Annotated in this window: 56 protein-coding genes and 1 other RNA gene (1 of these 57 running past the window's edge); 24 read left to right on the forward strand and 33 right to left on the reverse strand. The window is 56.2% G+C overall.

All coding sequences use genetic code 11. The features are described 5' to 3' along the window. Positions 1-65: 65 nt before the first annotated feature. Together scpA and ACRZ91_RS05970 are read right to left on the reverse strand one after the other, a co-directional pair. A complete protein-coding gene (gene scpA / locus ACRZ91_RS05965) occupies positions 66-2,192 on the reverse strand; it encodes a methylmalonyl-CoA mutase (protein ID WP_260022720.1) in 2,127 nt (708 codons plus the stop codon). Then, positions 2,189-3,004, reverse strand: coding sequence for a hypothetical protein (locus ACRZ91_RS05970; RefSeq protein ID WP_480903269.1), 816 nt, complete (start codon positions 3,002-3,004; stop codon positions 2,189-2,191). Before ACRZ91_RS05970 ends, scpA begins: the two co-directional genes overlap by 4 nt. Before the next feature lie 170 nt (positions 3,005-3,174). Here ACRZ91_RS05970 and ACRZ91_RS05975 point away from each other — a divergent pair, with 170 nt between their 5' ends. After that, on the forward strand, positions 3,175-3,621 hold the full coding sequence (locus tag ACRZ91_RS05975) for a DUF4174 domain-containing protein (protein ID WP_010441940.1): 447 nt from the start codon (positions 3,175-3,177) through the stop codon (positions 3,619-3,621). A gap of 76 nt (positions 3,622-3,697) precedes the next feature. On the opposite strand, the gene ACRZ91_RS05980 is transcribed toward ACRZ91_RS05975, so the two are convergent. Both ACRZ91_RS05980 and ACRZ91_RS05985 read right to left on the reverse strand, forming a co-directional pair. After that, positions 3,698-5,743: an ATP-binding protein gene (locus tag ACRZ91_RS05980; protein WP_480903272.1), complete on the reverse strand. Its 2,046-nt coding sequence runs from the start codon at positions 5,741-5,743 to the stop codon at positions 3,698-3,700. A 117-nt stretch (positions 5,744-5,860) separates the two neighbouring features. Beyond that, a complete protein-coding gene (locus ACRZ91_RS05985) occupies positions 5,861-6,064 on the reverse strand; it encodes a hypothetical protein (RefSeq protein ID WP_170472510.1) in 204 nt (67 codons plus the stop codon). A gap of 650 nt (positions 6,065-6,714) precedes the next feature. Here ACRZ91_RS05985 and ACRZ91_RS05990 point away from each other — a divergent pair. Further along, positions 6,715-7,866, forward strand: coding sequence for a DcaP family trimeric outer membrane transporter (locus tag ACRZ91_RS05990; RefSeq protein ID WP_480903274.1), 1,152 nt, complete (start codon positions 6,715-6,717; stop codon positions 7,864-7,866). An 86-nt stretch (positions 7,867-7,952) separates the two neighbouring features. Here ACRZ91_RS05990 and ACRZ91_RS05995 read toward each other — a convergent pair whose 3' ends face one another. From ACRZ91_RS05995 to ACRZ91_RS06005, 3 genes are all read right to left on the reverse strand, one after another. Next, on the reverse strand, positions 7,953-8,306 hold the full coding sequence (locus ACRZ91_RS05995) for a hypothetical protein (protein ID WP_170472514.1): 354 nt from the start codon (positions 8,304-8,306) through the stop codon (positions 7,953-7,955). 127 nt (positions 8,307-8,433) lie between these two features. Then, positions 8,434-8,901 (reverse strand): DUF6497 family protein, encoded by a 468-nt coding sequence (locus ACRZ91_RS06000; RefSeq protein WP_170540916.1) that lies wholly within the window; start codon positions 8,899-8,901, stop codon positions 8,434-8,436. 29 nt (positions 8,902-8,930) lie between these two features. Then, positions 8,931-10,463, reverse strand: a complete 1,533-nt coding sequence (locus ACRZ91_RS06005) for an acyl-CoA carboxylase subunit beta (protein ID WP_480903276.1) — start codon at positions 10,461-10,463, stop codon at positions 8,931-8,933. Positions 10,464-10,645: 182 nt separating this feature from the next. Between ACRZ91_RS06005 and ACRZ91_RS06010 the strand changes: the two genes are divergently transcribed. Beyond that, positions 10,646-11,851 (forward strand): multidrug effflux MFS transporter, encoded by a 1,206-nt coding sequence (locus ACRZ91_RS06010; protein ID WP_170472518.1) that lies wholly within the window; start codon positions 10,646-10,648, stop codon positions 11,849-11,851. A gap of 64 nt (positions 11,852-11,915) precedes the next feature. After that, positions 11,916-13,316 (forward strand): helix-turn-helix transcriptional regulator, encoded by a 1,401-nt coding sequence (locus ACRZ91_RS06015; RefSeq protein WP_170540926.1) that lies wholly within the window; start codon positions 11,916-11,918, stop codon positions 13,314-13,316. 72 nt (positions 13,317-13,388) lie between these two features. On the opposite strand, the gene ACRZ91_RS06020 is transcribed toward ACRZ91_RS06015, so the two are convergent. The 6 genes from ACRZ91_RS06020 to ACRZ91_RS06045 all read right to left on the reverse strand — a co-directional run bounded on the left by ACRZ91_RS06020 (position 13,389) and on the right by ACRZ91_RS06045 (position 19,207). Then, positions 13,389-13,628 carry an HP1242/YdcH family protein gene (locus ACRZ91_RS06020; RefSeq protein ID WP_010441930.1) on the reverse strand — a complete coding sequence of 80 codons (240 nt, stop codon included), beginning with the start codon at positions 13,626-13,628 and terminating at the stop codon, positions 13,389-13,391. A gap of 121 nt (positions 13,629-13,749) precedes the next feature. After that, a complete protein-coding gene (gene betA, locus ACRZ91_RS06025) occupies positions 13,750-15,408 on the reverse strand; it encodes a choline dehydrogenase (RefSeq protein WP_480903278.1) in 1,659 nt (552 codons plus the stop codon). Positions 15,409-15,495: 87 nt separating this feature from the next. Continuing rightward, positions 15,496-17,004, reverse strand: a complete 1,509-nt coding sequence (gene betC / locus ACRZ91_RS06030; RefSeq protein ID WP_480903280.1) for a choline-sulfatase — start codon at positions 17,002-17,004, stop codon at positions 15,496-15,498. Beyond that, positions 17,001-17,573, reverse strand: coding sequence for a choline-binding transcriptional repressor BetI (gene betI / locus ACRZ91_RS06035; RefSeq protein ID WP_260022726.1), 573 nt, complete (start codon positions 17,571-17,573; stop codon positions 17,001-17,003). The genes betC and betI overlap by 4 nt, the downstream gene beginning before the upstream one ends. Before the next feature lie 61 nt (positions 17,574-17,634). Next, a complete protein-coding gene (locus tag ACRZ91_RS06040; protein ID WP_480903282.1) occupies positions 17,635-18,567 on the reverse strand; it encodes a DMT family transporter in 933 nt (310 codons plus the stop codon). Between the two features lie 40 nt (positions 18,568-18,607). Next, complete coding sequence (locus tag ACRZ91_RS06045) at positions 18,608-19,207, reverse strand: LysE/ArgO family amino acid transporter (protein ID WP_480903284.1); 600 nt, start codon at positions 19,205-19,207, stop codon at positions 18,608-18,610. 84 nt (positions 19,208-19,291) lie between these two features. Here ACRZ91_RS06045 and ACRZ91_RS06050 point away from each other — a divergent pair, with 84 nt between their 5' ends. Beyond that, positions 19,292-20,179, forward strand: coding sequence for a LysR family transcriptional regulator ArgP (locus ACRZ91_RS06050; protein ID WP_480903286.1), 888 nt, complete (start codon positions 19,292-19,294; stop codon positions 20,177-20,179). Positions 20,180-20,181: 2 nt separating this feature from the next. Here the strand turns inward: ACRZ91_RS06050 and ACRZ91_RS06055 are convergent, their stop codons facing one another. Further along, positions 20,182-21,456 (reverse strand): permease, encoded by a 1,275-nt coding sequence (locus ACRZ91_RS06055; protein WP_170472532.1) that lies wholly within the window; start codon positions 21,454-21,456, stop codon positions 20,182-20,184. A 170-nt stretch (positions 21,457-21,626) separates the two neighbouring features. Then, on the reverse strand, positions 21,627-22,367 hold the full coding sequence (locus tag ACRZ91_RS06060; protein ID WP_480903288.1) for a YebC/PmpR family DNA-binding transcriptional regulator: 741 nt from the start codon (positions 22,365-22,367) through the stop codon (positions 21,627-21,629). 111 nt (positions 22,368-22,478) lie between these two features. On the opposite strand from ACRZ91_RS06060, the gene ACRZ91_RS06065 reads away from it, so the two are divergent. From ACRZ91_RS06065 to ACRZ91_RS06080, 4 genes are all read left to right on the forward strand, one after another. Then, entirely contained in the window at positions 22,479-24,251 is a 1,773-nt protein-coding gene (locus ACRZ91_RS06065; protein ID WP_480903290.1) for an SLC13 family permease, read from the forward strand. Between the two features lie 16 nt (positions 24,252-24,267). Beyond that, complete coding sequence (locus tag ACRZ91_RS06070; protein WP_480903292.1) at positions 24,268-25,002, forward strand: glutamine amidotransferase; 735 nt, start codon at positions 24,268-24,270, stop codon at positions 25,000-25,002. Positions 25,003-25,074: 72 nt separating this feature from the next. Beyond that, entirely contained in the window at positions 25,075-25,932 is an 858-nt protein-coding gene (locus tag ACRZ91_RS06075) for a bile acid:sodium symporter family protein (protein WP_010441919.1), read from the forward strand. An 11-nt stretch (positions 25,933-25,943) separates the two neighbouring features. Further along, the gene (locus ACRZ91_RS06080) at positions 25,944-27,605 is read left to right on the forward strand and encodes an FAD-binding dehydrogenase (RefSeq protein ID WP_480903295.1); all 1,662 of its coding nucleotides are present in this window, start codon (positions 25,944-25,946) and stop codon (positions 27,603-27,605) included. Here the strand turns inward: ACRZ91_RS06080 and ACRZ91_RS06085 are convergent, their stop codons facing one another. The 3 genes from ACRZ91_RS06085 to ACRZ91_RS06095 form a co-directional block, all read right to left on the reverse strand. Continuing rightward, complete coding sequence (locus tag ACRZ91_RS06085; protein ID WP_170472544.1) at positions 27,606-28,352, reverse strand: YbaY family lipoprotein; 747 nt, start codon at positions 28,350-28,352, stop codon at positions 27,606-27,608. A gap of 96 nt (positions 28,353-28,448) precedes the next feature. Then, a complete protein-coding gene (locus ACRZ91_RS06090; RefSeq protein ID WP_480903297.1) occupies positions 28,449-30,227 on the reverse strand; it encodes an SLC13 family permease in 1,779 nt (592 codons plus the stop codon). A gap of 91 nt (positions 30,228-30,318) precedes the next feature. Further along, positions 30,319-31,131, reverse strand: a complete 813-nt coding sequence (locus ACRZ91_RS06095) for a TIGR00282 family metallophosphoesterase (protein WP_480903299.1) — start codon at positions 31,129-31,131, stop codon at positions 30,319-30,321. 87 nt (positions 31,132-31,218) lie between these two features. On the opposite strand from ACRZ91_RS06095, the gene ACRZ91_RS06100 reads away from it, so the two are divergent. Beyond that, positions 31,219-31,446, forward strand: a complete 228-nt coding sequence (locus tag ACRZ91_RS06100; protein WP_480903301.1) for a putative hemolysin — start codon at positions 31,219-31,221, stop codon at positions 31,444-31,446. On the opposite strand, the gene ACRZ91_RS06105 is transcribed toward ACRZ91_RS06100, so the two are convergent. Both ACRZ91_RS06105 and mgtE read right to left on the reverse strand, forming a co-directional pair. Next, positions 31,443-32,015 (reverse strand): 5-formyltetrahydrofolate cyclo-ligase, encoded by a 573-nt coding sequence (locus tag ACRZ91_RS06105; protein WP_480903303.1) that lies wholly within the window; start codon positions 32,013-32,015, stop codon positions 31,443-31,445. The genes ACRZ91_RS06100 and ACRZ91_RS06105 overlap by 4 nt on opposite strands. Then, positions 32,012-33,406, reverse strand: a complete 1,395-nt coding sequence (gene mgtE / locus ACRZ91_RS06110) for a magnesium transporter (RefSeq protein WP_170472559.1) — start codon at positions 33,404-33,406, stop codon at positions 32,012-32,014. The genes ACRZ91_RS06105 and mgtE overlap by 4 nt, the downstream gene beginning before the upstream one ends. Positions 33,407-33,545: 139 nt before the next feature. Between mgtE and guaD the strand changes: the two genes are divergently transcribed. After that, positions 33,546-34,835: a guanine deaminase gene (gene guaD / locus ACRZ91_RS06115; protein ID WP_480903305.1), complete on the forward strand. Its 1,290-nt coding sequence runs from the start codon at positions 33,546-33,548 to the stop codon at positions 34,833-34,835. Positions 34,836-34,900: 65 nt separating this feature from the next. On the opposite strand, the gene ACRZ91_RS06120 is transcribed toward guaD, so the two are convergent. The 3 genes from ACRZ91_RS06120 to ACRZ91_RS06130 form a co-directional block, all read right to left on the reverse strand. After that, positions 34,901-36,235: an 8-oxoguanine deaminase gene (locus ACRZ91_RS06120; RefSeq protein WP_480903308.1), complete on the reverse strand. Its 1,335-nt coding sequence runs from the start codon at positions 36,233-36,235 to the stop codon at positions 34,901-34,903. A gap of 115 nt (positions 36,236-36,350) precedes the next feature. After that, on the reverse strand, positions 36,351-37,142 hold the full coding sequence (hisN, locus tag ACRZ91_RS06125) for a histidinol-phosphatase (protein ID WP_170540967.1): 792 nt from the start codon (positions 37,140-37,142) through the stop codon (positions 36,351-36,353). Between the two features lie 44 nt (positions 37,143-37,186). Beyond that, complete coding sequence (locus tag ACRZ91_RS06130; RefSeq protein WP_010441908.1) at positions 37,187-37,558, reverse strand: helix-turn-helix domain-containing protein; 372 nt, start codon at positions 37,556-37,558, stop codon at positions 37,187-37,189. A gap of 337 nt (positions 37,559-37,895) precedes the next feature. Here ACRZ91_RS06130 and ACRZ91_RS06135 point away from each other — a divergent pair, with 337 nt between their 5' ends. Beyond that, positions 37,896-38,864, forward strand: coding sequence for an NADPH:quinone oxidoreductase family protein (locus ACRZ91_RS06135; protein WP_170540972.1), 969 nt, complete (start codon positions 37,896-37,898; stop codon positions 38,862-38,864). Here ACRZ91_RS06135 and ACRZ91_RS06140 read toward each other — a convergent pair. Continuing rightward, the gene (locus ACRZ91_RS06140) at positions 38,848-39,726 is read right to left on the reverse strand and encodes a LysR family transcriptional regulator (RefSeq protein ID WP_480903311.1); all 879 of its coding nucleotides are present in this window, start codon (positions 39,724-39,726) and stop codon (positions 38,848-38,850) included. The genes ACRZ91_RS06135 and ACRZ91_RS06140 overlap by 17 nt on opposite strands. A 127-nt stretch (positions 39,727-39,853) precedes the next feature. On the opposite strand from ACRZ91_RS06140, the gene ACRZ91_RS06145 reads away from it, so the two are divergent. From ACRZ91_RS06145 to ACRZ91_RS06155, 3 genes are all read left to right on the forward strand, one after another. After that, positions 39,854-40,072, forward strand: coding sequence for a DUF1127 domain-containing protein (locus tag ACRZ91_RS06145; RefSeq protein ID WP_170472574.1), 219 nt, complete (start codon positions 39,854-39,856; stop codon positions 40,070-40,072). A 195-nt stretch (positions 40,073-40,267) separates the two neighbouring features. Next, positions 40,268-41,005, forward strand: coding sequence for a Bax inhibitor-1/YccA family protein (locus ACRZ91_RS06150; protein ID WP_010441904.1), 738 nt, complete (start codon positions 40,268-40,270; stop codon positions 41,003-41,005). Between the two features lie 78 nt (positions 41,006-41,083). Continuing rightward, a complete protein-coding gene (locus tag ACRZ91_RS06155; protein ID WP_480903313.1) occupies positions 41,084-41,557 on the forward strand; it encodes a GNAT family N-acetyltransferase in 474 nt (157 codons plus the stop codon). 63 nt (positions 41,558-41,620) lie between these two features. Here ACRZ91_RS06155 and ACRZ91_RS06160 read toward each other — a convergent pair whose 3' ends face one another. Further along, positions 41,621-42,127 (reverse strand): hypothetical protein, encoded by a 507-nt coding sequence (locus ACRZ91_RS06160; RefSeq protein WP_480653347.1) that lies wholly within the window; start codon positions 42,125-42,127, stop codon positions 41,621-41,623. 207 nt (positions 42,128-42,334) lie between these two features. Beyond that, on the reverse strand, positions 42,335-42,502 hold the full coding sequence (gene rpmG, locus ACRZ91_RS06165) for a 50S ribosomal protein L33 (RefSeq protein ID WP_010441901.1): 168 nt from the start codon (positions 42,500-42,502) through the stop codon (positions 42,335-42,337). Between the two features lie 371 nt (positions 42,503-42,873). On the opposite strand from rpmG, the gene ACRZ91_RS06170 reads away from it, so the two are divergent. Continuing rightward, a complete protein-coding gene (locus ACRZ91_RS06170) occupies positions 42,874-43,206 on the forward strand; it encodes a GYD domain-containing protein (protein ID WP_010441900.1) in 333 nt (110 codons plus the stop codon). Between the two features lie 6 nt (positions 43,207-43,212). Here ACRZ91_RS06170 and rnpB read toward each other — a convergent pair. From rnpB to gatC, 5 genes are all read right to left on the reverse strand, one after another. Next, an RNA gene (rnpB, locus tag ACRZ91_RS06175) (RNase P RNA component class A) lies at positions 43,213-43,610 on the reverse strand. A 138-nt stretch (positions 43,611-43,748) separates the two neighbouring features. After that, complete coding sequence (locus ACRZ91_RS06180; protein WP_480903398.1) at positions 43,749-44,453, reverse strand: N-acetylmuramoyl-L-alanine amidase; 705 nt, start codon at positions 44,451-44,453, stop codon at positions 43,749-43,751. After that, entirely contained in the window at positions 44,404-45,096 is a 693-nt protein-coding gene (locus ACRZ91_RS06185) for a hypothetical protein (RefSeq protein ID WP_480903316.1), read from the reverse strand. The genes ACRZ91_RS06180 and ACRZ91_RS06185 overlap by 50 nt, the downstream gene beginning before the upstream one ends. A 40-nt stretch (positions 45,097-45,136) precedes the next feature. Further along, the gene (gene gatA / locus ACRZ91_RS06190) at positions 45,137-46,624 is read right to left on the reverse strand and encodes an Asp-tRNA(Asn)/Glu-tRNA(Gln) amidotransferase subunit GatA (protein WP_480903318.1); all 1,488 of its coding nucleotides are present in this window, start codon (positions 46,622-46,624) and stop codon (positions 45,137-45,139) included. A 3-nt stretch (positions 46,625-46,627) separates the two neighbouring features. Continuing rightward, the gene (gene gatC / locus ACRZ91_RS06195; protein ID WP_170472591.1) at positions 46,628-46,915 is read right to left on the reverse strand and encodes an Asp-tRNA(Asn)/Glu-tRNA(Gln) amidotransferase subunit GatC; all 288 of its coding nucleotides are present in this window, start codon (positions 46,913-46,915) and stop codon (positions 46,628-46,630) included. A 224-nt stretch (positions 46,916-47,139) separates the two neighbouring features. Between gatC and ACRZ91_RS06200 the strand changes: the two genes are divergently transcribed. Then, a complete protein-coding gene (locus ACRZ91_RS06200; protein WP_010441895.1) occupies positions 47,140-47,298 on the forward strand; it encodes a hypothetical protein in 159 nt (52 codons plus the stop codon). A gap of 152 nt (positions 47,299-47,450) precedes the next feature. Then, on the forward strand, positions 47,451-48,014 hold the full coding sequence (locus tag ACRZ91_RS06205; RefSeq protein WP_480903320.1) for a DUF4202 domain-containing protein: 564 nt from the start codon (positions 47,451-47,453) through the stop codon (positions 48,012-48,014). 52 nt (positions 48,015-48,066) lie between these two features. On the opposite strand, the gene ACRZ91_RS06210 is transcribed toward ACRZ91_RS06205, so the two are convergent. Further along, a complete protein-coding gene (locus tag ACRZ91_RS06210; protein ID WP_480903322.1) occupies positions 48,067-48,738 on the reverse strand; it encodes a ceramidase domain-containing protein in 672 nt (223 codons plus the stop codon). 57 nt (positions 48,739-48,795) lie between these two features. Between ACRZ91_RS06210 and ACRZ91_RS06215 the strand changes: the two genes are divergently transcribed. From ACRZ91_RS06215 to ACRZ91_RS06225, 3 genes are read left to right on the forward strand one after another with little or no spacing between them, the layout of a single operon-like run. Then, complete coding sequence (locus ACRZ91_RS06215) at positions 48,796-49,488, forward strand: metal-dependent hydrolase (protein WP_480903324.1); 693 nt, start codon at positions 48,796-48,798, stop codon at positions 49,486-49,488. After that, positions 49,488-50,663, forward strand: a complete 1,176-nt coding sequence (locus ACRZ91_RS06220; protein WP_480903326.1) for a M24 family metallopeptidase — start codon at positions 49,488-49,490, stop codon at positions 50,661-50,663. Before ACRZ91_RS06215 ends, ACRZ91_RS06220 begins: the two co-directional genes overlap by 1 nt. Then, positions 50,660-51,628: an adenylate/guanylate cyclase domain-containing protein gene (locus tag ACRZ91_RS06225; RefSeq protein ID WP_480903328.1), complete on the forward strand. Its 969-nt coding sequence runs from the start codon at positions 50,660-50,662 to the stop codon at positions 51,626-51,628. Before ACRZ91_RS06220 ends, ACRZ91_RS06225 begins: the two co-directional genes overlap by 4 nt. 4 nt (positions 51,629-51,632) lie before the next feature. Here ACRZ91_RS06225 and ACRZ91_RS06230 read toward each other — a convergent pair whose 3' ends face one another. Next, positions 51,633-52,082, reverse strand: coding sequence for a nucleoside deaminase (locus ACRZ91_RS06230; protein ID WP_480903330.1), 450 nt, complete (start codon positions 52,080-52,082; stop codon positions 51,633-51,635). On the opposite strand from ACRZ91_RS06230, the gene ACRZ91_RS06235 reads away from it, so the two are divergent. The 3 genes from ACRZ91_RS06235 to ACRZ91_RS06245 form a co-directional block, all read left to right on the forward strand. Then, a complete protein-coding gene (locus tag ACRZ91_RS06235) occupies positions 52,081-52,959 on the forward strand; it encodes a pseudouridine synthase (protein ID WP_480903332.1) in 879 nt (292 codons plus the stop codon). The genes ACRZ91_RS06230 and ACRZ91_RS06235 overlap by 2 nt on opposite strands. Before the next feature lie 175 nt (positions 52,960-53,134). Next, entirely contained in the window at positions 53,135-54,049 is a 915-nt protein-coding gene (locus tag ACRZ91_RS06240) for a 5-bromo-4-chloroindolyl phosphate hydrolysis family protein (protein WP_480903334.1), read from the forward strand. 29 nt (positions 54,050-54,078) lie between these two features. Beyond that, positions 54,079-55,128, forward strand: partial view of a toxic anion resistance protein gene (locus ACRZ91_RS06245; protein WP_010441886.1) — the 5' portion only. Its footprint extends 141 nt past the window's final position; the window shows 1,050 of its 1,191 coding nt (coding positions 1-1,050); the start codon lies at positions 54,079-54,081; the stop codon falls past the right edge of the window.

Consider the following 55,128-nt stretch of genomic DNA (forward strand, 5'->3'; position numbering starts at 1 on the left):
GGCCGCATGTTTTCCTCAAAGGTTCCGGATCACAAGATTTTTCGTACGAAAAATCTTGACCCACCTCAGGCTTTGGCTTCACCGATCAAACGCAAGATATCTTGTGCCGCGTCAGGGATGTTCGTTCCCGGACCAAAGATCGCCTTTACACCGTGATCGTAGAGGAACTGGTAATCCTGTTGCGGGATGACGCCACCACAGATGACGATGATGTCTTCGGCCCCGGCCTTTTTCAGTTCTTCAACCAACTGGGGTGCCAACGTCTTATGCCCAGCAGCCTGCGAAGAGATCCCGATCACATGCACATCATTGTCTACCGCGTCCTGCGCGGCTTCTGCGGGAGTCTGAAACAGAGGGCCGACGTCCACGTCAAACCCGATATCAGCAAAGGCGGTGGCAATCACCTTCGCCCCTCGGTCGTGGCCGTCCTGCCCCATCTTGACCACCAGCAGACGCGGGCGACGGCCCTCGGCCTCGGCGAATTCTTCTATCGATTTCTGGATCGCGGCAAAGCCTTCGTCACCTTCATAAGCCGCGCCATAAACACCGGCCAGGGTTTTCACTTCGGCGCGGTGGCGACCGAATTCCTTTTCCATTGCCATGCTGATCTCTCCTACGGATGCACGGGCGCGGGCGGCCTCGACGGCGGCGGCCAGCAGGTTACCACCCTCACGGGCAGTGGTGGTCAGCGCGTCCAACGCCTGCTGACATGCTGCTTCGTCACGTGTGGCGCGAATGCGTTCCAACCGCGCCACCTGAGCCTCGCGTACGGCGACATTGTCGACGTCCAAAATGTCGATCGGGTCTTCCTGTTCCTTGCGGTATTTGTTGACGCCAACGATGACCTCTTCGCCCCGGTCGATCATGGCCTGACGACGGGCCGCGCTTTCTTCGATCCGCAGCTTGGGCATGCCAGAAGCAACCGCCTTGGTCATGCCGCCCATCTCCTCGACCTCTTCCATCAAAGCCCAGGCTTTTTCGACCAATTCATTGGTGAGGCTTTCGACGTAGTAAGAGCCCGCAAGCGGATCGACCACATCTGTCACGCCAGTCTCTTCCTGCAGCACCAATTGCGTGTTCCGTGCGATGCGGGCAGAAAAATCGGTGGGCAACGCAATCGCTTCGTCCAGCGCGTTGGTATGCAGCGACTGGGTGCCGCCCAGTACCGCGCTCATCGCCTCATAGGCGGTGCGGATCACGTTGTTATAGGGATCCTGCTCCTGCAGTGACACGCCCGAAGTTTGGCAGTGGGTGCGCAGCATCTTCGACCGTTCGGATTTCGCTCCGAACTCGGTCATTACCCGATGCCAGAGCGTGCGTGCTGCGCGTAGCTTCGCAATCTCCATGAAGAAGTTCATGCCGATAGCAAAGAAGAACGACAGACGGCCCGCAAACTTGTCCACATCCATGCCCGACTGAGTCGCGGCACGCACATATTCGCGGCCATCGGCCAGCGTATAGGCCAGCTCTTGCACCAGGTTCGCCCCGGCCTCTTGCATGTGATAGCCCGAAATCGAGATCGAGTTGAACTTCGGCATCTCGTTCGAGGTGAACTCGATAATGTCCGAGATGATCTTCATCGATGGCTCGGGCGGGTAGATATAAGTGTTGCGCACCATGAACTCTTTCAGAATATCGTTCTGGATGGTGCCCGACAGCACGGCCTTGTCATGCCCCTGCTCTTCTCCCGCAACTATGAAACTGGCCAGAACCGGGATCACCGCCCCGTTCATCGTCATTGAGACCGAAACCTTGTCCAGCGGGATGCCGTCGAACAGGATCTTCATGTCCTCGACGCTGTCGATGGCCACACCGGCCTTGCCCACATCACCGACCACGCGCGGATGGTCGCTGTCATAGCCCCGGTGCGTCGCCAGATCGAAGGCCACAGATACACCCTGCTGACCGGCGGCCAGATTGCGGCGATAGAAGGCGTTCGATTCCTCAGCCGTCGAGAATCCGGCATACTGACGGATGGTCCAAGGACGACCCGCATACATCGTCGCCTTCACCCCACGGGTAAACGGGCCGAAGCCAGGCAGTGACCCCATATGCGGCAGGTCTGCGGTGTCGTCCTGCGTATAGAGCGGTTTGACATCGATGCCTTCGAGCGTTTCCTTGGTCAGATCGTCCAACGGACGCCCGCGCAGTTCTTTTTCGGCCAGCACCTGCCAGTCGTTGGTGTCGGTCATGTCGATTTCCTCTGTTCCAATCGGGGTTCCGCGGGGATGACCCCGCGCGTATCTCTTTCTGTCCGGCAGACAAGCTCGGCCAAGCCGTCTGCGCCGGAGGCAAGCCATTCCAGATCATCCGCATAATCGGACCACAGCTTCATCGCCTGATCTGCGTTTAGGCCGTGAGGGGCAGGATTGGGCGCGGCATTCAGCGAAAGGCCGTCGTTGTCCTCAGGTGCATCGCGCACGGTCAAAGCCTCAAGCTGTGCGCGCTGATGGCCCGCAAAATCTTCGAAGGGCAAGACTAGCAGCGGAACGCCGGGAAACGCGCGGCCCATCTCCGTAATCACATTTCGCCAGCTCCGCTTGCTCTGGGTGATACGTTTCCATTTGGCGGGCTCAATCGGCTCACTTCCGCGTTTGAATTTATAGGCCGCAACAGAAGACCAATACATATCCAACGCCCGGATATTCAGAGCCAATTTGCCAACCCCGTCATCAAAGGCCTTCGCGAGCAGCAGACCACGCTCGTGCATGCTGGGATAAAGCGAGGCGAATGCAATATTACGCTCAATAGAACCTACGAAGTTCTCTTGACTTACCAATAGCTGCTTGGCACCCGCACGCCGACACGCATCCAGATCACGGCGTAGCGCGTCACAAACATCTGGCGTCAATTTGTTCAGGCTATTCAAACCGTTGGCACGTGTGCGTTCAGGCCCCCAATAGACCAACCCTTGCTCAGCCAGCGTGTTCTCATTCCTGCTTAGATAGTTTTGAAAGCTGGTGGTTGCGCACCTGTGTGCGCCGCAATGCAGGATGATCTCCATCGCCCTACCCTCCCCACCGAAAGTCTTCATGAACAACCTGTATTCTCGGCGCTTGGATAGGCGCGGATGAAACGGGATCGAGCCTGAGGTACAATTTTTTGATGTCCGCAGACATTTCGCCAGTCGCATTCGTCCGCGCAGAGGCTATATTCAACAGAACAGGAGGCCATATGACACGCACGCTTGCCCTTGTTTTCTCGGCACTATTCCCGCTGGCCGCCTTGGCCGCGGACGCGAATGCCCCTGCGGATGACAGCTTTGTGCGTCCCGTAGATGACAGCGATCTGAGCGATTTTCTCTGGACCCATCGCCCGATCGTTGTATTTGCCGATACCCCTGCAGACCCAAGGTTCCAGCAACAGATTGACATGCTGTTGGAGGGCGAAGCGGCGATGCGTGATCGCGACGTAATCGTATTGACCGATACCGATCCGTCGGCACGATCTCCTATACGGTCAAAACTGCGACCGCGCGGTTTCCAGATGGTATTTGTCGACAAGGATGGCGTCGTGAAACTGCGCAAACCCAGCCCATGGAGCGTGCGCGAGATTGGCCGCTCGATTGACAAGACGCCCTTGCGTGAACGCGAAATTCGCGAACGGCGCGAAGGCGGCTGAACACCTGAAACTTGCCTTAAGGTCCCGACGGAAGTCGCCGAGAACCCTGACAGGTATGAAACAGGTGCGCACATGATCATGCGAACTCGATAATCACATCGTCAACGGCAAGGCTGTCGCCGGGACCAGCATTGATTTTGGAGACAACGCCTTTCTTCTCAGCGCGCAGGATGTTCTCCATCTTCATCGCCTCGACGGTGCAAAGCGCCTGACCCTCCTGTACCTCCTGCCCCACTTCGACATCGATCTTCACGATCAGGCCGGGCATCGGGCAGAGCAGCATCTTGGATGTATCAGGCGGCAGCTTCTCGGGCATCATCCGGGCCAATTCGGCCTGACGTGGGGTGCGGACATGCACCTTGAGATCCGCGCCGCGGTTGCGGATGCGGAAACCGCCCGACACTTTGCCGACCTTCAGAACCAGTGGGCTGCCATCGACATCGAGCACTGCAAGCTGATCACCCGGTGTCCAATCGGAGGCGACACGGTGCCTCGTGCCATCTGCAAAGGACACGGTGGAGCCATCCTGATCGGCGTCTATCGCAACCTCGAACTCTTGCCCTTGCAGCGAGACGACCCAATCGGTTCCAACCTTGCGTTCATGATTGTCCATCCGCCCCGACACCCGTGTACGACGAATCTCGGCCACCCGGTGCATCGCCGCGCACGAGGCAGCGACTCGGCGCAGATCAGCTTCAGGCAACTCAACACCCTCAAATCCGTCAGGATACTCCTCGGCGATGAAGGCGGTCGTCATATCACCGCTAACGAATTTCGGGTGGTCCATAACCGCTGACAGGAACGGTAGATTGTGACCGATGCCTTCAACCTCAAAACTGTCGAGCGCCACACGCATGGCTTCGATCGCCTGCTCGCGGGTCGGCGCCCAAGTGCACAGCTTGGCGATCATCGGGTCATAATACATACTGATCTCGCCGCCTTCATAGACGCCGGTATCGTTACGTACAGCGCTATCCCCTTTGGGCGCATCGCCTTGCCATTTGTCATTCACCAGCAACGGGCCAGCGGCGACTTCCTGCGGTGGGCGATAACGGGTCAGGCGGCCAATCGAGGGCAAGAAGCCGCGATACGGATCCTCGGCATAAAGACGGTTCTCGATGGCCCAACCCGTCAAGGTCACGTCATCCTGAGTGATGGTCAGCTTTTCACCAGCAGCCACACGGATCATCTGTTCCACCAGATCAACACCGGTAATCAGCTCGGTCACCGGGTGTTCCACCTGAAGGCGGGTGTTCATTTCAAGGAAGTAAAAGTTCTTTTCCCCATCCACGATGAATTCGACCGTTCCAGCACTGGCATAGTCCACGGCCTTGGCCAGCGCGACCGCCTGTTCTCCCATCGCTTTTCGGGTTTCAGGATCAAGGAAGGGCGAAGGCGCCTCTTCTACAACCTTCTGGTTCCGGCGTTGGATCGAGCATTCACGCTCGCCCAAATAGATGCCGTTGCCATGACTGTCGCACAGGACCTGAATTTCGATGTGGCGCGGTTGGGTCACGAATTTCTCAATGAAAATCCGGTCGTCTCCAAAGGAATTTGCAGCCTCGTTCTTGGAAGATTGGAAGCCTTCCCGCGCTTCTTCATCATTCCACGCGATCCGCATGCCCTTACCACCGCCGCCAGCGCTGGCCTTGATCATCACCGGATACCCGATATCGTTCGATATCTTCACCGCCTCATCAGCGTCTTCGATCAGCCCCATGTAGCCGGGGACCGTCGAAACCCCGGCCTCCTGTGCGATCTTCTTAGAAGTGATCTTATCACCCATGCTTTCGATCGCACCAACCGGCGGGCCGACAAAGGCGACGCCTTCGGCATCCAGCGCTTCAGCAAACTTGGAATTCTCGGACAGAAAGCCATAGCCGGGGTGGACAGCCTGCGCACCACTTTGACTGATGGCATCCATTACCTTGTCGATGACAATGTATGATTGATTGGCCGGTGGTGGACCAATATACACGGCCTCATCCGCCATCGACACGTGCAGGGCGTTCCTGTCAGCATCAGAATAGATGGCGACCGTACCAATGCCCATCTTGCGGGCAGTCTTGATGACCCGGCAGGCAATCTCGCCCCGGTTTGCGATCAGGATCTTGTTGAACATGGAACGTCCTTTGGATTGAAGTTCTGGAAACGCAAAACGCCGCCGCAGGGTGTTGACCCCACGACGGCGTGATGCGTGATGACGGACGGGGCGTTGGCTGCCCCGATAAATTCAGCGTTAGTTACAGGTGTTTTGGGTTTTGCAATACAGCACGTTCCCCGCAGCACCGACCGCTGCGCCAAACAGCGGGTCGGCATTGAGGACCGCAGCCCCAACCGCGCCTGCGCCGCCACCAAGGATCGCCTGCTCGCCTGTTGTGTCACCGCAGGCCGCAAGGCCGGCGCATGTCGCCAACGCAAGGAAGAATCGTGATTTTTGCATGTTTTCTGCCCTTTTAGGTTTCTCAAAGTCTTTGAGGGCAGATGCCGAATTCCGGTATTGTTATGCAATAACAGAGGTTGCAAACCACAGAATTGCGCAGTTTCTTGCCGTTTTTGGACTGTGTTCGCCAAAAAGAAAACCGCGGACAGAGCTCTGTGGGGAACACAAGCCTGCCCGCGGAAGGAAGGGGTACGGAATAGTAGGTGCTTGTGCGACGCAGGCAAAGTAGAGCCGCACGGCCTCTTCACTGTGCACAGCACAATTTGCAGCGCAAACCCGTCTTCGTTTCCGTTTGAGATTCCGGCTAAAACTTGCCCACCGGCAGCGCGCCCGCGCAACTTTGCGCCGACACTATTTCGCCCTGCCCCCCCGATTTCCCGGCTCATGCCCGTCACGTTCATGTGACGACATGCTGCCGGATGATGGCCAACACGGCGGTTTACCTCACGCGTTGCTTCCGGAAGTCCACTAAAAAAATCTACAGGGGCCAGGCGCTTATTCTGCGCTTTCACCGAGCTGTGAAAGCACGAGCCATTCTTGACACGGTTACTTGAAAAACTGCGCAGAATTCCTCGCAGACTGGTGATTTTCCTCGGGCTCTTATGCGTGAAACGGTGCCGGTGCACACTCGCATACAAGGAAATATCTCCATGATAATAAAGGGCAAAACTGCTAGCCTGCTTGCTGCCAGCACGCTTTCCGCGACCGGAATGCAGACCTTGGCGCAAGATGCGCAAACTCAGGCTGAACTCGATGCGCTTCGCGCAAGAGTCGAGGCTTTGGAATCGTCCAAGCCCGGAGCCGGAACCGGTGATCTGAGGATCGGAAACACCACGCTGGATGTTTATGGCTATGTCAAAGCCGATTTCTTTTACGACTTCGAATATGATCAGGGCGACACAGCGTTTGTGAATGTCATAGGTGAGCCCTCGGCCGAAACCGATGGCACATTTGGCGCCACCGTTCGGCAATCGCGAATCGGACTGCGTACCAACACACCAAGCGGTATTGGCGACATCCAGGGGCAGATCGAAGTGGATGCTTTCGGCTCGGGCGGTACAGCAGAATTCCGCATTCGCCACGCGAATATCCGGATTGATGAACAATGGCTCATCGGTCAGTACTGGACCAATTTCCAGCCTCTGGACACCTACCCCACCACAGTTGAGTTCAATGGACCGGTCGGCATCCCTTTTGCCCGTGTTCCTCAGGTTCGATACACTAACGGCTTCGGATCGAATACAACCTTTGCTGTTTCTGTAGAGGAAAACGTCGGAGGTTCGAACTCGGATGATCCGGTGCTGACTGGTGCGGTCGAGTATAACGACGGCAAATACCTGGCGCGCGCCTCGGTTTTGTACGGCAAAGCCCAATCCGGCGATGTCGAAGTGGATCAGACCGGCTTTACCCTTTCTGGGTCGATCCGTCCCTGGCAAGGTGGCCTGTTCCAAGTCAACTACGTCAATGGTGAAGCGATCGGCCCCTACCTGATCGGTTTGGGTGACGCGATTGTTGGCGGTCAGGCGAACGATGTCGACGGGTATACCATCGAGTTTCGTCAAGATTTGACCCCCAAATGGAACGTGGGCATCTCCTACGGTAAGGAAGATTACGACCTGCCCACCTCGACAGGAAGTTTGTCCTTCACCGAGCTTGAGACCATCCATGTCAATGCGTTCTACAAAGCAACTGACAATCTGACATTGAGCGCCGAATACATCTATGGCGAGCGGAACGATACGATTTCGGGTGACACTTTCGATGGCAACCGTATTCAGTTGGCCGCACAGCTGAACTTCTGACCTGCCCCAAGTGCCCTGCCTGTTCGCGGGCAGGGTTCCACCAACTCGGGCTGGTCGAACTTGATATGCAGCTGCGGTGGGCAAATTCAGCGCACCCCGTCGAAGATTTCTGGAAACGATTGACGAGCAACGTCCGGGTCGATCACCAACAGCGCGTCATAGCTGGCGGGGTCAAACGGATCTTCAGCGGCGATCACTTCCCGCTCGAACAGCCAACTCAGTCGGCCTGCATCCAGGTTACCACGCTCGAACGGCTGATCACCAAACTGCGCCCATAACGCTTCCATGAATGCGGCATCTGCACGCCTATCTGCAGGCTTGCGATCCCGAAAACGTTCGCGCCTGGTCAAGGGAGTCACTCCCTTGGGATTGGCGCGCCGGATCGTGAACTGAAAGTCAGTTCCGGCCAAGCGGCCGGGGAAGCCACGGTGTTTCAACATTTCGACACCTCGCCGGTTAAGGCATTGAAATTACATGGGTGCAGACGACCCTGCCGGGATGAAAACACGATATGAACCTCCGAGTTGTATATGGGCACCCTGTGACCGAGATCGCGTACTCTCATGGTCAGAGTCCTTCCCAGATACATTGGGATTGTTCCAGCCGATAGGCCTCAAAAAACTGAGTCGCGTCAGGCTCGGACGTGCCGAACTCCAGCGGTCGATCCGAGAAAGAAATCACGACACGCGCAGGATCCAGATCGTGCAGCGCCACGTAAGGGACCGCCAGCGTCTGACACAGATGCTCCATGTCGATCACTGCGACATCATAGGTGATGCGGCCCACGGTCGCCCCGATATTGGGAGCAATAAACCTGAAACGAACCCAGAGTTCCCCGGGATTGGTATCAAGCAGTACATTGCTGAGCTCTACTGGCTGACCCGATGGCACGGGCAATAGATTACTTGCCTGAACCGAACTAGTCATAGACATCGCCAATACCAGCGCGCTCCCCAGGAAGCGTCCAGCGCGAGCCAGCCCCTCCGAAGTTGCTTGCGCGGCAAACGCGCTTTTATGTCCAATCAAGTCGATCATGAAGCAAATCGGTTTGTTCCATCTAACTCTTAGAGCGGGATATTATCGTGCTTTTTCCATGGGTTCTTCAGCTGCTTTCCACGCAGACTGGCAAAGGCACGCGATACGCGACGGCGGGTTGAGTGTGGCATGATCACTTCATCGATAAAGCCACGCTCGGCAGCGACAAAGGGGTTGGCAAACCGGTCTTCGTAATCCTGCGTGTGTTTCGCGATCTTATCCGCATCTCCAAGATCAGCACGATGGATGATCTCGGTGGCGCCCTTTGCACCCATCACTGCGATCTCGGCCGTGGGCCATGCATAGTTGAAATCCCCGCGCAGATGCTTCGATGCCATCACGTCATAAGCACCGCCATAGGCTTTGCGCGTGATCACGGTGACCTTTGGCACTGTTGCCTCTCCATAAGCAAACAGCAGTTTCGCGCCATGCTTGATCACGCCGCCATATTCCTGTGACGTCCCCGGAAGAAAACCCGGCACGTCGACGAGCGTAAGGATCGGAATTTCAAAGCAATCGCAAAACCGTACAAAACGCGCAGCTTTGCGCGAGCTGTCGATATCAAGACACCCGGCAAGAACCATCGGTTGGTTTGCCACAACGCCTACGGTTTGTCCTTCAAGACGGATAAAACCGGTGATGATGTTCTTGGCGTAATCTTCCTGAATCTCGTAGAAATCGCCCTCGTCCGCGACTTTGGTGATGAGCTCCTTCATGTCGTAGGGCGTGTTAGGATTATCTGGGATCAGAGTGTCCAGCGACGTCTCGATCCGACCTGGCTCATCAAAGAAGGGACGAACCGGAGGCTTTTCGCGATTGTTGAGCGGCAGGAAATCGACCAACCGGCGGACCTCGGCCAGAGCCTCAACATCGTTTTCGAACGACCCGTCTGCAACCGAGGATTTTTTGGTGTGAGTCGAAGCCCCACCCAGTTCCTCGGCGGTAACGACCTCATTTGTGACGGTCTTTACGACGTCCGGACCGGTCACAAACATGTATGAGGTGTCTTTGACCATGAATATAAAGTCGGTCATCGCAGGGCTATAGACTGCGCCACCAGCGCACGGCCCCATGATCACACTGATCTGAGGCACCACGCCCGAGGCCATGATGTTGCGTTGGAACACCTCGGCATAGCCAGCCAGCGAGGCAACGCCTTCCTGAATGCGCGCGCCACCCGAGTCATTGATCCCGATCACTGGCGCTCCGTTCTGAACCGCCATATCCATGATCTTGCAAATCTTCTGCGCATGGGTTTCGGACAGCGAGCCGCCAAACACGGTAAAGTCCTGGCTGAAGACATAGACCATCCGGCCGTTGATCGTGCCCCAACCAGTGACCACGCCATCACCGGCTGGCTTTTGCTTTTCCATTCCGAAATCGGTGCAACGATGGCTGACAAACATGTCAAACTCTTCGAAGCTGCCTTCATCCACCAGCAGTTCGATCCGCTCGCGCGCTGTCAATTTGCCTCGAGCATGCTGTGCGTCAATGCGACGTTGTCCACCCCCTAAGCGTGCATCGTTGCGGCGGCCCTCGAGTTCGGAAAGGATGTCTTTCATGACGGTAGTCTCCCATGAGATTTTGCGGGACCATAACGATACGAATACCGAGACCAAAGAAGTTTTCGGCAAATTTGCAAACATAAGAAAATCAAGCAGGTGGTAATTGCAAATTTGTAAAGTTATGTGACATCACAAACCCGCTCTTGGCATTCCCCCAAACTAAGTTCTAAGTGTGAACCATGCAGTTCAGTTCAACATCCATCAGCCGGACACCCCCGACCCTTACAACGCTAATATTGTTGTCGGGCCTGTCAGCGCTAAGCATGAACTTGTTCCTACCCAGTCTCCCCTTCATGGCCGTCTACTTTGAGGCAGACTACAAGCTGATGCAGCTATCGATCGCATTGTATCTTTTGGTCAACGCGGTCTTACAGATCATAATCGGCCCCATCGCCGACAAGGCGGGGCGCCGGCCCGTTCTTCTATGGGGACTCGCATTGTTCCTGCTGGCGACTCTGGGCTGCATCTACGCACCAACGATCGAAGTCTTTCTGGCATTCCGCATGAGTCAGGCCGTGATCGTCGTTGGCATAGTTCTTAGCCGTGCAGCGGTGCGAGATATGTACACTCAGGACAAAGCTGCATCGATGCTTGGGTATGTCACAATGGGCATGGCCGTCGTCCCAATGATCGGACCTGCAGTTGGCGGTCTGCTTGAAGAGGCGTTCGGCTGGAAAGCGAATTTCTGGCTGCCCTTTGCGTTGGGCGCACTGGCCCTGTTGCTCACCTACCGAGATTTTGGTGAAACCGCCGCTGCCAGCGGCAAAACCTTGGTACAACAATTCCGCGAATATCCCGAGCTTTTGGCCTCCCCCCGATTCTGGGGCTACTCGCTTTCTTCTGCGTTTTCGTCTGGGGCGTTCTTCGCATATCTCGGTGGAGCACCTTTCATCGGAACCGAAGTGTTCGGCATGACAGCAGCAGAAGTTGGCATATATTTTGGCGCGCCCGCACTTGGCTACTTCTTCGGAAACTTTATCAGTGGTCGTTATTCCGTACGCTTTGGCGTCAACCGAATGGTCCTCTGGGGTTGCTGGCTGAACGCTATCGGCGTAGCCATTTCCGCTTCCCTATTTTTAGCGGGCATTGGCACCGCGCTCAGTTTCTTTGGCCTGATGACCTTTGTTGGGCTTGGCAACGGCATGTCGATACCCAATGCGACAGCCGGGTCATTGTCTGTCCGGCCTCATCTGGCAGCCACCGCATCAGGCCTCAGCGGAGCGATCATGCTCGGCGGCGGCGCTGCCCTCAGCGCGTGGGCGGGCGCATTGCTGACACGCGAGACAGGTGCAATGCCATTGCTCTGGCTGATGCTGGGGACGTCTATTCTGGCGATTTGCGCTATCAGCAGCGTAATCTGGCGCGAGAAGCAATTGGGGCTTTAGAGGGCTTGCGCCAATAGGTTTGCAAAGTTAACTTGAGCAATCAGTTAAGTTGCAAAGAACCAACATGGCTACTCAAAAACTCTATGCGGGTGCAAAACTGCGTGAGATGCGGACCCGGTTATCTCTGACCCAAAAGGAGTTTGCAACAAAACTAGGCGTTTCTCTGCCATATTTAAACCAGATGGAGAACAACAACCGTCCGATTTCAACGACAGTTGTATTGGCGCTGGCGCAAGAGTTCGGCATGGACGTGACCGAGCTTAGCACGGGCGATAGTGAGCGCCTGGTCTCGGACATGCGCGAGGCGCTTGCCGATCCGGTTTTTGCTGACACCATGCCCCCATTGGCTGACCTGCGGCTGACCGCATCGAATGCCCCTGCGCTGGCCCGCGCATTTATTGAATTGCATCGAAGCTATCGCCAAACTCATGAACGTCTGGCTTCTTTGGACGAAGCATTAGGTCGGGAAGACGCCCGCATTCAAGCCAGCCCTTGGGAAGAAGTGCGTGATTTCTTTCACTATTGCGACAATTACATTGACGCCGTTGACCGGGCAGCCGAACGGTTCGCCAGTCGCGCTGATGAATTCGGTGGCATTCGTCAGGCAGCGATCAACAGCCTGACCGAACGAGGAATCCACGTCACCTTCACCGATACCGAGACCCTACGTAGCTACAACGCGGATGATAAGACACTGCGCCTCTCTTCACGCGCAGCTCCGCAGACACAAGTCTTCCAGCTTTTGCTGCAGGTCGCGCTGATCAGTCAGGACAAACTGCTTGAGGCGACGCTCGACTTCGCGCGCTTCCAAAGTGAAGAGGCCCGTGCGATTGCCAAGATTGGCCTCGCAAACTACTTCGCCGGGGCGTCCCTGATGCCATATGGTCTGTTCTTAAGTGCTGCGCAGGACTATCGTCACGATCTGGAATTGCTCAGCAATCGGTTCGGGGCATCCATCGAACAGGTCGCGCACCGTCTTTCCACTTTGCAGCGACCGGGGGCCAAAGGCATTCCGTTCTTCTTTGTCCGGGTCGATCAGGCAGGAACGATCACAAAACGCCATTCGGCCACTCGGCTTCAGTTCGCACGATTCGGCGGGGCCTGCCCCTTGTGGAACGTTCACCGTGCCTTTGAAACTCCGGGCCACTTTCTGCAGCAGCTGGCAGAAACACCAGACGGTGTACGATATATCTCACTGGCGCGCGATGTATCGAAATCCGGCGGCTCCTTCGGCGCGCCTGTTCGTCGCTATGCCATCGCATTGGGGTGTGAAGTACGCCATGCTGAAGCATTGGTTTACGCCGACAATCTCGATATTAACAATGCCGGTGCCTACGAACCGATCGGCATCTCCTGTCGCATATGCGAACGCCAGACCTGTCATCAGCGTTCAGTACCGCCACTCGAACGCCGCCTGACCATCAACTCCGATATCCGCAGTATCCTTCCATACGAAGTCACCTGATCTTCATCTGGCCTGAAATACTCAGGAGGAGTCGCGGCTTGCCGCGACGGGGGCAAAGCCCCCGCCTGTTCGTCAGCTTTTCGACAGAATCGCCCAGATTTGATCCTTGAGCACAGCTCGTTTCTTGCGCAACTCAACCTCGGCCAACTCTTCCATTGGCTCAACATTGGTTTCAGCTCGATGCACTACGCGATTGACCTCATGATATTCATCCGCAAGCCTCGCAAAATGGGCGTCCGTTTGCTTGAGCTGGCTTATGGTGTCGATCTTATCGGGAAACTCTTCAGCCAGTTCATGCGGGGTGTGCGACATCCTGTAAACTCCTCAATGTTGCGTTACAACGGAGAGATAAACATGGTTGTCTCACACCGCTTTGACGCCAATCAAATTCCTTGAGAATTCTTTGCGTAATACTTCAATTGGTGGAACCGGATCAACGTTGCGCCGTGGCCCATCTCGGGCTGATCCAAGGCGCGTCATTTGCTTTGGCCAATGGCTCCTTGTCCAGCAGGTGATCCGACATTTTTTCCCCTACCATAATCGAAGGCGCATTCAGGTTTCCGTTGGTAATCTGAGGGAAAATCGAACTATCCGCGACGCGCAGCCCGTCCACCCCAATCACACGACCATGCGGGTCAACAACTGCAGTCTTGTCATCCGCGCGCCCCATTCGGCAGGTTCCACAGGGATGATAGGCGCTTTCCGCGTGCTCAGCGATGAATGCGTCAAGCTGCTCATCCGTCTGTACGTCTTTGCCCGGCTGAATCTCCTTGCCGGCAAACGGCTTGAAAGCATCCTGCCCGAAGATTTCGCGCGTCAGACGTATGCAGGACCGAAAATCCTCCCAGTCCTTATCATGGCTCATGTAGTTGAAACGGATCACTGGGGCATCCTCAACCCGTACCGAGCGCAGTGTGACAGCCCCCCGAGACGGCGAACGCATTGGTCCCACATGCGCTTGGAAACCGTGCCCCTCAGCCGCTGCCTGACCGTCATAACGCACCGCGATAGGGAGGAAATGGTACTGAATGTCGGGATATTCGACACCAGGTTTCGAGCGAATGAACGCCGCACTCTCGAACTGGTTCGACGCGCCTAGGCCGGTTTTTGTGAACAGCCACTGCGCCCCGATCAAACCTTTGCTGATAAGGTTCCAATGTTTGTAGAGCGTGATCGGCTGCAGCGAGGCTTGCTGGATGTATAGCTCAAGATGGTCCTGCAAATTGGCGCCAACACCAGGTCGATCCGCGACCACTTCGATTCCATGTTCGTTCAAATGCGCCGCCGAACCGATCCCCGACAGCATCAGCAACTTGGGAGAATTGATAGATGACGCGGCCAATATGACCTCACGCCTTGCCGCAATAATTTCTTTCTTGCCGCCACGGATCAATTCGACGCCAGTGGCGCGGCCGTCATTGATGACCACGCGTGCGGCGAGACCCCGAACAATGTCACAATTTTCGCGTTTCAAAGCAGGCTTCAGATACGCATTTGCCGCCGACCAACGCCGTCCTTTCCAGACGGTTTGCTCCATCGGCCCAAAGCCTTCTTGTTTTTCACCGTTGTAATCTCCGGTGACCTCATATCCCGCCTGCTGCCCCGCATCGACAAAGGCTTTGAACAGCGGGTTTTCACGGGGTCCGCGCGACACATGCAATGGCCCGTCAGTCCCGCGCCATGCATGATCGCCACCATGGCCACCATCATGCCAGGTCTCCATGCGTTTGTAGTAAGGCAGCACATCCGCATAGGACCAACCATCCGCACCCATATCCGCCCAGGTGTCGAAATCCCGTGCGTGACCACGCACATAGACCATTCCATTGATCGACGAAGACCCGCCAATCACCTTGCCGCGCGGGCAAACAAGGCGGCGATTGTTCAAATAATGCTCGGGCTCGGATTTATAGCCCCAGTCATAGCGCGACATGTTCATCGGATAGCTGAGAGCGGCTGGCATCTGGATGAATGGGCCCGCATCGGTGCCGCCATGTTCGATCACCAGAACCGAGGCACCGGCCTCACTTAGTCGATACGCCATCGCACAACCGGCGGACCCAGCGCCAACGATGACAAAATCTGCTTCCATATTCGTGTCTCCATTTCCACGCAGGCTAAGATTTTTCGGCGAAAAATCTTAATCACCTCTGGCGGAAGTATTTTGAAAAAGTGAACGTTATTCGCCCCGCGGGAAGCGTTGGCTTTCTTCAACGTCGTTTAGATCCATGTGATTGCGCATGTAGCGTTCGGATGCTTTCTGCAGCGGCTGGTAATCCCACGGGTAATAACCGCCTTGCCGCAGCGCTTCGTAAACTACCCACCGACGGGCCTGACTGGCCCTTACATCGGAATCAAATCGCTCAAGGTCCCAACGCGCCTCGGATTTGGCGCGTAAGGACTGCAGGGTGCCCGCGTGCTCGGGTTGGCTCGCCAGGTTTTTCAGCTCGTGAGGGTCCTCTTCAAGATCAAAAAGCTGGTCCGGGTCCAATGCGCAGCGATTGTACTTCCACTTTCCATACCGAAGCGAAACCAAAGGCGCGTAGGAGGCCTCTGCCGCGTATTCCATCGCGACGGGAGCTGTTCGTTCATTGCCCTTCGCCAAAGGCACCAGGTCTTCGCCATCTGTCCATGGAGCAATTTCTGCCATGCCAACTCCGGCAAGCGCCCCAAGTGTTGGCGTGACATCGATCGTTGATACCGGTGTATCGATCCGGCCAGTGGGAAGATCGGGCGACGAAATCATCAAGGGCACTCGCGAGGACCCCTCGAAGAAAGTCATTTTGAACCACAATCCACGCTCGCCCAACATGTCGCCATGGTCCGAGACAAAGAGGATGATGGCCTCTTGCCGCGTGGATTCCAGCACTTCCAATATCTCGCCGATCTTGTCGTCCAGATAAGAGATGTTGGCGAAATAAGCGCGGCGGGATTTGCGGATATCATCGGCCTTTATGTCGAAACTGCGCCAGTCATTTGCATCAAAAATACGCTTGGAATGCGGGTCCTGATTGTCATAGCCCAAATCCGAGATCCGTGGCTCAAGATGTTCACAATCCTCATACAGATCCCAATATTTACGACGCGCCACGTACGGATCGTGTGGGTGCGTGAAGCTGACGGTTACACACCAAGGGCGTTCATCTTTCCCACGCGCCAGATCATACAATTTGGCTTTGGCGTTATAGGCAACCTCGTCGTCATATTCCATCTGGTTGGATATTTCGGCAACGCCTGCCCCGGTGACTGATCCCATATTGTGATACCACCAGTCGATACGCTCACCGGGTTTACGATAATCCGGCGTCCAGCCAAAATCGGCTGGGTAAATGTCGGTGGTTAGGCGATCCTCAAACCCGTGCAACTGGTCGGGACCAACAAAGTGCATCTTACCTGATAGACAAGTGTAATACCCAGCGCGGCGAAGATGGTGCGCATAGGTTGGAATATCGCTGCGGAATTCAGCCGCATTATCATAGACGCCTGTCCGCGAGGGTAACTGGCCAGACATAAAGCTGGCCCGCCCCGGCGCGCACAGTGGCGACGCTGTGTATGTATTCGCGAAACGCGTTGATTTTGCCGCCAGTTTTTTCAGGTTTGGCGCATGCAACCATTCCGCGGGACCGTCGGGAAAGAGGGTCCCGTTGAGCTGATCCACCATTAGGATCAGAATATTCGGTTTTGTCATTTTTCGGCCTCTAGGAAAACTTTCATAACCCGCAGCGCATGGTTCACGGCCAACTGCGGCTCTTGCGGCGCGTTCAAAGCAGCGTGGATGTACAACCCATCGATCAGAGCGATCATATCTTCGGCGGCTTCGGTCGGATCGCGCAGTAGCGGGCGTAGCGCATGGATGAGATTCGAGCGGATCCGGGCCTGATAGATTTGCCAAAGTCTAAGCGCATCATCGTTGGTTTGCGCCAGAACATAAAAGGTCATCCATGCTGCAATCACGTCCGGCGTGAAACAGGATGGTGCAAAACAGGCGCGGATGATGGCCTGCGCGCGTTCTTCAGGCTTGGCTGTACCAAGTTGAGTGCGCGCTTCTGCCCCGAAATCCGACAGTATACGACGCATAGCAGCAAGGAATATCTGCTCTTTCCCACCGAAATAATGATGGGCCAATGCGCTGGACATTCCCGCACGCTTGGCAATCTGGCTGACGGTCACATCGAGGGATTTTTGTACGCCAAGTTCGGCAATCGTCGCCTTTACGATCGCATCCCGCCGGATCGGCTCCATTCCGAGTTTTGGCATCTTCGCCTCTCTACCCTGCTTGAGTGTAAGAGAAGCTAAGCGCTTTATATTGACTCGTCAATCAATAACGACTCTGAGCGGGTGTTTCTGAACCCTGGAGCGGGGTCGGAGGCGTAGCTTTGCCCTTACTAAGTATCGCCTCGCGCCACGTGATGAAACTGACGGCTGACAGGATCAGAGAGCCTCCGACAACAACCCATATGTCGACACTCTCATGGAAAACCAATGTGCCAAGCAACGTCGCCCAAATCAACTGCAGGAATGTCACGGGCTGTGTCACGGCTACCGGAGCAGCTTGCAACGCGAGCGTCATGAAATAGTGCCCGGCCGTGGCAAAGCTGGCAACGACAAGCAGAATGCCCAAATCACGCATGGAAGGTGGCTGCCATACGGCGATTGCAAAAGGGATCAAGGCAATCGTGACCCAGATAGAAAGATGCGCAACTACTGCCGATGGCCGAATATCACGCACCATAACTTTAGCCAGTAGATAAGAACCTCCAAGTGCCAAGGCCGTACCCAACATCGCCAGATGTCCTGGCGATACCTCGCGAAATCCGGGTCTCAGTACGATTACAACCCCAACAATCGCAACACCGATTGCTGCGATTCGACGAACAGCGAGCCGCTCTCCCAGGAAAAGCGCGGCACCCAGAGTAACATAGATCGGCGTCATGTAATTCATTGCCGTTACTTCGGCCAGCGGAATGCGTGTCATGGCGTAGAACCAGAGCATGACGGCTATGGCATGAACCACCCCTCGCAATCCAAACAGGGTCAAGTTACGAGTGGACAGCGGCGTTCCAATCAGCGCACGCCATGCGGGAATAAGAAAAACCAGCCCAAAAACATACCGCAAAAATGCGGCCTGAATTGGATCCATACTGGTCCCGAGCACTTTCACCAGAGCATTCATGCCCACAAAAGACAGACCTGCCGAAAGCATCCAGAACATGCCGACAAGCGGGCGCTGCTGATCGTTTGGTGAAGTCATACCGACGGTTGAACACCGTTTTCTATTCGGGAACAACCCTTCACATGATAACAAGTTTCATCGCAATACCCAGCATCACGATGCCGATCATTACGTCGAGTATTTGCCATGCACGCGGGCGCGCAAAGATCGGTGAGAGAATGCGCGCACCATATCCCAGTGAGAAGAAGAATACGAAGCTAGAGGATACTGCACCAGTAGCAAACCCCATTCGGTCATCGTATTGGGCAGAAATCGATCCGATCAATACCACCGTATCCAGATACACATGAGGGTTAAGCCATGTGAAGGCCAATACGGTCAGCATAGCCGCGCGCAAACTGGTACGCTGCCCTGCATCGGTGTCCAACATTGCGCCACCCCGCCAGGCGGACTGGAAACTGCGCAAAGCATACCATGTCAGAAAGATCGCGCCTCCATAGCGCATTACCGTTTCAAACCATGGCGCGGCCTGCGCCAGCGTGCCAAATCCTGCTACCCCAGCCGCAATCAGAATTGCATCCGAAACCGCGCAGGTCAGGCAGAGAGGAAAGACATGCTCGCGTCGTAGCCCTTGACGCAGAACAAAAGCGTTCTGAGCGCCAATCGCCAAGATAAGGCTGAAGCTAAGGGCAAATCCTGCGATCATTGATGGGAACATGCGACCTCCTGTTGTTGGCCGTTGACTATAGCCATCCCGAGGCCCTATCAAATTAATGTTTGTAACCTAAATTAAGAAAATCTAATGCTCCTGGACCCGCATCATCTTTCAGCGCTGTCTGCAATATTGCGCCATGGAAGCTTTGACGCGGCAGCAGCGGAATTGTCTGTGACCCCCTCCGCAATCTCTCAACGCATCAAGGCTTTGGAAGATCGTGTTGGAGCCGCTCTGATACATCGCGGTTCCCCTTGCATCGGAACACCTGCTGGCTTGCGGATTGCGCGTCATGCCGAAGATATTGGCCTGCTTGAAGCAAAGCTCGCACGAGAGCTGACCTTGGATGAGCGCGAAGGCCCTGCCCGCGTGCGGATTGCACTTCCTGCCGACATTCTGGCGACATGGTTTATCGACGCGATGGCGCAGGCTGGCGATTTATTGTTCGATCTGGTGATTGACGATCAGGATCACTCGGCCGAATGGCTGAGGCGCGGCGAGGTCAGCGCAGCGATTACTGTCGGTGGACAAGCCGTCACAGGATGCGATTCATTTGCGCTGGGCGCGTTGCGCTATCTGCCAACCGCCAGCCCCGCGTTCATGGACCGCTGGTTCAGCGATGGCGTATCGGCTGAATCGTTGTCGCTGGCACCTTGCCTGACTTTCAATCGCAAAGACAATTTGCAGAAAACCTGGATCACTAAACAGATAGGACGTCGGCTTGCGCCACCGACGCAATTTATGCCTTCTACAAACGGCTTTGTTGAGGCAGCGATTGCAGGCTTGGGCTGGGGGATGAACCCTGAAAGCCTTGCACGCCCTGCAATTGTAAAAGGTCAACTCCGCGAGGTTATTCCCGACACGCCATTGGATGTGGAACTGACCTGGCAGATCGGGCGGGTGCTTGCCCCTGCCCTTGCACCGTTGACCAAGGCAGTTCGTCGTGTTGCAGCCCAAGCACTCATCATAACAGGCTGACCTTATGCCTGCGTATCCGCCTTCTGTTGCGGCTGCGCAATACGGTAACAGGAGAACGCTGCCCAAATACTGACAAGCACGATGAACACAATAGCAGATGCAACCTCATGCATATGGGCAACTGCGGCCAAAGCAGCCGATAATGCAACGGCCGTCAACCGACACATAGACTTGATGGCTGCAGCGCCCTGAATACGTTGTTCTTTGGGGGCAATGTCCAGAAAATAGAGCTTCCGCGCGCTTGATATTCCGGTTGTTGCGACCGAGACGACAAACAATGCAATCGCGTGCAGATGAACTTCGTGGTCAATGTGGGCATAGTGGAAGGCCAGCAGAACGATCCCGGTTGCTGCGACCATCAGGTTGCCCGAGACCATCACCGCGCGGTGAGACTTCATGTTCACCAACTGCCACAACGGCGCCGAAACCAGATACCCGGATGCGGACGAAATGATCATGGCCGTCAGCCCCTTTGCAGAAGTATGGTGTGCCTCTGCAGCGATAAGCGCAAAGAACGGGACCGACAGCGATACAACAACCAAAGGAAGCCGCATCGCCATATAACGACGGAACCAAGGGTATTCGAACATTTCAACGATGCCGGAAATAATACTCCGCAGCGATTGACGGCCGGAAATCTTGATGTTTCCATCTTCAGGTTTTTCGGGGGCACTCTCTGCCATTCCGAGAATGCACAGCGCAGAAAACAGGAAGAACGAAACCGATGCTGCGATTACAGCAGAATGTCGCGAAAATGGCGGATATTCTTTTGTGATCTCGTGGATCAATAACACCAATCCGATCGCGCAAAGACCACCGGCACCCAATTGGAGATATCGGATGATCATGCGAGATTTCGATTTCAGATGATCACCGAACAGATCGGACAACATCAAGGATTGGCTCTCTTCAATCAGTCCGATCAGGAAAAACGCCGCAACAAAGGCGATAGCGGTCAGTGTAACGCTGCCGGTTGCCGCGATGGCCAAGGCCATCAAAAGGCAGCCGCCCAATCCTATTTCGGTCAGAGCGATACCGCGTTTCTTGCGAACCTGCGCTGCGATAGGACGCGCCAGAACGAGGTCAGAGATCATACTGCCCGACATGCGGATAGAAACCAACGCCGCCGCAAGGAACATCGGCAGCTCTAACGAGATCGCAAGAAAGGGCAAAACAACAGAGGGGCTGCCCAGAGTCCACGCAACCTGTGACAGGATGCTCTGGCCAGCTATGACCGGCACATTTCTTCGGGCAGGATCGGTCGTGTTCGTCGCCATTTCTTGGTCTGCGTAGTGCGCCTATGGTTAATTATTCAGATTTTTCAGCCTCATTGATCTGATCATAAATGCAAGGACCTTAGGGACCAAAGTTTCTGTTAGGCGTAGCCCTGCAACAGAAAAACCCGGCCAAAGGCCGGGTTCCAATTAACCAACGATTGCCCGACGCATCAGAGCTGGGCCATGACCTCGTCTGTCGCCTCAAAATTGGTCGTAACCCGCTGGACGTCGTCATCGTCTTCCAATGCATCCACCAATTTCATCAGCTTCTGCATATCTTCCAGACCCAATTCAGTCGTGGTTGTGGGTTTCCAGACCAGCTTGGTGGATTCGGATTCGCCCAGCGCGGTCTCTAGCGCATTCGATACATCGTTCAGATCGGTATCAGCGCACCAGATGATGTGACCATCTTCCGAGCTTTCGACATCCTCGGCTCCGGCCTCGATCGCGGCTTCAAAGATCGTATCCGCATCGCCAGCATCTGATTGATAGATAACTTCACCCTTGCGATCAAACATGAACCCAACCGAGCCGGTTTCACCCAGATTGCCGCCATTCTTCGAAAACGTCGAACGCACGGTCGATGCGGTGCGGTTGCGATTGTCCGTCATCGTCTCGACGATCACGGCCACACCATTTGGGCCATAGCCCTCGTACCGGATTTCTTCGTATTCATCCCCTTCGCCCGCAACGGATTTCTTGATGGCCCGGTCGATCACGTCCTTGGGAACCGAGTTCGACTTGGCCTCTTTTACCGCCAGACGCAGACGCGGGTTCTTGTCGGGATCGGGGTCGCCCATCTTGGCGGCGACGGTGATCTCTTTCGAAAGTTTGGAAAACAGTTTGGACCGCGCGGCGTCCTGACGTCCCTTGCGGTGCTGGATATTGGCCCATTTGGAATGGCCTGCCATGGTGCGTCCTCGTCATTCGTGATTGCGTGTTCGGCGCTCATATAGACGTTTGCGGGGGGCAGGATCAAGAGAGCGGCTTGTCCTGCCTTCGCCCTTGGCTATGGTGGCGATATGACGACAGATCAGATTATTCTTTTTTCCCTTTTCATTGCCGTATTTGGAATGCTGCTTTGGGGGCGGTTTCGATATGACCTCGTCGCGTTCACTGCCCTTATGATTGCAGTGACGCTGGGCGTTGTCCCGGTCGAGAACGCCTTCGCCGGGTTTGGCCATCCAGCAACAATTATCGTAGCACTGGTTCTTGTAGTCTCTGCGGGTCTGGTTCGGTCGGGCGCGGTGTTCCTGATTACACGGACACTGGTTGATGCCTCGCGCAGTCTGGGCGCGCATATCGCGCTGATGGGCGGGATCGGCGCGGTTCTGTCCGCTTTTATGAACAACGTTGCCGCGCTGGCGTTGCTGATGCCAGTCGACATCCAAACCGCTCGCAAGGCGGGGCGTTCGGTGGGTCTTAGCCTGATGCCGCTAAGCTTTGCCACCATTCTTGGAGGCATGGCCACGCTCATCGGCACACCGCCCAATATCATTATCGCCTCAATCCGCGCCGAAACTCTGGGCGAGCCATTTCGGATGTTCGACTTTGCCCCGGTTGGCGGGATCGCAGCCATCGCCGGTCTGGCCTTTGTGGCCTTGGTCGGTTGGCGACTGATCCCCAATCGTGGCGTCCAGGAAGAAGCATCGGAAGTTCTGGCCGAGTACATCGCCGAACTGACCGTCCCGCCCGAGTCACCCCATATCGGCAAACGCGTTAGCGAGCTTTATGAGGCGGCTGAGAAATCCGACGTCGCCATCATCGGCCTGATCCGGGATGGCAAGCGGCGCTATGGCAGGTCCACCCACACCACTTTGCGGGAAGGTGACGCGCTTGTGCTTGAAGCCCGACCCGAAGCGTTGGACGAATTCCGCGCTGCGCTTAATCTCGATTTTTCAGACACAAGGCGGCAAGAGGTGTTGACTGCCGAGGGTGACGGGCTTGAGGTGATCGAGGTCGTTGCCCCCGAAAGCGCCCGCATCACTGGACGCACCGCGCAAGCGCTGGGGTTGGCCTGGCGACAGAGCACAGTGCTGATGGGGATTTCTCGTCAGGGCCGTCGCATCACGGAACAAGTCCGGAAGACCGAGGTTGAGGCGGGTGACATCCTGCTTCTGCTCTGCCCGCGTGACCGGGGCGCGGACGTGACCGAGTGGCTCGGCTGTTTGCCCTTGGCAGCACGCGGCTTGAACGTCACTGCCAACGACAAAGCGTGGCTCGCCATCGGCCTGTTCGCAACAGCCGTTCTGGCCGCTAGCATCGGGCTGATCTATCTTCCCATCGCTTTGGGTCTGGTCGTTGTGGCCTATGTGCTTACCAAGATCATGCCGATTGCGGATATCTACAATCAGATTGAGTGGCCGGTGGTGGTATTGCTGGGTTCGATGATCCCGCTGGGAAGCGCATTGGAAACATCCGGCGGCACAGAACTGATAGCGAACGCACTAATCCAGTTGACAAACGGTCTGCCTGCCTGGGCGATCCTGACTGTGCTGATGGTTGTCACCATGACCCTGTCGGACGTACTAAACAACACGGCCACCGCAATTGTTGCAGCCCCCGTCGGGATACAGATGGCGCGCACGCTTGAGGTATCGCCCGATCCATTCCTGATGACAGTGGCCGTGGCAGCCTCGGCAGCATTCCTCACACCGATTGGTCATAAGAACAACACGCTGGTGCTGGGTCCCGGAGGCTATCATTTCGGGGACTATTGGCGCATGGGCCTACCGCTAGAGATATTGATCATCGCCGTATCAATACCCTCGATCCTTGTGTTCTGGCCGCTTTGACGGGTAAAGGCAGCGCATGAAACGCTTTCTGATCTTGCAACTGCGCCCGGAAACCGATGCTTCGGATGCTGAGTACGCCTCAATACTGGACAAATCCGGCCTTGAACCTTCGCAAACCCACCGCATCCGGCTGGATTGCGAAGACTTGCCCGCAGGGCTGGACGTTACCGACTACGCCGGTGTGATCGTTGGTGGAGGCCCGGGTTGCGTCAGCGACAATCCGGCCGGAAAATCTACTTTGGATGCCAAGATCGAGGGCGCGATCATGGGGCTGATGCCGCAGATCACAGCACAGGACCACCCGTTCATGGGCTGCTGCTATGGCCTGGGAATTCTCGCGGCGCATCTGGGAGGTGATGTCAGCAAACGGCAATTTGGCGAACCGGTTGGACCATCGGATTGCGAACTGACCGAAGATGGCGCGCAGGATCCTCTGACCGCTGGCCTAGTTCCGCAGTTTGAAGCCTTTGTCGGTCATAAAGAGGCCGTGCAATCCCTGCCAGAAGGCTGCGTGCATCTGGTCGCCTCGGCCCCCTGCCCGATCCAGATGATCCGCTGGGGACAAAATGTCTATGCCACTCAGTTTCACCCCGAAGCGGATGCCAAGGACTTTGAACAGCGGATTAACATCTACAAAGATCACGGGTATTTCCCGCCGGAAGATGCACAACGCCTGATCGATATCTGCCACGCGGCGGACGTTACACAACCCGGGGAAATCCTGCGACGGTTCGCCGAACGCTACGGGTGACCCAACGGCGTTATTGCCTGATTAACACCCCCTCGCATAGGCTGGCCCGAATGACTTTGGGAGGAGTTGTTCTTGGACCTGCTCATAAATGTTGGCCTGCCGCTTTCGCTGGCCATTATCATGCTGTCGCTCGGGATCGGGCTTGAGGCCGCTGATTTTCGCCGAGTTCTTACCCGCGGATACCCATTCGCCATCGGTGCGATCAGTCAGGTTGTGTTGATACCACTGGCTGCTTTCACAACCGTCACGATGTTCGGGCTACCCGCTGAGATTGCCGTTGGCGTGATGCTTCTAAGCTTTTGCCCCGGCGGCGTTACCAGCAACATCCTTGCAAAGTTTGCCAAAGGCGACGTTGCGCTATCAGTCAGCCTGACGGCTGTGATCAGCCTGTTGTCGATTGTGACAGTTCCAATTCTGGCCGCGTGGTCCATCGATTACTTCATGGGTGAGACAGCCCCGGAAGTATCGATTGGCGCCCTTGCTACCGCATTGTTCCTGATCACAACGTTGCCTGTCGCGATAGGCGTTAGTATTCGCCACTTTGCCAAAGAGTTCGCGGTTCGGATCGATAACCCTTTGTCCACGCTTGCCTCGATCCTGTTTGTGCTGATCGTTCTGGCAGCGCTGGCCGGAAACTGGCAGTTCTTCATTGAGAACCTCAGCTCGATCGGGGCCGCGTTGATCGCGCTGAATATCGCACTGCTACTAATTGGGCTTGGGCTGGCGCGGATCGCCAAGCTGACATGGGAAGAGGCGAAAACCATTTCGGTCGAAACAGGCATACAGAATTCGGCGATGGGAATTACGTTGGCGGCACTGATCACAGGCACCACAACGGGCTTCAGCCCGCTTGCCGTTCCGGCCGCAGTTTATGGTATTACGATGTATGTGGTCGTGACCCCCTTTATCCTTTGGTTCCGCAACCGCTGAAAGGAGATCAGATGGCTGATAATACAGCAGACGCGATTGTCGTCGGCGGCGGGCTTGCCGGTCTGGCTGCCGCCGCAGAGTTGGGGGATCGCGGTAAGCGTGTGATCATTGTAGATCAGGAGCCGGAACACTTCCTTGGCGGGCAGGCGTTTTGGAGCCTTGGCGGTCTGTTCATGGTCGACACCCCGGAACAGCGTCGCATGGGTATTCGCGACAGCTACGATCTGGCACTGCGCGACTGGATGGGCAGCGCTCAGTTCGACCGTGATGAGGACAATTGGCCCCGCAAGTGGGCGGATGCCTATGTCGAGTTTGCAGCAGGTGAAATGCGTCCTTGGTTATATGACATGGGGTTGCGCTGGTTTCCGGTCGTGGGATGGGCCGAACGCGGTGGGTCATACGCCAATGGTCATGGCAACTCAGTCCCGCGCTTTCATATCACGTGGGGCACGGGCCCGGGAGTGTTGGAGCATTTTATTAGGCGCGTGCAGGATCATGTCAGTGCTGGTTTAATCCAGTTGAAGTTCCGCCACCAAGTCAGCCATATCATTATGCAAAATGGCACAGCCAAGGGCGTATCCGGAGAGGTTCTAGCCGATGATAGTGTCCAGAGGGGTGGCAAGACCAATCGGGACGAAGTGGGCGAGTTCGAAGTCTACGCGCCTGCGGTCATCGTCACCTCCGGCGGGATCGGTGGGAACTTCGAAATGGTGCGAAAAAACTGGCCCACAAACCGATTGGGTGAACCACCCAAAGACATGATCGCTGGCGTGCCCTTTCATGTCGATGGCCGGATGATCCCGATCAGCGAGAAAGCAGGCGGCCATGTGATCAACGGTGATCGAATGTGGCACTATACGGAAGGCGTACGCAATTGGGATCCGATCTGGCCCGCGCACGGTATTCGCATCCTGCCCGGTCCAAGCTCGATGTGGTTTGACGCGTGCGGCAATCGTCTGCAACCCCCTTGTCTGCCGGGCTTCGATACGCTGGGCACGCTGCGCGAAATCTTGAAGACGGGTTATGAGTACAGTTGGTTCGTTCTGACCCAGAAAGTGATCAAGAAGGAATTTGCCCTCTCCGGGTCCGAGCAGAACCCGGACTTCACTTCGGGTAGCTGGAAAGAGGTTATTCAACAGCGCATTTTATCCGGCTCAAAGGCAACTGGCCCGGTCGAGGCTTTCAAGGAAAAGGGTGAGGATTTCGTTGTTGCCAACACGCTGACGGAATTGGTCAGTGGCATGAACCAACTGGGCGGCGGACTGATTGACGAAGCGTATTTGCGCAGGCAAATCGAGGCGCGGGATTCTCAGATCGACAACCCATTCTCGAAAGACGCTCAGATGATGGCGATCCATGCCGCGCGCAATTACCGGGGCGATAGGTTGATCCGCACCGCCAAGCCACACAAATTCCTCGATCCGTCAAATGGCCCTTTGATTGCAGTTAAATTGCATGTTCTGACCCGCAAAACGCTTGGTGGGTTGCAGACCAATCTCGACAGTCAGATGATTGGCGCAGACGGCCAAGTCGTCCCCGGCCTGTTTGCAGCCGGAGAGGTCGCAGGCTTTGGCGGTGGCGGTTACCACGGATACAACGCGCTGGAGGGCACGTTTCTGGGCGGTTGCATCTTCTCGGGCCGCAATGCGGGACGGTCCCGCGCCGTGGCCTGATTACTGGTTGCGCACAAACTTCAGAACAGGTTCGCCTGCGACGTCGAGCATAACCAAACTGTCACCGGCAACCGCATAAGTGGTTACACTTTGCAAAGCGGCAAGAAATTGATCTTCAATCTCTTCCATTTCTGGTGGGCACGCCATCAAAGTGGCAGCCATATTCTCAGGAAATTCTATGCTGTTGCCGATGATTTCGGCTTGTCCGGTAAACCGATTACAACCGCCGGTACCGCCGAACGCTCCGCCCTGAGCAAATGAAAGCTGTGGCGGGCGCTTTGCGTCCAACACCTCTCCATCTATTCCGATGGCCACCCATTCAGTCCCTTCCAGTGTCGCGGCGCTCTGATCGTGCGCCTGCACCAGTATCAGGTCTGCGGAATTGCCTTCTCCGTTGGTCAACACCGGGTGAATCGTATCGGTCGTAAACAGCAGCTCCTCTCCACGATAGATTGCACCCCGGACCGCATAGGTCATTCCTTCGCGGATCAGCGCATCATCAAACGACAACTCAAATTCTGATGGCACGCCGTTCAGAGCGTAGCGCTGCGCTGCCAGTGTCACAGCAGCTGCGTCCGCCCGCGAGATATCCTGTAATTCGACATACAGTGTTGCATCCGGTGGCAGAGCGATCCGTTCACGATATGTCGCTGTGCCTGTCACCGATCCGGCGTGGCTTTGGCTGCCCAGCAAAGCCAATACAACTGCTCCGGCCACAATGGCCTGTCCGAGTTTTGGAAAAGGCATGATCCTATCCTCTCTCATTCGTCTTTGAGAAAAAGATTGTGGCTGGATTGCCATTTACAAGGGCAACACATTCAAGTCGGCGAAACTGTGCCTGCCTCAAAGTGGCCAGATGAACGGGATCAAGAGTGAGGCCAACAAACCAACCGTCAGGTTTAACGGCACACCAACCTTTAGAAAATCGGTGAACCTGTACCCGCCCGGCCCGTACACCATCATGTTGGTCTGATAACCGATGGGCGTCGCAAACGAAGCCGACGCCGCCACCATCACCGCAACGACCAATGGGCGCGGATCGATGCCAACTGCCTGCGCCAACGAGATGGCGATCGGAGTCACCACCACTGCAACTGCATTGTTTGAAACCAATTCGGTCAATACCGAGGTCAGCAAATACACAGCCCATATGATAAGGAAGGGCGGCAACATGCCCAGCGCGGGTGCGATCGCCTCGACAATCAGCGTCACAGCGCCAGATTTGTCGAGCGCCGCGCCGATTGCGAGCATTGAGAAAATCAGCGCCAGCAATCTGCCTTCGACAAAGGAAAACGCCTCATCCGCATCGATACAGCGGGTCAGCAGGACCACTGCAACGGCCAGTATAGACAAAAGCAGAATTGGAGCGACGCCCAGCGCTGCCAACGCAACGATTCCCACCAATGATCCAATGGCAATGGGTGCGTGACCGCGACGGAAGGCACGTGCCGAGGGCTGTGTCACATCAACCATGTCCATATCTGCCGCCAGCCTTTGAATATCACCGGGTGAGCCTTCAAGCAGCAGTGTATCCCCCACGCGCACAGTCAGAGCATCCAACTGGCGCCCGATATTCTGGTTCCGGCGATGCACAGCCAAAACGTAGACACCGTACCGACGACGCAAACGCATCGCACCCAAGGTTCGCCCAACCATACGGCAACCTGGCGTAATCAGAACTTCAACCGTCTTGGTTTCAACTGCCGAGACCTGGTCCACGCGTTTGAGTTCCTTATTGCTTTGCAGGCTCAGCAATTCGGTCATTTCAGTGCGCAATACTACCCGGTCGCCCACTTTCAGCGACACTCCCTTGAGGTTTCTGCGCAACGAGTCATCGCCCCGGATTACGTCGATCAGGCGTACACCGGGACGCTTGAACAGCTGCACGCCGGTCACTTCGCGGTCGATCAGATTGCTGTCAGGTGGGATGACCGCCTCGGTAAAGAACTTCATCTTGGATCGGTCACTCAGCATTTCGGCCATGCTGTCGCGCTCTGGCAACAAATGCGGCACGATGAAGCGCAGATAAACCATGCCGTAAATTACCAGAGCTATGCCCAGTGGGGTGACCTCAAATATCGTGAAGGCCGTCATGCCCTGCGCACGCGCGACGCCATCAACCAGAAGGTTGGTAGAGGTGCCGATCAGGGTCAACGTTCCCCCAAGAATTGCCGCATAGCTAAGCGGAATCAACAGTTTGGACGCCGAAACGTTCAGTGTGCGAGCGATTTGAATAAAGACCGGGATCATCACGACGACAACAGGTGTGTTCGACACCACTGCAGACGCGATGACGACAAATCCCATCAACAAACCGATGGCTATACGCGGATTAACCTGCGCCTGCTTTTGCGCCACGGATGTGAACGCATCAAGCGCCCCTGTTCGCACCAAAGCCCCCATGATGATGAACATGGCACCGATGGTCCATGGCGCAGGGTTAGACAGTACCGCAAGCGCGCTTTGATAGGGCAGTATACCCGTTGCAAGCATCAGGGCCACGCCGCCAATGGCGACAACTTCGGTCGGATAGACCTCGCGCAGGAACATGATGAACATCCCTGCAACAATCATCAGCGCCAGAATTGCGCTACCCGTTTCTGTCAGTTGAAGGAATTGCATTCTTGGTATTCTGTCCGAAACCTGATCTGGCATACGCGCCTATCAGCCAGTTTCACGCATTGCATGCCACAGGGCAAGCCTGACATGTGACTTAGGGGCCTGCCTGCTGCAAACGCCCACCAACGCGCACCATCTGCACAGATTTTGCGCTTCCGTCGCGATCATCGGTTTCGACATACACACCGCTCAGCGTTGCCTCGCCATTGGCGGGTGTGAACCGGGCTTTGGGCATCCCGGTGATGAAACGACGCATAGGTTCTTGTTTGTCCATACCAATGACCGAGTCATAGTCGCCGCACATTCCGGCATCGGTCAGGTATCCTGTCCCGCCAGTCAAAATCTGCGCATCCGCCGTCGGCACATGGGTGTGCGTGCCCACCACAAGGCTGGCGCGCTTGTCGCAATAGTGGCCCATCGCCATCTTTTCAGACGTCGCCTCGCAATGCATATCGACGATAATCGCCTGCGCCTGCCCACCGCGTGGGTGCGATTTCAGTATCGGTTCGATAGCTGAGAACGGATCATCGAAGGGGCGCTTCATAAATACTTGCCCCAGTACCTGCACCACCAGCACCTTGCGTCCACCCGGCGCCGTGAACAGCCGATGACCTCGCCCCGGCGCCCCTTTGGCATAGTTCACCGGGCGCACAATGCGAGGCTCTTTCTCGATGAACTGCAACATGTCTTTCTGATCGAACGCATGGTCGCCCAAAGTGATGCAATCGGCACCGGCGTCCAAAAGCAGCTTGGCGTGATCACCACTGAGCCCCATGCCATTGGAAGCATTCTCGCCGTTAACCACGACGAAATCCAACCGCCACTCCTCACGCAAACGCGGCAGGTGCTGTTGAACGGCGGCGCGACCCGAGCGCCCCATGACGTCGCCAAGAAATAATATCCTCATGCCACCCGTCCTAAGTGTGGTGCAACACAAGCACAAGTGATTAAAGTGTCACCATAAACCGCAAATAATATTGGTTAGGAGAAACTTATGACCCGCCATTTTATCATCGTTACCCTATTAGCCCCCCTCGCCGCGTGCGATCAGCCAGCCGGGCAATCAACCGAACTGGCAAACCCGGCGGCGACGTTTTGCATCGAACGGGGCGGCACGTACAATATTCAGGATGGCGACGGCGGCCAAACCGGGATCTGCACCCTGCCAGACGGAACCAAACAGGATGCCTGGGACTATTTCCGTGCTGAGCACACGGGCTAGGCCGAAAACGTCAGCACGCGGCTTTCTGTGATAACCATATCCAGAGGTTGGTCCGTCGGCTCAAGCGGCAGCTCTTCTGCCTCTTGCGCATCGAAGGCAAACCCGATCGCCAATGTCGGGCGCTTATCGCGCAACCCCTCTAGCGTGCGATCATAGAATCCACCACCATATCCCAGACGACCACCCTGAGCATCAAACGCAACCAGCGGCACAATCAGGATTTCAGGATCAAAATAATCGTCGATCTCGGGTACCTTCGCACCAAATGGTCCGTCTTTCAGCGCGCCTTCCGGAGTCCAACGCGAAAATCGCAGCGGCTTCCCGGCGGCCTGAATGACGGGTACGCCGACGGCCCCGTAAGCGACTGCTTCGGCCATTGCCGGCAACGGGTCGATCTCGGTTCGGATGGGCATGTATCCTGAGATGGGAACACCTCGGTGCCCGGCCAAAACCTCGGACAAACGTCCTGCAGCACCCGGTAGGCGCGTGTCAAACGCCGCCTTTCGGCGCGCAAAGGCCGCCTTTCGGGCAGCGGCTTTGATTTCAGTCAGATCGGTTGTGTCGGTCACAGTAGCACCATGCTGGCAAGCCCCAGAAATATGAAGAACCCCATCACGTCCGTCGTCGTTGTCACAAAGGTTCCCGATGCCAGCGCAGGGTCGATCCCCAGACGATCCAGCACCACCGGTACTACCGTACCTGCAAAGCCCGCGATGATCATGTTCACGACCAGCGCCGATCCAATCACGACACCCAGCAACGGAGAATCAAACCACATCATCCCAACGGTTCCCAACACGATGGCAAAGCATAATCCGTTGAGCATCCCAACCAGTAATTCGCGGCGGATCACGCGCCACACATTCGAACTCGTCAGGTCACGTGTCGCCAGCGCGCGTACAGCCACTGTCAGTGATTGAGTTCCAGCGTTGCCTCCCATTGAGGCAACAATCGGCATCAGGATTGCGAGTGCAACAAGCTGATCGATTGCGGCCTCAAACTGCGAAATGACCAGCGAACCACAAATCGCGGTGATCAGATTGACACCGAGCCATGGCAAGCGCCGTTTACTGGTTGCCGCTACACTATCGGACAAAGAACTTTCGTCCGAGACACCCGCAAGACGCATCATGTCTTCTTCATATTCTTCATCCAACACCACCATCGCGTCATCAATGGTAATGACGCCAACCAACCGCCCATCCGTATCCACAACCGGGGCCGAGATCAGATGGTATTGGTTGAACGCATAGGCCACATCCTCTTCGTCCTGATCGACAGGGATGGTGTGGAATTCTTCCTCGGCGAGGTCATGCAAGGGCACCTCTCGCCGGGTCGCCATCAGCTTTCCCAGTGTAACCTGCGCAACGGGCTTCAGCCGCGGGTCAACAAGGACGACATGATAGAACTGTTCTGGCAGATCATCATTGGCCCGCATGAAATCAATGGCCTGCCCCACCGTCCAGTGCTCGGGCGCCATGACGACTTCACGCTGCATAAGACGACCGGCGGAATTTTCAGGGTAGGACAACGCCTGCTCAGCGGCGACTCGTTCAGAGTCTTCAAGCGCATCAAGGATCGTCTCTTGTTGCGGCTCTTCGAGATCCTCGAGCAGATCAACGACATCGTCGCTTTCCATGTCCCGAACAGCTTCGGCCAAGACATCCGGTTTCAGAACATCGATCACTTCTTCCCGGACAGATTCATCCAGTTCTGAAAGAATATCCCCGTCAAATTCCTTATCGTACAACCGGATCAGGCCCGCCCGGTCAAAGGGGCTGATCTGTTCCAGAAGGTCGGCAATATCAGCCGCATGTAGCGGCTCCATAAGCTCGATCAGCTTGGCGCGATCCTCGACCTCCACCGCATAGAGGATGGCTTCGACGGTTCGCGGGTCGAGCGCATAGGCGTCCTCGTCCTGGGGCTGATCGGGTCTGGCTTCGTCACTGCCTGTCGTCATGCGCTGCCCCTTTTTTCCTGCCGATTGACCCTAGATAGAAGAAGCAGCTACCGGAAAACAATGACAATGGTCCAATTTACCCACATCTTTTGCATCCCTATGCTGGATAGCGGCCCCAAACAGGCGGAGAACACAGCAGATGGCGCAAAAGACGCTTTTGAAGGGACGCGTGCTCAGCTTCAACGGATCACCGTTCGAAGGCGAACCCACAGACGCGACCGAACTACACGAAGCCGTATTGATAGAAGATGGTCGCATTGCAGCATTGGGATCCGCGTCCGATCTTTCTGTCGCGCACCCCGAGGCCAAAGTTAAGGATTATGGCGACAAGCTTATTTCGGCGGGCTTTGTGGATCCGCACGTTCACTATCCGCAAACCGCAATGATTGCGAGTTGGGGCAAGCGGCTGATCGACTGGCTCAACAGCTACACGTTCCCGGAAGAGATGAAGTTCGACGATCCTGTCTATGCCGCTGAAATTGCAAGTAGATACCTCGATTTGACGGCAGCACACGGTACGACGACAATGTGCAGCTTTTGCACTATTCATCCAGAGAGTGTTGATGCGTTTTTCTCGGCAGCAATTGCGCGAGGTCAACGGGTTGTCGCCGGCAAAACCTGCATGGATCGAAATGCACCCGAGGGGCTGCGTGACACCGCACAAACCGGGTATGACCAGTCCAAGTCACTGCTTGAAAAGTGGCACGGGGTTGATCGCATATCCTACGCCATTACGCCGCGTTTTTCGCCGACATCGACACCAGATCAGTTAGAGGCGATGGGCGCGCTGTGGGCGGAGCATCCCGAATGCCTGATGCAAACACATCTCAGCGAACAAACCGACGAAATTGAGTGGGTGCGCTCTCTGTTCCCTGAGGCGCGCGACTATTTGGATACATATGAACAGTTTGGATTGTTGGGTGGAAACGGTCTCTACGGTCACGTGATCCATCTGGAGGATCGCGAACGTGACCGCTTGCGCGAGGTAGATGCAGCGCTGATCCACTGCCCCACGTCCAATACGTTTATCGGTTCTGGTCTGTTCGACATGAACGGCCTGATCCGCGAGGGGCACCGGGTTGGTCTTGCCACCGATACAGGCGGTGGTTCCAGCTTTTCGATGCTGCGCACAATGGCCGCAGCGTACGAAATTGGTCAACTGCGGGGTCGTCCGCTACACCCGTCGCAATTGCTTTGGCTTGGAACGGTTGGATCAGCTCAAACTTTGCGGATGGATGATCGTATCGGCAATATTGCGGTGGGTATGGAGGCGGATCTGGTGGTATTGGACCTTGCCTCGACTCCGGCCATCGCCCAACGCGAAGCACATGCTGATGATCTTTGGGAAGCGGTGTTCCCGACCATCATGATGGGGGATGATCGGGCTGTTGCCGAGGTCTGGATCGCCGGGCGAGCAGTTTCTGCTTGATAGGAATGGGCCTGTGGCCCATGCCTCCGGCGGGGATATTTTCAGTCAGATGAAGAGCGCATCCGCTATTCTGCCAACGCGCTTGCCAGACGATTCTGAGTTTCTATGGCCTTTGGCAGGTCAATCGTGACGATCTGGCCGTCGCGCACAACCTGGCGTCCCTCGACAAACAGATGTTTGACACGCGTTGGTCCGGCCAGAAGGAGCGCAGCGGGGTCCCAACTGCCCGCACTTTCGATGCCGCGTACGTCCCAAATGGCTATGTCAGCGCGTTTGCCGGGCATAAGCCTGCCGCAATCGGGCCGATTCAACACATCCGCCCCGCCACGGGTGGCAATCTCGAGCGCTTCGCGGGCTGACATGGCGTCAGCGCCATTTGCAACCCGTTGCAGAAGCATGGACTGGCGCGCCTCGGCCATAAGATTGCCGCTGTCATTGCTGGCTGAACCGTCCACACCCAGCCCGACATGCACGCCTTGGTCGCGCATCTTACGGACTGGAGCAATACCTGAGCCAAGGCGGCAATTGGAGCATGGGCAGTGCGCAACACCAGTTCGGCTACGCGCAAATAGGTCGATCTCGGAGCCATCCAACTTGACGCAATGGGCGTGCCAGACATCCGATCCGGTCCAGCCCAACTCCTCGGCGTATTGGCCGGGGCGGCAACCGAACTGCTCTTCAGAATAGGCGATATCTTCATTGTTTTCTGCCAGATGAGTATGTAGCATTACGCCTTTATCGCGCGCGAGAAGCGCGGCATCGCGCATCAGGTCCCGACTGACTGAGAACGGTGAACACGGCGCAAGGCCAACGCGGCACATCGAACCCTCAGATGGATCGTGATAGGCATCTACCACGCGGATCATGTCCTCCAGAATGGCCTGCTCGGTTTCGACCAGAGCATCAGGCGGCAGCCCACCATCACTTTCGCCGATACTCATTGCCCCGCGCGTCGGTTGAAAACGCAGACCCAATTCCGACGCGGCATGGATCGTATCTTCTAGTAGCGTACCATTGGGATAGAGGTAGAGGTGATCAGAACTGAGCGTGCAGCCAGACAGCGCCAACTCTGCCAGACCAATCTGAGCAGAGATAAACATCTCTTCAGGTCCAAAGCGGGACCAGATGGGATAAAGTGTTCGCAACCATCCAAATAGCAACGCATCCTGCCCACCGGGCACCGCGCGTGTAAGGGTTTGGTAGAGATGATGATGGGTGTTCACCAGACCAGGGGTAACAACACATCCGGCGGCATCATGTATTTCACCCCGGCTGGTCAAACCATGGCCAATCTGGGCAATCTTTCCGTCCCGAACCAACAGATCAGCGCCCACAAGCTCTTGCCGATCATCGTCCATCGTCACGATAATGTCGGCATTCCGGATCAATATTTCTGTCATTTTTGCACTCCCGCATCCTGCCCGTCTCATGCGTGGAGTATTGGGCTGGTGGAAAACGGGCGTAAGAACCAGCCGCGATCAGTTTAAAGCCGCATGGGGGGGTGCGGCAACCCGTTTAATATTGCTTCAAGATTTCCAGCGCCGCCGCATGAATCTCAGCATTGGCTGCTGCGAGGGCACGCCCGCCATTATGGGCAGGATTACCCTGCCAATCTGTCACAATACCACCTGCTGCTTCGATCACCGCGATTGGGGCCTGGATATCGTAGGCATTCAACCCAGCCTCGACCACCAGATCGGTTTGCCCTGCAGCAAGTAGCGCATAGGCGTAACAATCCATCCCATAACGCGTCAGCTTCGTTTTCTGAGAAACCGCCTTGAAGGCAGCGGCCTCGGCCTCGGTGCCGACCTCAGGAAAGGTGGTGAAGATGATCGCCTGATCCAATGATCGCGTATTCCGGGTCTCGAGTTCCGCGCGCCCCATAGGGCCTTTGACAAAGGCGTGCTCTTTATCTCCGATAAAGCGTTCACCGATATAGGGCTGATCGATTACGCCAAGCTTAGGTCCAGTCTCATCGCTTAGGGCGATCAGAACACCCCATGTGGGCGTACCACTTATGAATCCGCGCGTGCCGTCGATTGGGTCCAATACCCAAACCCGTCCGCTCACTCCTTCGGAATGGCCAAACTCTTCCCCTAAAACGCCATCCTTGGGCCGGTGAATGGCCAGCACTGCACGCATCGCTTTCTCTGCTTCGCGGTCAGCTGCAGTCACAGGATCAAACCCGGCATCGAGCTTGTTGTCCGTCTTCAGGTTAGATTGGCGAAAAAACGGAAGAATGGCCACCCGCGCCGCGTCGGCCATTTCTTCGGCAATCTCTAGATCACTTCGTAGGGTGTTTTGCATGGCTTACCCGTGCGACGGGCACCCCGCGAAGTCAAGCGATTGTATTAGGCGACGTCGCTCAGCACGCGCGCCAGTTCAAACAAGCGGCGACGCTGATTTTCCGGTATCGCATAGTACGAGCGAACGAGATCAAGCGCTTCTTTATCACCCATCAGATCTGCAGGAACTGATTTTTTGTCAGCCTCTGCTTTCTGAGCTTCTTCAAGACCTTCAAAGAAAAAGCTGACCGGAACATCCAATGCCTCGGCAATGTCCCACAAACGCGACGCGCTTACACGGTTGGCACCCGTTTCGTATTTTTGAATCTGTTGAAACTTGATACCAACTTGCTGCGCCAACTGCTGCTGAGTCATGCCAATCAGCCAGCGGCGATGCCGGACGCGTTTGCCCACATGGACATCGACGTGATGGGTCATTGGTAGTCTCCTTTACACAAACACCTGTCCGGGAAACCGCAACAGCAGCCGTCACCGCCAAGTTAGCGGGTCGCTGCTTAAGAACTTCCTAACTTAGGATCGTGCCCCCCGAACAGCACCATAGAACAATAATATTGCCGCAATCGATTCTTTTTTCAAGACGGTTGAATCCAAGAATATGGACTGTTGATTATGGTTGAGTACCGGGATCATCACATCTGTGTATGTTCGGAGACAACAAATCAGACCAGACACCTGTTTGAGAAGGGTGTTTGATTGGAATTGACAAAACGCGCGCGCTCTCCGCCTATGTGCCCTAAAATACCGGAGAACACTGATGCTGGCATTTCGTATCAAAACCAAGGGAGCAATGGCGCAAATTTGCCAAATGCCCGAGCCGACACCAGCGGAAAATCAGGTGCGCGTATCCATTCGGGCCTGCGGGCTGAACTTTGCCGATCTTTTGATGCAGAAAGGCTCCTATCAGGATACACCCGGCACTCCGTTTACTCTGGGTATGGAAATTGCAGGGGTCGTTGCCGAAGTCGGAAATAGTGTTACGCATCTAAAACCAGGTGACCGCGTCGCTGTTTTCTCTGGTCAGGGCGGCCTGGCCGAATCTGGTGTCTTCGATGCTGACCGGGTTATTGTCATCCCAGACACAATGAGTTTCGAAGACGCTGCCGCCATTCAGATCGCCTATGGCACCAGCCATATCGCGTTGGAGCACCGGGCACGCCTACAGGCCGGCGAAACGTTGCTGGTGACCGGAGCTGCTGGCGGCGTTGGGCTGACCGCCATCGAAATCGGGAAACTGATGGGGGCGACCGTCATCGCGCAAGCGCGCGGCGCGGACAAATTGGTGGTGGCGCAGCAGGCCGGTGCGGACCATTTGATCGATGCGGATGAGGATCTGCGTAACCGCGTTCGCGCCCTTGGCGGAGCCGACGTGGTCTATGACGCCATCGGTGGTGACGTTTTCAAGGCTGCGTTCCGCGCCACGAATCCCGAGGGCCGCCTATTGCCCATCGGCTTTGCGGGGGGTGAAGTTCCTCAGATTCCGGCCAACCATCTTTTGGTTAAAAATCTCAGTGTGATTGGCGTCTATATCGGTGGTTACCTGAAATTTAAGCCGGAAATCGTTCACAATAGTTTCAGCACCCTGTTTCGCTGGCACTCAGAAGGACGGATTAAACCTCATATCAGCCACATCCTGCCTTTGCAGGACGCAGCCAAGGGATTGGAATTGCTGCGTGATCGCAAATCCACCGGTAAGATCGTCATCCAGATCAACTCGCCACTTTGAGGGGGCGCGCACTGGGGTGTGAAAAGTTTTGCCGCAGGAGATTTGCGAGCTCAGCCACATATTCCTCGCGCACTCTTTCAGCACCATAAAGGTTGATGAACTGCACCGGCAGGTCCGGAAGGACCCCAGCATGGTCGATCAGTTCCTGATGGTTGGGCTGTGTCCCCTCCAACAGTACACCCACCGCCAGATCAGCACTGACTGTTGCTTCAACCGTACGGTCTGAATCGCTGTCGATGCTCATGTCCCATTCGATCCCAGCGTCATCCAGCGCCGCGGTCGCAACCGGACGGAAGATGCAATTGCGGCAAAACCCAAGCCGCAGAGGCTGTTGTCGCCAGGCGGACCCGTTCAGAGCCCCGACCCAACGCAGGGGCATATGATACAAGGTTTCAGCCCCCTCGCCCGCTCCCGATTCCGTGGTCACGATCAAATCAAAACCTCCGCGCGCAAATTCCTCCTTCAGCTGACGCGTATTCGAGGTAACCAAGTTCACGTTCACGCGCGGGAAGCTGGCATTGAAGCGCTTTAGGACACGGGGGATGAACGGATGAACGACATCATGCGGCACCCCCAACACGACCTCTCCTTCAAAGGCCTGATCAGTGAGCCGCCCGATCACCTCATCATTCAACGCAATCATCCGGCGCGCATAGGCCAGCAGTTGCTCGCCAGACGCGGTCAGCGCAATGGTTCGACCGGATCGATCCAGCAGCTCCAGCCCGAGTAGCTCTTCTAACCGCTTGAGCTGCATGGAAACAGCCGATTGCGTGAGATGAAGAAATCCAGCTGCGCGGGTAACGCCGCCGTGATCCGCGACGGCAACGAATGAACGAAGCGTAGTGATGTCCAGATTTCGCATCTTCAAGATTCCTTATGGGTAACGTCAAAAACATTCATTTTTAAAATATGTCAGAATGCTCCATATAGATCAAGGAAATTGATTGAAGCACGGTGTTTCATCAGTCAAACATGAAAGGGCAATACCCATGACCCATCTAGCCATTTCGACTCTGCGTCGCATCAAAGGTAAATCGATTGGAGACCGCCTGCTCAACATGTTGAGCCTTTCGCGGCAACGGCAAAAACTGGCTCAGCTTGATGATCGCGCTTTGGAAGATATCGGAATCACCCGCTCCGAGGCAGAAGCCGAGGCTTCTCGTCCTATGTGGGATGCGCCTGACTGCTGGTACAAACACTTGTATTAATTGGACAATAGAAGAAATCTGGCGGCATTAGGGACTGCGCCGTCAGGTTTTTTGCACCAGTCACCAAATTTGCCGACAGTTTTGCTGAGTTTTAGAGTGAAAACCCTTGAAACGAGGGCCGTACTCTCCGATATTTAGTGGGAAACCGGCCTGCAATCGCAGGCTGAGCACAGAATATTGAAGGGAGACCCTTAAATGGCACAATTCGACACGATCCGGACGGCGTCCGGGGCGCGCGCTGCCGAGATTGATGAGGGCCTGCGCGCCCATATGAACAAAGTCTACGGCACAATGTCCGTAGGTATGCTGATCACGTTTGCTGTTGCCTGGGCCGTTGGCTCAAGCCCGCAACTTCTGTCGATCTTCCGTGACCCAGTCACGCTTAGCCCGAATATCCTGGGCTGGATCGTAATGTTCGCACCTCTTGCAATGGTGTTTGGCTTTGGTGCCGCCATCAACCGCCTTTCGGCGTCTGGTGCGCAGCTGTTCTTCTATGCATTTGCTGCCGTCATGGGCCTGTCGCTGAGCTGGATTTTTGTAGCCTTCACCGGCATCTCGATCGCGCAGGTATTCCTAGTGACTTCGATCGCATTCGCGGGCCTGTCGCTTTACGGATACGTCACTAAGAAAGACCTGTCCGGCATGGGTACTTTCCTGATGATGGGCGTGATCGGTCTGATCGTCGCGATGGTCATCAACATCTTCCTGCAGTCGCCTGCGATCATGTTCGCTGTGTCGATCCTGGGTGTTCTGATCTTTGCGGGCCTGACCGCGTATGACACTCAGAAGATCAAAACGACCTATCTGCAGATGGCCCATGCGGGTGACCAGGAATGGCTAGGCAAGGCGGCCATCATGGGCGCACTGAACCTGTATCTGGACTTCATCAACATGTTCATGTTCCTGCTGCAGCTGCTTGGTAATCGCGAATAACGCGAACCTCATACTCACAGCCAAAGGGCGGGTCCGAAAAGACCCGCCCTTTTTGTTTGGATAATCGGAGGACCATTGATGTCCATCGCCACCATTTGCCCGTCACAGGCGCATCGTTTGCTGCCATTACTTCAACAGGTGCATGACCTGCATGTTCAAAACCAGCCACAGCGATACGCGCCTTTGCCAGATGACAAGGAAGTCGTTTCCTATCTTTCAGAATGGCTCAGCCACGACGCAGTGGTTGCATTGGGCTATGAGGAGAATCAAATACTGTTGGGATATGCGATTTTTGAGCTTGAGAAGCGTGCTGCGACACCTTTTCGCCGGGCGGAAACACGTGCGATGCTGCACCACATCAGCGTCGATACCAAGCACCGTCGGAAAGGAATCGGATTAGCCTTGATAAACGAGGTTCGCGCAGGTCTGCTTGCTGATGGCGGAGATGTTTTGGCCACGACCTATGCAACCTTCAATACGCCTTCGGCTGAATTGATGGCGCGCGCCGGGCTAAACCCCGTAATCAGTTTCGCTGAATGGCGCGTTGAATAACGGCGGAAACAGAAAACCCCCACCAAATTGGCGGGGGTGCAAAATGGTTTGGTACTTTGGCAATCAGCTACAGTTCAGCGGCACCGCAAAACCAGAGCTGCGCTTGGACGAGCCTTTGCGGTAAACATCCCCAGCGGGCAAGCAACCGGTAAAGCGCTCGGTTCGCGCTCCGAAGGTTGCACCGATGGAATTGTCCACGCGAGTGTCCCCTTCTTCAGTTCGCAACACACCAAACAATGTCCCGTTCACACTGACCGTGCTCAACAGCAGATTAGTGCTCTGGCCTGACAGCTGAACGGCGCTGGTATCAGTGCGTCCACCATTATCGATAGCTACTTTCGCCATCTTGGAAAGCTCGGTCTGATCAGACGAGACCTGAACCGTTGGCAACTTGGCGAGCTCTGCCGGGATGTTGGTTGCAGGTTGAACAAATGCCACGGCTCCTTTCACATCGGATACCGTACGCGGTTCACCATCTATCCCGGTGAAACCAACACCTTCGCGGTTAAACGGATCTTCGCAGGCTGACAGGGTCAGAACTGCAAGGGCGGGTAACAAGATTTTTTTCATGGCGGTCAACATTTTGGAAAGAGTTGCTGAAGCGTAGCGGCATGGAGTGCGTAAAAGCAAGCCGCCCTCACCCAGAACACCCGAGGGGCTGATGCGCCCCTGCAACGCCCGTGTTTCGCACCGACGCGCTGTGGGACGCCTAAAACCAACAAAAAAGGACCCCGCATCGGCAGAGTCCTTTTTCAAAAATTCAAGTCAGAGGGCAGATTACTTGATCTTGCCTTCTTTGTACTCGACATGTTTCCGAGCAACCGGATCGTATTTACGAATGGTCATTTTCTCGGTCATGGTGCGCGCATTCTTTTTGGTCACGTAGAAGTGGCCCGTGCCCGCGGTCGAGTTCAGACGGATCTTGATTGTCGTCGGCTTCGCCATGGTTATCTCCTGCGTCCGAAAAGGCAGGGGCCTTTCGGTTGAATCCTTATGAGCGTGCGCTTTTAACTGCTCGTACGCCCAAGTCAACCAGATTCGCCGTGTTCCGGGAACAATTCCCTACTCCGCCTCAACGGGGTGTCGCTTGGTGTGTTCACGAAACTGTGATAGGGTCACCGTGACCAAAGAGTCCGTGTTGCGATCATGGGCCAAATCTGACCGGGACTATCGTCCGGCACCCTACACCACTCACGTCAATAGTATCGCCCGGGTTACCCGGGTGTTCCTGAATTGCAGGCGTCTCAGCAAGCAATCTGGCCATGGAACCGGCCAGTCGGATGGTTCCGAATAGACTTAAACAGTGGGAGGTTTTCATGCCTGTATTCATCACTTACGCATCCTACTCATCCGAGGCCGTTCAGGCGATGGTTGCCAATCCTCAGGATCGTACCGGCCCGGTCAGTGCGCTGCTTGAGAAAGCGGGCGGAAAGCTGATCTCATTCTACGTTACCACCGGTAGCAACGATGTTGTTGTCATCAGCGAGGTCCCTGACGGCACTGATGCGGTCGCAATCGGGATGGCCGTTGCCAGCACGGGTGCAGTATCGAAAATCGAAACCGTGCGCGCATGGTCCGCCGAAGAGTTCGTTTCGGTCGCTGCAAAAGCAGCAACGCTAACCGGGGTGTATACGCCGCCGACGGGCTGAGGAATTATGCGCGGAGGGCCTGTAAGCCGGATCCTGTTCCAGGGTTACCCCCTTCGATGACCATTCCTCTAGGCCGTGCATTGCTGCGCGGCTCGAGCTGCCAACCCGGTCCCTCTCGGCCAAAGCGAGCCTAGCGGCGGTATCGGTTTGCACCGACCGGCCCGCGCGGGGACCCTATTCGGCATTGCTCCCGGTGGGGCTTGCCGTGCCGCCACTGTTGCCAGCGGCGCGGTGGGCTCTTACCCCACCGTTTCACCCTTACCTCGGGCCAAGGCCCTCGGCGGTCTGATTTCTGTGGCGCTTTCCGTCGGGTTTCCCCGCCCGGGCGTTACCCGGCACCGTTGCCTTGTGGAGTCCGGACTTTCCTCTCGGGCATATGCCCCAGCGGCCATCCGGCCCTCCGCGCGAGGTGTTGGGTATGCTTTGGGAGAGGTTACGTCAAGAGCGGTTGGAGGATGAAGGGGCCAGCCCCTTCTTGGCCTTCGGTCAATTCAACCCCGGGATTTTTTTGGCCTGATTTTTTTGGCCTGATGAAGCGCGGATCAGGTCGTATGTGGAGGAAGGGCCAGCGCTTTGAAATCGTCAGGGTGCAATGGGCCTGTGGCCCAGGGACGATGGCGCAGGCGAATGGTTTTGAGCAGGATGTCATCATCGACATCAGCTGTATATCCCCGGACTTGCGCCAGCGCCCGGAACGTCGTTTCGGAAGGTGCTTCGGTGCCAGTTGGAGCGGCAAGGCTTTGACGTTCCAGTCTTTGCCAATCAAAACGGGGGCCTGGGTCTGTCTTGCGCCCGGGTGCCATGTCGGAATGTCCAATGACACCTTCCGGAGAGATCGACCAGCGCCGCATGAGTTTGGACAGAAGTTGTTCCAGCGCGTTCATCTGAGGCTCGGAGAACGGGTGATCGCCCCGGTTGTCCAATTCGATGCCAATGGAACGGGAATTTATATCTGTTTGCCCGTGCCACTCCCCGGCCCCGGCGTGCCAGGCGCGGTCTTCCTCGCGTACAAGCTGCCAGAGCACGCCATTGCCGCCAATCAGATAGTGAGCGGAAACTTCAGGACCGGGATCGCAAAGGCGCTCGAGCGCAGCTGATGCGCTTTCCATTGCGGTATAGTGCAGAACGATCAGCACGGGCTTCAACCCATCGCGCCGGGGGCCGAAATTGGGCGATGGATGCCAGATCGGCGAAAGCTCAGTTGTTGACGGCACTGCGGAACGCACTGGGGTCCCAGCCGCAGGCATAGCCGTCGCCATCCGGGTCCAGTCCTTTACGGTCGCGCTGGGGACCGCCGTTGGCCAGAAATTCGATCTGAGCCTGATCCGGCGAGGCGAATTGCGCACAGTTCCGCTCGGCTTTGGCCTGTAAATTGAACCCTGCTCGGCTGTAGAGCTGGGTTCCGACGGGGTTTGACGTGTTCAGCGCATATTGCACGATGTTGGGCTGTCCATCTGTACCGCGCTGTGGAACCGCGGTTGGCGCGACAACTTCATATGTCTGTCGGTTCTGTTCGATCCGGGCCGCATCTGCATCGATACTACGCCTGTTTGAAACGGCTTCAAAATCCTGTTCGTCAGAAATGCCTGTGTTGTTTGTCACTGGGGCAACTAAGCCTTGCTGTTCAGACGTACTGGCCAGCGCCACAGCCGTCTGGTTTGCAATATCAGCCGCACTGCCGTCATTCAGAGGAGCACCTTGCGCCGAAAGCGGCTGCTCCGAAATCGCTTCGGGTGGTAGCAGCGGGTTACCAGCCAGCCCCTGCCCGGCCAGTTCAGCCTCGCGTTGGGCCTGGTATTCCGGCGTATTGAACCCGGTGCCCGATACAGGGGCGACCGTATCACAGGCTGCTACTAGCCCGAGGGTCGAAATCAGAAGCAATTTACGCATTCGGCTGCTCCGCCTTCTTGTCGTTCTGCCGGTTAGAGAATTACCACCATTTGCCTGGCTTGGCCACAAACCCGGCGGCATTCTCAAGCGCGTAGGCGGTGTTGAGCAGATCGCCCTCTTCCCATGGGCGGCCGATCAGTTGCAGACCTAGCGGCAGTCCCTGAGCGTCCAGTCCTGCAGGAACCGAGATACCGGGCAGGCCAGCTAGGTTCACGGTCACGGTGAACACGTCGTTCAGATACATTTGAACCGGATCAGCTTCGGTCATCTCACCCAGGCCGAACGAAGCCGAAGGTGTGGCCGGGGTCAGGATTGCGTCAACGCCAGTCGCGAAGACATCTTCGAAGTCTTTCTTGATCAGTGTCCGCACTTTGCGGGCGCGGTTGTAGTAGGCGTCATAGAAACCCGCCGACAACACATATGTGCCGATCATTACCCGGCGCTGGACCTCGGGGCCGAAGCCTTCCGCGCGGGTCTTTTCATACATTTCGGTGATTCCGTCACCTTGTGCCAGCTGCGCGCGGCGGCCATAGCGGACACCATCATAGCGGGCAAGGTTCGAAGACGCCTCAGCAGGAGCAATCACATAATATGCAGGTAGTGCGTATTTGGTGTGCGGCAGCGAAATATCGACGATCTCAGCCCCTGCGTCTTTCAGCATAGCAGCGCCATCAACCCAGAGCTTTTCGATCTCGGCGGGCATACCGTCCATGCGGTATTCTTTGGGAATACCGATTTTCTTGCCCTTGATATCGCCGGTCAGCATTGCCTCAAAATTCGGCACAGCCAATTCGGCGCTGGTGGAATCCTTGGGGTCATGGCCACACATGGTTTCCAGCATGATCGCCGCGTCACGTACGTTCTTGGTCATCGGGCCAGCCTGATCCAGCGACGAGGCGAAGGCAACGATGCCCCAGCGTGAGCAGCGGCCATAGGTCGGTTTGATGCCGGTGATGCCAACAAAGGCGGCAGGCTGCCGGATCGAACCTCCGGTATCGGTGCCGGTCGCAGCCAGACACAGATCAGCAGAAACAGCCGAGGCCGAACCACCAGACGAGCCGCCTGGTGTTAGCTGAGCCTCGTCGTTGCCACGCCGCCACGGGCTGACGGCGTTACCATAAACGGAGGTTTCGTTGGACGAGCCCATGGCGAATTCGTCCATGTTCAGCTTGCCCAGCATCACGGCACCTGCGTCAGCCAATTGCTGAGACACAGTGGATTCGTATTCGGGCTTGAAGCCATCGAGTATCTTGGACGCGGCCTGCGAGGGAACACTTTTGGTGCAGAACAGATCTTTTATACCGATCGGCAAGCCGCACATCGAAGGGGCGTCGCCCGCTTTGATCCGATCATCTGCGGCCTTTGCACGCTCAATCGCAATCTCGGGTGTCTTGTGGACGAACGCGTTCAGCGCATCGGCTTCATCAATGGCTGTCAGGCAGGATTCAGTCAGTTCAACCGAAGTTACATCACCGGCACGCAACGCGTCGCGGGCTTCAGCCAGCCCCAGTTTGTTCAGTTCGCTCATGACTTACTCCACAACTTTGGGAACAGCGAAGAACCCTTCGCGCGCATCGGGGGCATTGGACAGAACTTTGTCCTGCTGATTTCCGTCAGTGACTTCGTCCTGACGACGCTTCAGACGCATCGGCGTGACCGAGACCATCGGCTCGACACCTTCGACATCCACTTCGTTCAGTTGCTCGATGAACCCAAGGATGGTGTTGAACTCGGATGCCAGCGCGGGCAGCGCGTCATCCTCGACCTTGATCCGGGCGAGTTTGGCCACCTTGGCGGCGGTGCTTTGGTCTATCGACATCGGAAAACCTCATATGCGTTAAGGGGCGTTTACCCGTCTGTCGCATCACTCGCAAGACCGGTCACCGGATGACGCCGCCGTGCGCACTCAATTCGCCAGCAGCCATGCGTTTTTGAATGCCCCCTATGCAAATTGGTGAACTGATTAGTTCATTTTCGGCATTGAAAACTAAACCGAACTGTTCATTTCAATTGTGTGACACAACTCGAAACCGGAGACAGCATATGAAAACCTTTGTCCCTGCATTCATCTTGGCCGCCGTGGTTCTGACATCTCCTGCCCTGGCATTGGGAATAGACATGAACAATCTGACCCGAAACCTCAGCTTCCCTCAGCCTGTATCGGAGCCTGTGACCAAAGATCAAACCCAGACAGGCAAGTAGACCTGTCCCATGTGCCGGATCGGCTTCCCCCTCCTGATCCGGCACTTTTTCCAAATCACCGCTGTACCCTGTCCGACAAGTCGTTAGCATGACCAAAGACCATCAGCCGAAACACCCACAGGTGACGATCAGGCGAGCTAACGGAGCAGAACATGAGCGCACGCAAGCAAGCAGTACTGAACGCAATTGACGCCGCCAATGCGGAAGATCCCAATATGGAAAACGGGCAGCCCGCAGAACTGCTGTATGGCCAGCGCATGAGTGCAGAGCTTGATCGCCTTTTCCCAAATGCATCTGATGCACTACAGATTGCCGCCCGCGGGCAGCATGTCGAACGGTGGAAACTGAAGCGCACCGAATATCCGGAAGGGCGCGCCGGTTATCTGGCATGGCGAAAGGCACAAGGTGTTTACCACGCGGACGTGGTGCGAGGCTTTATGGAACAAGCCGAATACGGTGCGGATCGAATCGAAGCAGTCGAACAGATGCTGCGCAAACAAGGCATCAAGCGCCATGCGGACGTGCAGGCGCTTGAGGATGTGATCTGTTTCGTTTTCCTGAAATGGTATTTTGAACCCTTCGCAGCGAAGCATTCAACCGAGAAAATTCAGCGCATCGTAGAAAAAACCGCCATCAAGATGTCCGCCGAAGGCCGCGCCAGAGTTTTGGCGGAATTTGATCTGCCCGAGGCATTGGCGGCAGCATTCCGTGACTGACCTCAGGTGATTCCAAGGAACTGGTAGCCCGCCAATGTGTTTTGGTTTGGCCTCAAGTACCCGGCGCAGTCGTAACAGGCGCCCCCCGAATGGCGCGCAGATATACCTCGATCATCCAGCCCAGCATGGTGGCGTTCAGTATGTGCCACATGAAATGCGTTCCGATGGGAAAGTGACCGCAGGTTGGCTCATCCAAGGCTCGGAAAATGATCGAGGCGATCAGTATGCCAGCCCCGATCGCCAACCCGCGCGCTGTATCAGGGGTTCGCGACCTCAACAGTAAAGCATAAATCAGGATCAATAGCGGCACCGGTGCATAGGCTGCTGAACCGCCCAAACCCGGCACCAGCTGAAACACGGGAATCGCCAACGCCGCATAGGGAATGAACAGCGCGGTCAGACCCAGCGCATAAACGGGCCGCATCCCCCAGACATCCCGGTTCACCGCAAAGATATAAACCAGAATATAAAGCAAGATCGGCGTTGTATCTGCTATCGCGGCCCAAACCTGTGCATGCGTATGAAACAGATAGCTGCCGACACCAATCATTGCCAGTATCACAACCAAGGCCATCGCCAGCGGAGCACCCTGCCCTCGCACCCTGCGCCACATGACGAATGCCGCAACAAGAAACGCCACATTGGTCACGGCGTTTATCGGCTCGGCCCAATACGATGGCGAGAGCCGCTCGCAATAACCGTCAATATACTGCGTCCAGTCCATGGATTTTTACATAGCCGATGCTAGGCTGACGCCAAGCAGAATTTGGGAGGTTTCACTATGGATATTATTTGGCTGGGACATGGCAGCTTTCGCATCGAAACATCGGGGCAGGTCCTGCTGGTCGATCCCTGGCTGACGGGGAACCCGTCATTGCCCGAAGATCAGCATGATGCGGCGGTGGCGGGTGCAACCCATATCCTGCTGACCCATACCCATTTCGATCATATCGTTGATGTACTGCCACTGGCCAAACATCTGAATGTACCCGTCGTGGGACAGTACGATCTGATGGGCTATTGGGCCGAGGCGGAAGGAATCGAAACAGTTGGTTTCAATAAAGGCGGCACAGTTGACCTTAGCGGTATTAAGGTATCGATGGTCCCAGCCTCGCACAGCTCGACCTTTTCAACCCCCGACGGATTGCGAACCGGCGGGACCGAAGTCGGGTATATGATCTCAACCGAGGGCAGAATGGTGTACGTCTCTGGCGACACCGATATCATGGCGGATATGGATTGGATGGGGGAATTCTACAAACCCGATATCGGCATCCTTTCCGCCGGTGGTCACTTTACCATGGACATGAAAGGCGCGGCCTACGCGGCCAAACGGTACTTTGACTTCAAAACGATTATTCCGTGCCACTACCAAACCTTTCCGGTTCTCGAACAATCAGCTCAGGCTCTGATTGACGGCCTGCCGGGCGTCGATGTGATCGAACCCGAAGTGATGAAAGCGATTTCTCTCTGATGCCCGCCACAGATTTCAGCGCCCAGGAATTTGCCGACCGTATCGCGAAGACCCGCGCAGCAATGGAACAGCAGGGGATCGAAACCCTGCTGATAACCGACCCATCGAACATGGCGTGGCTTACCGGTTACGACGGGTGGAGTTTTTATGTACCCCAGATGGTCATCCTGCCAGCGGAGGGTTCTCCACTATGGTGGGGGCGCACGCAGGACAAGGCTGGTGCAGCGCAGACCACATGGATGGATGCATCTGATCTTCTGGACTGGCCTGAAGAGCACGTTCAACACCCCGACCACCATCCCCTCGATTCCCTCGCCAAATTTTTGCGGGACCGCGGATGGACTTCGGCACTGGCTGTCGAAATGGACAACTACTATTACTCGGCCGCCAGTCACCGCATACTGCAGAACGCATTCGGAGACGCTGCGATTTTGGATGCCACTGGCCTGGTAAACTGGCAGCGGGCGGTCAAAAGCGACGCCGAAGTCGAAATGATGCGAAAAGCAGGGCGGCTTACCGCCCATATGCATCGGGTGTTGCGCGATGCGTTCCGCGAAGGACTGCCAAAAAACCAACTGGTTGCCGAAGTACAGGCGGCAGGCATCGCCGGATTGCCGGGGCTGGCCGGGGACTATCCCGCAATCGTTCCAATCGCCCCTTCAGGCACCGAGGCTTCGGCCTCTCACATCACCTGGAACGACAGATCCTTAACGCGGGATGAGGCAACGTACTTTGAAATCTCAGGGTGCTATCGCCGTTATCATTGCCCGGCCAGTCGCAGCCTGTTTCTGGGTGATCCTCCGGAAGATATTCGCCGCGCTGAGGCTGCTGTGCTCAGGGCCATCGATGATGCCTTGAGCGCGGCGCGTCCGGGCACAACTTGCGAAGAGGTCGCGAACTGTGTTTACGAAAGTTTCGCCCGCGCCGGATATGTCAAAGCCAACCGCACCGGCTATCCGATCGGATTAAGCTATCCTCCTGATTGGGGTGAACGCACAATGAGCCTGCGGCCGGGTGACACGACCGAACTTCAAGAAAATATGACCTTCCATTTGATGCCTGGGCTCTGGACTTCGGATTGGGGACTGGCGATCACCGAGAGCTTTTTGGTTACCGCCAATGGTGGCCAGCCTTTGGCGGACATCCCTCGGGAGCTTGTGGTAAAATCCAAATGAATCAGTCTATTCGCCCATCGCCAGAGTTAATCGCGGTGGTGCGACGCTGGAATGACGCTGTTCGAACCAAAGATGGAGCAGCGCTCTACAACATGCTGTCGACGTCTGAGTACCTGCGGTATCAAGGCTCAGCGGATGGGGAGATTTGGTCAGGCTCGCTATTCCGAAAGGGTTTCCCTGATCATGTGGCCGAAATTCCCGACTACGTTTGGGAAGAACACAGCCTAGAGGCATTTGAATGCGGTACAGTTGGTTGGGCCCATTGCGTTGCAACGCTTCGCTTTGCCACGAACCAAAAAGCAATGTTGCACAGGTTCACCTTCATCCTGCATCTCGAAGATGGTGTGTGGAAGATGGTGCACTGCCACGTGTCCAATCCGATCCCTAACATGGAAAAAATCGGTATCGAGCACAAAGCCCTGGACGCGCTGGTAGCAGCCGCACGCGACGGGTTTCGTCAGGATCAGCGCGAGGGCATGGCTTCGGTTATGTTCACTGACATCGTCAATTCATCGGCTATTGCCGACAAGCTGGGAGATCGGGTTTGGACCGATGCTATTCAAAAACACTTTGAATTGGCTCGTGAAGTCATCGAGGCTCAGAGCGGAACGCTGGTAAAGTCGCTGGGGGATGGAACCATGTCCAGCTTCTCGTCGGCGCGGGCGGCACTGATGGCCGCAGTCGACCTGCAGCGGCGCAACGCCAGCGAAGTGGGCGAACCAACGCTGCAGATTCGCGTCGGCATACATACGGGGGATGTGATCCAGACCGATGACGATTTCTTCGGTACGGTAGTGAACAAAGCCGCCCGGATCGCGGCCTCAGCAGCACCGGGAGAGGTCCGTTTGTCCGACGCAACCCAGCTTTTAGTGGACGGGCAAGATGGGTTGACCTTTGGCACACCAAGATCAGTTTCACTGAAAGGTCTGCCCGGCGATCACACGATCTATAATCTGAGTTGGTAGCGCGCTAACGCCGTCCCGCGAAAAAACCCTTGAGCAATCGCTCGGCCTCTTCGGCACCGATCCCATCATAGATTTCAGGGGCATGATGTGCCTGCGGGTGCGAAAATACCCGCGCGCCGTGGGCGACGCCGCCTGATTTCGGATCGGATGCACCGTAATACACACGCCGGATACGCGCGGCAGCCAGTGCTGCCGCACACATGGCACAGGGTTCCAGCGTCACATATACATCGTGATCCGGCAGCCGCTCCGATCCGGCCTGTGCACAGGCGGCGCGCAGCACCAATATCTCGGCATGGGCGGTGGGATCGTTCAACTCGCGTGTCCGATTACCTTCAGCGGCAACCACCTGACCGTCCGGTCCGATAATTACAGCCCCCACGGGCACCTCCCCCCGGTCTGCCGCCGCCTGCGCCTGTTCCAGCGCCAGTTTCATGTGAGATCGGAACTCCATGCCTCTGACTGCCCCAGAAACCCGGCTTTCGCAAGCCGCCGGGATAGGCTATGGGCGGGGGATGACCAATACCCCTCCTCCCGGCGATCGGATCGCCAAAGTGCTTGCCCGCGCCGGTGTCGCCTCACGTCGCGAGGCTGAACGCATGATCGAAGCCGGTCGTGTGACCGTGAATGGCAAACCCATCAGTAGCCCAGCGCTGAATGTGACGGCCAAGGACAGGATCACTGTCGATGGCAAACCCGTGTCCGAGCCCGACCCATCTCGCCTATGGCTCTATCACAAGCCTCCAGGCCTTGTGACGACGGCGCGTGATGAAAAGGGGCGCAAGACGATCTTCGACGATCTGCCAGAGGACATGCCGAGGGTCATGAGTGTCGGACGGCTCGACCTGAATTCGGAAGGGTTGCTGCTGCTCACCAATGATGGCGGCATCAAGCGCAAGCTTGAACTGCCCGCCACCGGATGGCTGCGCAAATACCGGGTGCGGGTTAACGGGCGCCCCAAGGACGAAGATTTTGCACCGCTTCGCAAGGGATTGGTCATAGACGGAGAGCGGTTTCAGCCCATGACCGTTACCTTAGACCGCCAACAGGGTGCGAACGCCTGGCTAACCATCGGTCTGCGCGAAGGCAAGAACCGCGAGATTCGCCGAGCAATCGAAGATATCGGCTATGCGGTAAACCGGCTTTTGCGGATTTCTTATGGCCCGTTTCAGCTTGGTGACCTGAAATCCGGTGAGGTTGAAGAGATTCGTCGGCGTGTTTTGCGTGACCAACTGGGGATGGACGGTGAAGAAAGCGGCAAGCCAACCGTCAAACGCCCTGCCCGGCCTCAGCGCAAAAGGCCGACAATCGGCAAGAAACCTCGCAAGTGACGCGGCTTAAGTAACCTTCCCCCTAGCGCCAAGCCATCGCATCGCCTAAATTTTCTGTGATAGCGACAGTTTGGGGGCACCATGTCCGGGACCGGAGTACAAAAATTGGCGTATGCAGCGCTGCTGGTGCTGTTGTTCGGCGTCTGTACCGGCGTGCTTGGGGGCTTGTAAGGGCATGGCCAAAAGGTTCGGTGGGAAATTCAGCCCTCAGGGTGCGTCGTCAGACCAAGATCAACCCTCTCGTAGACAGTTTGACGGAGCTCGGGTCGAACCGGCGGGTGCACGCGCGAACCTCCTATTTGTGCCCGCAATTCCGTTGGCATTCCTGTCACTGAACGACGGCGCTATCGGAATGACAATTGGTTTGATCGCTGCAGGTCTGCTGACGGCCGCCGCATTCTTGCTGCGCGAAGGGCTGCGAGCGGAATCTGCATACAATGCCAAACGTACCGCCCGCCGCCCGGCCTTCCCCCGCAAAATCTTCTCAAGCGTCCTGACTGGGCTGGGCACGGCATTGGCCGCGTATCGAACAGAGTTTCTAGATGCAGAAACCGCAGCTCAGGCCAGCCTGTTGGCACCGGTTCTGTTTGGGGTTGTTGCCACTGCATTACATTCGGTGTCCTTTGGCATCGACCCCTTGAAAGACAAGGGTATGGAAGGCATCGACACCTTCCAACAAGATCGCGTGGCGCGCGTTGTTGAGGATGCGGAATCTCACCTGACCCAAATGACAGACGCGATCAAACGCGCCGGAGACCGTCAGATCGAAGCGCGTGTCGAGCGGTTTCAAGATACCGCCCGCGATTTGTTCCGAACGGTCGAAGAAGACCCACGTGATCTGGCGGGCGCGCGGAAATATCTGACGGTTTACTTGCAGGGCGCACGCGATGCGACGGTGAAGTTCTCGGACGTCTTTGCGCGTACCCGCGATGCGCAGGCGCTGGCAGATTATTCGGCCCTGCTGGACGATCTCGAACAGAATTTCGCGGCGCGGACGCGAAAGATGCTATTGGATGACCGCAGCGATCTGACGGTTGAAATTGATGTGCTGCGTGACCGGCTGCAGCGCGAAGGCGTCCGGTTGGATTGACCGGCTTTTATGTAAGCGAGGATTACCCCATGTCCGATGAGATCAAGAACAAGGCAGTCGAGGCTGAAACACTGGTGCAAGAAGTCACCGCCGTCGCCCTCCCTGAGCCGCAGGCTGAGATTGTGCCGCTTGAAGACGCCGACGAACCGGTTGGTGCCGAAATCCGCAAGCGGATGGGTGAGATCGACATGGGCGACACAAACTCGATCGTGTCATTTGGATCATCCGCACAGGCGGAATTGCAGGAGATCAGCCAGGCGATGCTGGCCGATGTCCGCAATAAGGATGTAGGCCCGGCGGGCGACAGCCTTCGCAATATCGTAACGACGATCAGGGGTTTCTCTGTCAGCGAATTAGACGTTCGCCGCGAGCGTAGCTGGTGGGAAAAACTGCTAGGCCGCGCAGCACCCTTTGCCAAGTTCACGGCGCAGTATGAGGACGTTCAAAGCCAGATCGACCGGATCACAGACGACCTCTTGGGCCATGAGCACACCTTGCTGAAAGATATCAAGTCTCTGGATCTTCTGTATGAAAAGACGCTGGAGTTCTACGACGAACTCGCGCTTTACATTGCGGCGGGTGAGGAAAAGCTGACCGAACTGGACAGCCATGACATTCCCGAAAAAGAGGCCGAGGTTCAGGCCGCACCCGAAGACCAGCAGGTGATGAAGGCGCAGGAATTGCGCGATTTGCGCGCCGCGCGCGACGATCTGGAACGCCGGGTCCACGACCTCAAGCTGACCCGTCAGGTGACGATGCAGTCGCTGCCCTCGATCCGCTTGGTGCAGGAAAACGATAAATCGCTGGTGACCAAGATCAATTCAACCCTCGTCAATACCGTGCCGCTTTGGGAAACCCAGCTGGCACAAGCGGTAACCATCCAGCGCAGTGCTGAAGCTGCAGCCGCAGTACGTGATGCCAATGATCTGACCAACGAGCTGCTGACCTCGAACGCGGCCAACCTGCGCGAGTCTAACAAGATGATCCGCGAAGAGATGGAGCGTGGTGTCTTCGACATCGAAGCCGTCAAACAGGCCAACGCTGACCTGATCGGTACGATCAACGAAAGCCTCGCCATT

It is taken from the genome of Ruegeria sp. O11, from assembly GCF_056535285.1.

Excerpts from the sequence above, each read along its gene's own strand:
- ACRZ91_RS06130 (WP_010441908.1), bottom strand. The coding sequence starts at position 37,558 with ATGACCCATCACGTCGATGTCCATGTGGGCAAACGCGTCCGGCATCGC.
- rpmG (WP_010441901.1), bottom strand. The coding sequence starts at position 42,502 with ATGGCGAAGCCGACGACAATCAAGATCCGTCTGAACTCGACCGCGGGC.
- ACRZ91_RS05990 (WP_480903274.1), top strand. The coding sequence starts at position 6,715 with ATGATAATAAAGGGCAAAACTGCTAGCCTGCTTGCTGCCAGCACGCTT.
- ACRZ91_RS06005 (WP_480903276.1), bottom strand. The coding sequence starts at position 10,463 with ATGAAAGACATCCTTTCCGAACTCGAGGGCCGCCGCAACGATGCACGC.
- ACRZ91_RS06135 (WP_170540972.1), top strand. The coding sequence starts at position 37,896 with ATGCTGGCATTTCGTATCAAAACCAAGGGAGCAATGGCGCAAATTTGC.
- ACRZ91_RS06160 (WP_480653347.1), bottom strand. The coding sequence starts at position 42,127 with ATGAAAAAAATCTTGTTACCCGCCCTTGCAGTTCTGACCCTGTCAGCC.
- betI (WP_260022726.1), bottom strand. The coding sequence starts at position 17,573 with ATGCCAAAACTCGGAATGGAGCCGATCCGGCGGGATGCGATCGTAAAG.
- ACRZ91_RS06200 (WP_010441895.1), top strand. The coding sequence starts at position 47,140 with ATGAAAACCTTTGTCCCTGCATTCATCTTGGCCGCCGTGGTTCTGACA.
- ACRZ91_RS06040 (WP_480903282.1), bottom strand. The coding sequence starts at position 18,567 with ATGACTTCACCAAACGATCAGCAGCGCCCGCTTGTCGGCATGTTCTGG.
- ACRZ91_RS06055 (WP_170472532.1), bottom strand. The coding sequence starts at position 21,456 with ATGGCGACGAACACGACCGATCCTGCCCGAAGAAATGTGCCGGTCATA.
- ACRZ91_RS06015 (WP_170540926.1), top strand. The coding sequence starts at position 11,916 with ATGGCTACTCAAAAACTCTATGCGGGTGCAAAACTGCGTGAGATGCGG.
- betC (WP_480903280.1), bottom strand. The coding sequence starts at position 17,004 with ATGACAAAACCGAATATTCTGATCCTAATGGTGGATCAGCTCAACGGG.
- ACRZ91_RS06230 (WP_480903330.1), bottom strand. The coding sequence starts at position 52,082 with ATGGAGTTCCGATCTCACATGAAACTGGCGCTGGAACAGGCGCAGGCG.
- ACRZ91_RS06225 (WP_480903328.1), top strand. The coding sequence starts at position 50,660 with ATGAATCAGTCTATTCGCCCATCGCCAGAGTTAATCGCGGTGGTGCGA.
- scpA (WP_260022720.1), bottom strand. The coding sequence starts at position 2,192 with ATGACCGACACCAACGACTGGCAGGTGCTGGCCGAAAAAGAACTGCGC.
- ACRZ91_RS06240 (WP_480903334.1), top strand. The coding sequence starts at position 53,135 with ATGGCCAAAAGGTTCGGTGGGAAATTCAGCCCTCAGGGTGCGTCGTCA.
- mgtE (WP_170472559.1), bottom strand. The coding sequence starts at position 33,406 with ATGACGACAGGCAGTGACGAAGCCAGACCCGATCAGCCCCAGGACGAG.
- ACRZ91_RS06095 (WP_480903299.1), bottom strand. The coding sequence starts at position 31,131 with ATGAGGATATTATTTCTTGGCGACGTCATGGGGCGCTCGGGTCGCGCC.
- ACRZ91_RS06010 (WP_170472518.1), top strand. The coding sequence starts at position 10,646 with ATGCAGTTCAGTTCAACATCCATCAGCCGGACACCCCCGACCCTTACA.
- ACRZ91_RS06085 (WP_170472544.1), bottom strand. The coding sequence starts at position 28,352 with ATGCCTTTTCCAAAACTCGGACAGGCCATTGTGGCCGGAGCAGTTGTA.
- ACRZ91_RS06155 (WP_480903313.1), top strand. The coding sequence starts at position 41,084 with ATGTCCATCGCCACCATTTGCCCGTCACAGGCGCATCGTTTGCTGCCA.
- ACRZ91_RS06100 (WP_480903301.1), top strand. The coding sequence starts at position 31,219 with ATGACCCGCCATTTTATCATCGTTACCCTATTAGCCCCCCTCGCCGCG.
- ACRZ91_RS06065 (WP_480903290.1), top strand. The coding sequence starts at position 22,479 with ATGACGACAGATCAGATTATTCTTTTTTCCCTTTTCATTGCCGTATTT.
- ACRZ91_RS06150 (WP_010441904.1), top strand. The coding sequence starts at position 40,268 with ATGGCACAATTCGACACGATCCGGACGGCGTCCGGGGCGCGCGCTGCC.
- ACRZ91_RS06080 (WP_480903295.1), top strand. The coding sequence starts at position 25,944 with ATGGCTGATAATACAGCAGACGCGATTGTCGTCGGCGGCGGGCTTGCC.
- ACRZ91_RS06235 (WP_480903332.1), top strand. The coding sequence starts at position 52,081 with ATGCCTCTGACTGCCCCAGAAACCCGGCTTTCGCAAGCCGCCGGGATA.
- ACRZ91_RS05985 (WP_170472510.1), bottom strand. The coding sequence starts at position 6,064 with ATGCAAAAATCACGATTCTTCCTTGCGTTGGCGACATGCGCCGGCCTT.
- betA (WP_480903278.1), bottom strand. The coding sequence starts at position 15,408 with ATGGAAGCAGATTTTGTCATCGTTGGCGCTGGGTCCGCCGGTTGTGCG.
- ACRZ91_RS06180 (WP_480903398.1), bottom strand. The coding sequence starts at position 44,453 with ATGCCTGCGGCTGGGACCCCAGTGCGTTCCGCAGTGCCGTCAACAACT.
- ACRZ91_RS06145 (WP_170472574.1), top strand. The coding sequence starts at position 39,854 with ATGACCCATCTAGCCATTTCGACTCTGCGTCGCATCAAAGGTAAATCG.
- ACRZ91_RS05995 (WP_170472514.1), bottom strand. The coding sequence starts at position 8,306 with ATGTTGAAACACCGTGGCTTCCCCGGCCGCTTGGCCGGAACTGACTTT.
- gatC (WP_170472591.1), bottom strand. The coding sequence starts at position 46,915 with ATGTCGATAGACCAAAGCACCGCCGCCAAGGTGGCCAAACTCGCCCGG.
- ACRZ91_RS05970 (WP_480903269.1), bottom strand. The coding sequence starts at position 3,004 with ATGGAGATCATCCTGCATTGCGGCGCACACAGGTGCGCAACCACCAGC.
- ACRZ91_RS06185 (WP_480903316.1), bottom strand. The coding sequence starts at position 45,096 with ATGCGTAAATTGCTTCTGATTTCGACCCTCGGGCTAGTAGCAGCCTGT.
- ACRZ91_RS06070 (WP_480903292.1), top strand. The coding sequence starts at position 24,268 with ATGAAACGCTTTCTGATCTTGCAACTGCGCCCGGAAACCGATGCTTCG.
- ACRZ91_RS06215 (WP_480903324.1), top strand. The coding sequence starts at position 48,796 with ATGGATATTATTTGGCTGGGACATGGCAGCTTTCGCATCGAAACATCG.
- ACRZ91_RS06140 (WP_480903311.1), bottom strand. The coding sequence starts at position 39,726 with ATGCGAAATCTGGACATCACTACGCTTCGTTCATTCGTTGCCGTCGCG.
- guaD (WP_480903305.1), top strand. The coding sequence starts at position 33,546 with ATGGCGCAAAAGACGCTTTTGAAGGGACGCGTGCTCAGCTTCAACGGA.
- ACRZ91_RS06050 (WP_480903286.1), top strand. The coding sequence starts at position 19,292 with ATGCTCCTGGACCCGCATCATCTTTCAGCGCTGTCTGCAATATTGCGC.
- ACRZ91_RS06090 (WP_480903297.1), bottom strand. The coding sequence starts at position 30,227 with ATGCAATTCCTTCAACTGACAGAAACGGGTAGCGCAATTCTGGCGCTG.
- ACRZ91_RS05980 (WP_480903272.1), bottom strand. The coding sequence starts at position 5,743 with ATGTTCAACAAGATCCTGATCGCAAACCGGGGCGAGATTGCCTGCCGG.
- ACRZ91_RS06210 (WP_480903322.1), bottom strand. The coding sequence starts at position 48,738 with ATGGACTGGACGCAGTATATTGACGGTTATTGCGAGCGGCTCTCGCCA.
- ACRZ91_RS06020 (WP_010441930.1), bottom strand. The coding sequence starts at position 13,628 with ATGTCGCACACCCCGCATGAACTGGCTGAAGAGTTTCCCGATAAGATC.
- ACRZ91_RS06060 (WP_480903288.1), bottom strand. The coding sequence starts at position 22,367 with ATGGCAGGCCATTCCAAATGGGCCAATATCCAGCACCGCAAGGGACGT.
- ACRZ91_RS06045 (WP_480903284.1), bottom strand. The coding sequence starts at position 19,207 with ATGTTCCCATCAATGATCGCAGGATTTGCCCTTAGCTTCAGCCTTATC.
- hisN (WP_170540967.1), bottom strand. The coding sequence starts at position 37,142 with ATGCAAAACACCCTACGAAGTGATCTAGAGATTGCCGAAGAAATGGCC.
- ACRZ91_RS06205 (WP_480903320.1), top strand. The coding sequence starts at position 47,451 with ATGAGCGCACGCAAGCAAGCAGTACTGAACGCAATTGACGCCGCCAAT.
- gatA (WP_480903318.1), bottom strand. The coding sequence starts at position 46,624 with ATGAGCGAACTGAACAAACTGGGGCTGGCTGAAGCCCGCGACGCGTTG.
- ACRZ91_RS06220 (WP_480903326.1), top strand. The coding sequence starts at position 49,488 with ATGCCCGCCACAGATTTCAGCGCCCAGGAATTTGCCGACCGTATCGCG.
- ACRZ91_RS06170 (WP_010441900.1), top strand. The coding sequence starts at position 42,874 with ATGCCTGTATTCATCACTTACGCATCCTACTCATCCGAGGCCGTTCAG.
- ACRZ91_RS06000 (WP_170540916.1), bottom strand. The coding sequence starts at position 8,901 with ATGATCGACTTGATTGGACATAAAAGCGCGTTTGCCGCGCAAGCAACT.
- ACRZ91_RS06120 (WP_480903308.1), bottom strand. The coding sequence starts at position 36,235 with ATGACAGAAATATTGATCCGGAATGCCGACATTATCGTGACGATGGAC.
- ACRZ91_RS05975 (WP_010441940.1), top strand. The coding sequence starts at position 3,175 with ATGACACGCACGCTTGCCCTTGTTTTCTCGGCACTATTCCCGCTGGCC.